General features: G+C 45.0%; 51 protein-coding genes and 1 pseudogene (1 of these 52 running past the window's edge). 45 read left to right on the top strand and 7 right to left on the bottom strand.

Features of this window, described 5'->3' with window-relative positions:
* The 12 genes from TY49_RS03935 to spoIID all read left to right on the top strand — a co-directional run.
* On the top strand, positions 1–115 hold the 3' end of the coding sequence (locus TY49_RS03935; protein WP_041964601.1) for an NADH-quinone oxidoreductase subunit D. 986 nt of this gene lie to the left of the window's left edge; the window shows 115 of its 1101 coding nt (coding positions 987–1101); its start codon lies beyond the left edge, outside the window; the stop codon is at positions 113–115.
* Entirely contained in the window at positions 115–1122 is a 1008-nt protein-coding gene (gene nuoH / locus TY49_RS03930; RefSeq protein WP_041964600.1) for an NADH-quinone oxidoreductase subunit NuoH, read from the top strand. Before TY49_RS03935 ends, nuoH begins: the two co-directional genes overlap by 1 nt.
* Positions 1123–1165: 43 nt before the next feature.
* On the top strand, positions 1166–1585 hold the full coding sequence (gene nuoI / locus TY49_RS03925) for an NADH-quinone oxidoreductase subunit NuoI (protein WP_023613591.1): 420 nt from the start codon (positions 1166–1168) through the stop codon (positions 1583–1585).
* Complete coding sequence (locus tag TY49_RS03920) at positions 1582–2106, top strand: NADH-quinone oxidoreductase subunit J (protein WP_041964599.1); 525 nt, start codon at positions 1582–1584, stop codon at positions 2104–2106. The genes nuoI and TY49_RS03920 overlap by 4 nt, the downstream gene beginning before the upstream one ends.
* Positions 2103–2417 carry an NADH-quinone oxidoreductase subunit NuoK gene (nuoK, locus tag TY49_RS03915; protein ID WP_023613593.1) on the top strand — a complete coding sequence of 105 codons (315 nt, stop codon included), beginning with the start codon at positions 2103–2105 and terminating at the stop codon, positions 2415–2417. The genes TY49_RS03920 and nuoK overlap by 4 nt, the downstream gene beginning before the upstream one ends.
* Positions 2418–2561: 144 nt before the next feature.
* Positions 2562–4424: an NADH-quinone oxidoreductase subunit L gene (gene nuoL, locus TY49_RS03910; protein ID WP_198135582.1), complete on the top strand. Its 1863-nt coding sequence runs from the start codon at positions 2562–2564 to the stop codon at positions 4422–4424.
* On the top strand, positions 4424–5944 hold the full coding sequence (locus tag TY49_RS03905; protein ID WP_041964597.1) for an NADH-quinone oxidoreductase subunit M: 1521 nt from the start codon (positions 4424–4426) through the stop codon (positions 5942–5944). The genes nuoL and TY49_RS03905 overlap by 1 nt, the downstream gene beginning before the upstream one ends.
* A 6-nt stretch (positions 5945–5950) precedes the next feature.
* Positions 5951–7471, top strand: a complete 1521-nt coding sequence (nuoN, locus tag TY49_RS03900; protein ID WP_041964596.1) for an NADH-quinone oxidoreductase subunit NuoN — start codon at positions 5951–5953, stop codon at positions 7469–7471.
* Positions 7472–7820: 349 nt separating this feature from the next.
* Positions 7821–8057 (top strand): DUF1146 family protein, encoded by a 237-nt coding sequence (locus TY49_RS03895; protein ID WP_041964595.1) that lies wholly within the window; start codon positions 7821–7823, stop codon positions 8055–8057.
* Between the two features lie 338 nt (positions 8058–8395).
* A complete protein-coding gene (locus tag TY49_RS03890) occupies positions 8396–9115 on the top strand; it encodes a YwmB family TATA-box binding protein (protein ID WP_041964594.1) in 720 nt (239 codons plus the stop codon).
* A 32-nt stretch (positions 9116–9147) separates the two neighbouring features.
* Positions 9148–10455 carry a UDP-N-acetylglucosamine 1-carboxyvinyltransferase gene (murA, locus tag TY49_RS03885; RefSeq protein WP_041964593.1) on the top strand — a complete coding sequence of 436 codons (1308 nt, stop codon included), beginning with the start codon at positions 9148–9150 and terminating at the stop codon, positions 10453–10455.
* Between the two features lie 248 nt (positions 10456–10703).
* Positions 10704–11732: a stage II sporulation protein D gene (gene spoIID, locus TY49_RS03880; RefSeq protein WP_041964592.1), complete on the top strand. Its 1029-nt coding sequence runs from the start codon at positions 10704–10706 to the stop codon at positions 11730–11732.
* Positions 11733–11832: 100 nt separating this feature from the next.
* On the opposite strand, the gene TY49_RS03875 is transcribed toward spoIID, so the two are convergent.
* Positions 11833–12822: a nuclease-related domain-containing protein gene (locus TY49_RS03875; RefSeq protein ID WP_041964591.1), complete on the bottom strand. Its 990-nt coding sequence runs from the start codon at positions 12820–12822 to the stop codon at positions 11833–11835.
* A 305-nt stretch (positions 12823–13127) separates the two neighbouring features.
* Positions 13128–13565, bottom strand: coding sequence for a VanZ family protein (locus tag TY49_RS03870; protein WP_041964590.1), 438 nt, complete (start codon positions 13563–13565; stop codon positions 13128–13130).
* Between the two features lie 324 nt (positions 13566–13889).
* On the opposite strand from TY49_RS03870, the gene spoIIQ reads away from it, so the two are divergent.
* The 9 genes from spoIIQ to TY49_RS03825 all read left to right on the top strand — a co-directional run bounded on the left by spoIIQ (position 13890) and on the right by TY49_RS03825 (position 24843).
* Positions 13890–14807, top strand: coding sequence for a stage II sporulation protein SpoIIQ (gene spoIIQ / locus TY49_RS03865; RefSeq protein ID WP_041964589.1), 918 nt, complete (start codon positions 13890–13892; stop codon positions 14805–14807).
* A gap of 126 nt (positions 14808–14933) precedes the next feature.
* Positions 14934–16934: a penicillin-binding transpeptidase domain-containing protein gene (locus TY49_RS03860; RefSeq protein ID WP_041964588.1), complete on the top strand. Its 2001-nt coding sequence runs from the start codon at positions 14934–14936 to the stop codon at positions 16932–16934.
* A 110-nt stretch (positions 16935–17044) separates the two neighbouring features.
* On the top strand, positions 17045–18649 hold the full coding sequence (ggt, locus tag TY49_RS03855; protein WP_041964587.1) for a gamma-glutamyltransferase: 1605 nt from the start codon (positions 17045–17047) through the stop codon (positions 18647–18649).
* A 349-nt stretch (positions 18650–18998) separates the two neighbouring features.
* On the top strand, positions 18999–19181 hold the full coding sequence (locus TY49_RS03850) for a hypothetical protein (protein WP_041964586.1): 183 nt from the start codon (positions 18999–19001) through the stop codon (positions 19179–19181).
* A gap of 437 nt (positions 19182–19618) precedes the next feature.
* Positions 19619–19921 (top strand): DUF4212 domain-containing protein, encoded by a 303-nt coding sequence (locus tag TY49_RS03845; protein WP_041964585.1) that lies wholly within the window; start codon positions 19619–19621, stop codon positions 19919–19921.
* Between the two features lie 44 nt (positions 19922–19965).
* Entirely contained in the window at positions 19966–21633 is a 1668-nt protein-coding gene (locus TY49_RS03840) for a sodium:solute symporter family protein (protein WP_041964584.1), read from the top strand.
* The gene (locus TY49_RS03835; RefSeq protein WP_041964583.1) at positions 21617–23503 is read left to right on the top strand and encodes a DUF294 nucleotidyltransferase-like domain-containing protein; all 1887 of its coding nucleotides are present in this window, start codon (positions 21617–21619) and stop codon (positions 23501–23503) included. The genes TY49_RS03840 and TY49_RS03835 overlap by 17 nt, the downstream gene beginning before the upstream one ends.
* Positions 23504–23639: 136 nt before the next feature.
* Positions 23640–24305, top strand: coding sequence for a 3'-5' exonuclease (locus tag TY49_RS03830; protein WP_041964582.1), 666 nt, complete (start codon positions 23640–23642; stop codon positions 24303–24305).
* A 190-nt stretch (positions 24306–24495) separates the two neighbouring features.
* Positions 24496–24843 (top strand): hypothetical protein, encoded by a 348-nt coding sequence (locus tag TY49_RS03825; protein ID WP_052442080.1) that lies wholly within the window; start codon positions 24496–24498, stop codon positions 24841–24843.
* 42 nt (positions 24844–24885) lie between these two features.
* Here TY49_RS03825 and TY49_RS23805 read toward each other — a convergent pair whose 3' ends face one another.
* Entirely contained in the window at positions 24886–25674 is a 789-nt protein-coding gene (locus TY49_RS23805; RefSeq protein WP_052442079.1) for a muramidase family protein, read from the bottom strand.
* A 396-nt stretch (positions 25675–26070) separates the two neighbouring features.
* On the opposite strand from TY49_RS23805, the gene spoIIID reads away from it, so the two are divergent.
* Positions 26071–26343 carry a sporulation transcriptional regulator SpoIIID gene (spoIIID, locus tag TY49_RS03815; protein ID WP_031307660.1) on the top strand — a complete coding sequence of 91 codons (273 nt, stop codon included), beginning with the start codon at positions 26071–26073 and terminating at the stop codon, positions 26341–26343.
* A gap of 213 nt (positions 26344–26556) precedes the next feature.
* On the opposite strand, the gene TY49_RS03810 is transcribed toward spoIIID, so the two are convergent.
* The gene (locus tag TY49_RS03810) at positions 26557–26895 is read right to left on the bottom strand and encodes a hypothetical protein (protein WP_041964581.1); all 339 of its coding nucleotides are present in this window, start codon (positions 26893–26895) and stop codon (positions 26557–26559) included.
* A 426-nt stretch (positions 26896–27321) separates the two neighbouring features.
* On the opposite strand from TY49_RS03810, the gene essC reads away from it, so the two are divergent.
* From essC to TY49_RS03710, 20 genes are all read left to right on the top strand, one after another.
* Complete coding sequence (essC, locus tag TY49_RS03805) at positions 27322–31941, top strand: type VII secretion protein EssC (protein WP_041964580.1); 4620 nt, start codon at positions 27322–27324, stop codon at positions 31939–31941.
* Positions 31934–32185 carry a hypothetical protein gene (locus TY49_RS03800; protein ID WP_041964579.1) on the top strand — a complete coding sequence of 84 codons (252 nt, stop codon included), beginning with the start codon at positions 31934–31936 and terminating at the stop codon, positions 32183–32185. The genes essC and TY49_RS03800 overlap by 8 nt, the downstream gene beginning before the upstream one ends.
* A gap of 156 nt (positions 32186–32341) precedes the next feature.
* The gene (locus TY49_RS03795) at positions 32342–32773 is read left to right on the top strand and encodes a hypothetical protein (protein ID WP_041964578.1); all 432 of its coding nucleotides are present in this window, start codon (positions 32342–32344) and stop codon (positions 32771–32773) included.
* Positions 32774–32792: 19 nt separating this feature from the next.
* Positions 32793–33083 carry a hypothetical protein gene (locus TY49_RS24890; protein ID WP_198135581.1) on the top strand — a complete coding sequence of 97 codons (291 nt, stop codon included), beginning with the start codon at positions 32793–32795 and terminating at the stop codon, positions 33081–33083.
* The gene (locus tag TY49_RS03785) at positions 33001–34494 is read left to right on the top strand and encodes an Mbeg1-like protein (protein ID WP_084135370.1); all 1494 of its coding nucleotides are present in this window, start codon (positions 33001–33003) and stop codon (positions 34492–34494) included. The genes TY49_RS24890 and TY49_RS03785 overlap by 83 nt, the downstream gene beginning before the upstream one ends.
* Positions 34495–34497: 3 nt before the next feature.
* Positions 34498–34689, top strand: a complete 192-nt coding sequence (locus tag TY49_RS03780) for a hypothetical protein (RefSeq protein ID WP_041964575.1) — start codon at positions 34498–34500, stop codon at positions 34687–34689.
* Between the two features lie 48 nt (positions 34690–34737).
* Positions 34738–35040, top strand: a complete 303-nt coding sequence (locus tag TY49_RS03775) for a WXG100 family type VII secretion target (protein WP_041964574.1) — start codon at positions 34738–34740, stop codon at positions 35038–35040.
* Positions 35041–35070: 30 nt separating this feature from the next.
* Entirely contained in the window at positions 35071–35373 is a 303-nt protein-coding gene (locus tag TY49_RS03770; RefSeq protein WP_041964573.1) for a pore-forming ESAT-6 family protein, read from the top strand.
* Positions 35374–35391: 18 nt separating this feature from the next.
* A complete protein-coding gene (locus TY49_RS03765; protein ID WP_041964572.1) occupies positions 35392–35655 on the top strand; it encodes a hypothetical protein in 264 nt (87 codons plus the stop codon).
* A gap of 23 nt (positions 35656–35678) precedes the next feature.
* Positions 35679–36989, top strand: a complete 1311-nt coding sequence (locus tag TY49_RS03760) for a DUF6382 and FHA domain-containing protein (protein ID WP_041964571.1) — start codon at positions 35679–35681, stop codon at positions 36987–36989.
* A gap of 14 nt (positions 36990–37003) precedes the next feature.
* Complete coding sequence (locus TY49_RS03755) at positions 37004–37795, top strand: PP2C family protein-serine/threonine phosphatase (RefSeq protein WP_041964570.1); 792 nt, start codon at positions 37004–37006, stop codon at positions 37793–37795.
* Between the two features lie 39 nt (positions 37796–37834).
* Positions 37835–39781: a protein kinase domain-containing protein gene (locus TY49_RS03750; RefSeq protein ID WP_369389228.1), complete on the top strand. Its 1947-nt coding sequence runs from the start codon at positions 37835–37837 to the stop codon at positions 39779–39781.
* Between the two features lie 91 nt (positions 39782–39872).
* The gene (locus TY49_RS03745; protein ID WP_041964568.1) at positions 39873–40544 is read left to right on the top strand and encodes a hypothetical protein; all 672 of its coding nucleotides are present in this window, start codon (positions 39873–39875) and stop codon (positions 40542–40544) included.
* Between the two features lie 12 nt (positions 40545–40556).
* Positions 40557–45983: an Ig-like domain-containing protein gene (locus TY49_RS03740; protein ID WP_041964567.1), complete on the top strand. Its 5427-nt coding sequence runs from the start codon at positions 40557–40559 to the stop codon at positions 45981–45983.
* 562 nt (positions 45984–46545) lie between these two features.
* Entirely contained in the window at positions 46546–47550 is a 1005-nt protein-coding gene (locus TY49_RS03735) for a rod shape-determining protein (RefSeq protein WP_041964566.1), read from the top strand.
* A gap of 205 nt (positions 47551–47755) precedes the next feature.
* Positions 47756–48574, top strand: coding sequence for a flagellar hook-basal body protein (locus TY49_RS03730; protein WP_041964565.1), 819 nt, complete (start codon positions 47756–47758; stop codon positions 48572–48574).
* Between the two features lie 64 nt (positions 48575–48638).
* Positions 48639–49487, top strand: coding sequence for a flagellar hook-basal body protein (locus TY49_RS03725; protein ID WP_041964564.1), 849 nt, complete (start codon positions 48639–48641; stop codon positions 49485–49487).
* Between the two features lie 19 nt (positions 49488–49506).
* On the top strand, positions 49507–49767 hold the full coding sequence (locus TY49_RS03720) for a DNA-directed RNA polymerase subunit beta (protein WP_041964563.1): 261 nt from the start codon (positions 49507–49509) through the stop codon (positions 49765–49767).
* Positions 49768–49856: 89 nt separating this feature from the next.
* Complete coding sequence (gene fabZ, locus TY49_RS03715; RefSeq protein ID WP_041964562.1) at positions 49857–50279, top strand: 3-hydroxyacyl-ACP dehydratase FabZ; 423 nt, start codon at positions 49857–49859, stop codon at positions 50277–50279.
* A gap of 419 nt (positions 50280–50698) precedes the next feature.
* Positions 50699–50989 carry a hypothetical protein gene (locus TY49_RS03710; protein ID WP_041964561.1) on the top strand — a complete coding sequence of 97 codons (291 nt, stop codon included), beginning with the start codon at positions 50699–50701 and terminating at the stop codon, positions 50987–50989.
* A gap of 155 nt (positions 50990–51144) precedes the next feature.
* On the opposite strand, the gene TY49_RS03705 is transcribed toward TY49_RS03710, so the two are convergent.
* Positions 51145–51579: a YwpF-like family protein gene (locus TY49_RS03705; RefSeq protein WP_041964560.1), complete on the bottom strand. Its 435-nt coding sequence runs from the start codon at positions 51577–51579 to the stop codon at positions 51145–51147.
* Between the two features lie 260 nt (positions 51580–51839).
* On the opposite strand from TY49_RS03705, the gene ssb reads away from it, so the two are divergent.
* The 3 genes from ssb (at position 51840) to TY49_RS03690 (ending at position 54437) form a co-directional block, all read left to right on the top strand.
* Positions 51840–52259: a single-stranded DNA-binding protein gene (gene ssb / locus TY49_RS03700; protein WP_041964668.1), complete on the top strand. Its 420-nt coding sequence runs from the start codon at positions 51840–51842 to the stop codon at positions 52257–52259.
* Positions 52252–52458 carry a hypothetical protein gene (locus TY49_RS03695; RefSeq protein ID WP_041964559.1) on the top strand — a complete coding sequence of 69 codons (207 nt, stop codon included), beginning with the start codon at positions 52252–52254 and terminating at the stop codon, positions 52456–52458. Before ssb ends, TY49_RS03695 begins: the two co-directional genes overlap by 8 nt.
* Before the next feature lie 299 nt (positions 52459–52757).
* Positions 52758–54437, top strand: a complete 1680-nt coding sequence (locus TY49_RS03690) for a cell wall-binding repeat-containing protein (protein ID WP_041964558.1) — start codon at positions 52758–52760, stop codon at positions 54435–54437.
* Between the two features lie 98 nt (positions 54438–54535).
* Here TY49_RS03690 and TY49_RS03685 read toward each other — a convergent pair whose 3' ends face one another.
* Positions 54536–57361: a DEAD/DEAH box helicase gene (locus TY49_RS03685; protein ID WP_041964557.1), complete on the bottom strand. Its 2826-nt coding sequence runs from the start codon at positions 57359–57361 to the stop codon at positions 54536–54538.
* 94 nt (positions 57362–57455) lie between these two features.
* Positions 57456–57671 (bottom strand): annotated as a pseudogene (locus TY49_RS24885) (SWIM zinc finger family protein); the annotation flags it as partial.

Here is a 57671-nt window from a genome sequence, read left to right as displayed (position 1 = left end):
ACCGAGCTTCTACAATCTGCAAATCCTCCCTAAACTGCTCGAAGGTGAAAGCATCTCAAATCTGATTGCAATTTTAGGAGCGGTTGATATCGTTCTTGGGGAGGTAGACGGATAATGGTTCAGGATCTACTCGAATCAAGCGCAGGCCTTATGAACTTCAGCATCTTCTTCGTCCTGGCTGTCGTCCTGCTGTTCGTAATCCTTGGATTCGTAACAATGGCGATTCTGGCAGAGAGGAAAGTGCTTGGTTTCATGCAGGGCCGTTACGGTCCATCCCATGTCGGCGGTAAATGGGGGCTGTTGCAATCCGTTGCCGACGTTGTAAAGCTACTTGTAAAAGAAGACTTAATTCCAAAAGCAGCGGATAAGCCGTTGTTCATTATCGCACCGGTCATCGCGTTTGCGCCGTCCTTCATGGTCATGGCGACGATACCATTGACTGACAAACTGCAATTTGCTGACTTGAATGTCGGATTCCTGTATTACATCGCAATCTCAGGGCTGACAATCGTTGGCATGCTGATGGCAGGCTGGGCATCCAACAACAAGTATTCATTGCTTGGCGGTATGCGTGCAGCAGCACAGATGATTTCCTACGAAATCCCGCTTGTCATGAGCGTTCTTGGAATCGTCCTGCTGACAGGCAGTCTTAATCTTAATGAGATTGTTGCAGCACAAGGTGACAATGGCTGGTTCATCCTATGGCAGCCAATCGCGTTCATCGTGTTCTTCATCGCTGCTACTGCTGAACTGAACAGGGTGCCGTTTGACCTTGCTGAAGCGGAAAATGAGCTTGTTGCCGGTTTCCACACAGAGTATTCTGGCTTCCGCTGGGCAATGTTCATGCTTGCTGAATATGTGTATATGTTCGCAATGTCTGCGCTGATCACTGTCTTATTCCTTGGAGGCTGGCTGCCGCTGCCGTTCCTCGGCTTCATTCCAGGAGCTGTATGGTTCGCGCTCAAGTTCAGCCTAGTGGTCTATATCCTCATTTGGTTCCGTGCTACGTTCCCGCGTATCCGCGCCGACCAATTGATGGAGTTCGCATGGAAAGTGCTTCTGCCGGTAGCGCTGGCAAACATCTTCCTAACTGCTTTGATTAAAGAATTTTTTCTAAAATAGGAACGGAGGCAGCATTGCTTCCTGCATTAAAGGGGTGAATTACGTGCTAGGATGGACTAAAGGATTAGCTTATACCCTTAAACAATTGACTCGCGAAAAGCTGACTTACGATTATCCAAACGAACCGATTCCGCTTCCTGACAGATTCCGCGGGATCCAGAAGTTTTATCCTGAAAAATGCATCGTCTGCAACCAGTGTGCCAATATTTGCCCGACAGATTGCATTAACTTGACTGGTAAAAAGCATCCTGATCCAACGAAAAAAGGCAAAATCATTGATACGTATGATATCAACTTCGAACTTTGCATCCTCTGTGACCTGTGCACAGAAGTTTGCCCGACTGAAGCGATCATCATGACGAACAACTTTGAGCTTGCTGAATACAGCCGGGATGATTTATTCAAGAACCTGGAATGGCTTGACGAAAATGATGAGAATATACGGAAGGTGAATAAAGCATGACGTTAACAGGGGAATTTTTTGCGTTTATGTCACTTGCTTTAGTGGCGGTAATCGGCGGCGTGCTTTTATTGAACCTCACGAAGGTCATCCACATGGTCGTTGCGCTCGTCTTTACTTTCGTCAGTATTGCAGGTATTTATGTGCTCTTGTCCGCTGAATTCTTGGCGGTCATCCAAGTAATGATTTATTCCGGCGCCATCACAATCATGATGCTGTTCGGAATCATGCTTACCCGCCACCATGGTGACGATGCTGAACCAAAAGGCGGAATGCTGCGCAAGCTTGCATTGCTGCTCGGTGTACTAGGCTTTGGTGCAGCTGTGTATTTTGGAATTTACGATTTGGATTTCCAAGCAGTACCAAATACACTGCATGAAAACAATACAGAACAAATCGGGGTATCACTGTTCTCACATTACATCATCCCGTTTGAACTGACATCCGTGATCCTGCTTGCTGCGCTCGTCGGCGCAATCGTACTGGCGCGCAAGGATGACGAAAAGGAGGGTGATCAGGAATGAGTTCTGTTCCGGTTTCAGCCTATCTAGCTCTTGCACTTATTCTTTTTTGCATCGGCCTCTACGGTGCCCTGACAAAAAAGAACACAGTTATTGTGTTGATTTCCATCGAATTGATGCTAAATGCGGTCAATATCAATCTGGTAACCTTCAGTAAATACGGAGTGAATCCTTCGATCACTGGCCAGGTTTTCGCGCTGTTCTCCATTGCGGTGGCAGCAGCTGAAGTAGCGGTAGGACTTGCGATCTTGATTTCGCTTTACCGCAACCGCAGGACGGTCAATATTGATGAAATGAATCAGTTGAAAAATTAGATTGATGGATTTTTCATAGGCGGTATTTGCCGCTAAAATCAGAAGATTTCTTGTAGCTGGACTGCCCCGTGAAAGACGGGCCTCAATCTGACGGGCGTATATATGATAGATAGCGCACGTTCAAAAAAGGGGATTGTGATATTAATGGAGAATGCTTGGCTCATTCCGCTGTTCCCGCTTGTATCCTTTCTATTCCTGCTGCTGTTCGGTAAAAAGCTTAAAGAAGCGAGCGCATTCGTTGGTATCCTTTTGACGCTTGCCTCTCTTGTATACTCCATCCTTGTGCTAATCGAGCGCTTTTCGGAGTCTACATTCAAAGCTGAAGCCGTTTGGCTGACAATAGGGAATCTGGAACTAACTGCGGGCTTTGAAGTAAATCAATTAAACGCACTGATGCTGGTGATCGTGTCTCTTGTCAGCTTCCTTGTGCATACCTATTCAAAAGGGTATATGCATGGAGATGAGCGCTTCCCGGTTTTCTATGCTTATCTAGGACTATTTACTTTTGCAATGCTTGGTCTTGTAATCTCGCCGAATCTTTTGCAGACATATATTTTCTGGGAATTGGTCGGTGTAGGTTCATTCCTGTTGATTGGATTCTATTTTTACAAAGAAAGCGCCAAAGCGGCTGCAAAGAAAGCCTTCATCATGACCCGTATCGGGGATGTCGGGCTGCTCATCGGGATGATTCTTTTATTCTGGCAAACTGGCAGCTTCGAATATGATGAAATTTTCGCTGCGGTAGAAGAAGGTGCGATTTCCGGAACGATGATTACCCTTACTGCGATCCTGATCTTCATCGGTGCAGTTGGTAAATCAGGTCAGTTCCCGCTTCATACATGGCTTCCAGACGCGATGGAAGGCCCGACGCCAGTTTCTGCGTTAATCCACGCAGCGACAATGGTTGCAGCCGGTGTTTACCTGGTCGCATCGCTGTTCCCGCTATTCAATGCGAGTGAGACAGCCATGCTGACTGTTGCGATTATCGGTGCCTTCACAGCGATTTTTGCGGCAACGATCGGCCTTGTACAGACTGACATCAAGCGTGTGCTTGCATTCTCGACTGTCAGCCAGCTCGGCTACATGATGCTTGCATTAGGATCTGCCGGTTATGTTGCCGGAGTATTCCACTTGATGACTCACGCGTTCTTTAAAGCATTGTTATTCCTTGCAGCAGGTAGCGTCATCCATGCTGTACATACTCAGGATATTGAAAAAATGGGCGGGCTTTGGAAAAGGCTTTCGTTCACTGGACCTTTGTTCCTGATTGGAACACTGGCAATCAGTGGTGTCCCATTGTTCTCAGGCTTTTTCAGTAAAGATGAAATTTTGATTGCTGCATGGGCGAATGGCAATTACCCTTTGTTCTGGCTGGCGGTGATCGCGGCGTTCTTCACAGCATTCTACATGTTCCGCCTGTTCTTCATGATCTTCTCCGGTGAAGCACGCAGCGAAATGAAGAATGTCCATGAATCGCCATCCGTCATGACCATGCCTATGGTTGTACTGGCTGTACTTGCTGTTGTAGCTGGTTATGTAAACACACCTTGGTTCGGCACTTTCCTTGGTGACTGGCTCGTTGAAGGAAACGAAGCGCTTGGCCATGGTCATATCGAAGGCCCAGGCTGGATCATGATTGTCGCTACAGTTGTCTCCTTGCTCGGCATCCTGCTTGCATGGATGATGTACAGCAAGAAGTCAATTTCACGCGACTGGCTATCTAGCAGAGCGCCACTTGCCTATGGCATCGTGAAAAATAAGTACTATATCGATGAAATTTACAATCAGAGCATCGTGTTTGGAGCGAAAGCGATCAGCTTGTTCCTGCGGTTCATCGAGGTCTTCCTTGTTGAGGGACTCGTCAAGCTGACAACAGCAGCTGTCCAGGGACTTGGTAAAACGGGTGCGAAAATCCAGAACGGCCAGGTACAGACATACGGCACAATCGCCTTTGTCGGACTTGCAGTCCTGATTGTCATCTATGCGCTAACAGGGGGGTATTTATAATGGATTTCAACTATTTTCTTACCTTGCTGGTATTCTCCCCTTTACTAGGAATCGGGCTTTTGGCATTCATGCCAAAGGCAAATGAATCAGGCATCAAAATGCTTGGCGTATTGGCAACACTGCCGTCATTGATCCTTGCGCTGATTGCATACTTTTCGTATCGCGGCGGCCATGACCTGGCTAATTTTTCGGAAAAATTTCGCTGGATTCAATTCGGCGGCCAGGGTGCCGAGCAATCCGGAATGTTCTCAGTAAACTATGAACTTGGCATCGATGGATTCGGTTTGATCATGGTGGTTCTCACAGCAGTGATCGCGACGCTTGCGGCAATCGCGTCTTTCCATATCAAAAAAGAATGGAAAGGCTACTACATGCTGTTCTTGCTTCTCGAAATCGGGATGCTGGGAGTATTCACATCACAAAACTTGATACTGTTCTTCCTTTTCTTCGAAATTACATTGATTCCAATGTTCTTCCTTATTGGAAAATGGGGTTATTATGAAAAAGAAAAGGCTGCTTACAGCTTCTTGATTTATAACGGCCTTGGCTCAGCAATCCTGCTGATCGTCATCATGGTGTTATTTTCAAGAACAGGCACATCAAATATCGAAATGCTGTCAGTCATGATGAACACAGACAATGCGCCATTATTCGCGCCGGTTTCTGAGTCATTGAAAATGGGATTATTGATCGCATTGCTTGTCGCATTCGGTGTGAAGCTGCCAATCTTCCCGCTGCACAGCTGGATGCTGCGCGTCCACGTTGAAGCACCGCCATCGATCGTCATGATCCACTCAGGGATTTTGCTGAAGATCGGTGCATTCGGTTTGATCCGCTTCGGGATGGGGATTTTCCCTGAACAATTCGCGGAATTAGCAGGGCTGCTTGCGGTATTGGGTGTAATTAACCTTTTATACGGAGCGTTCCTTGCTTTTATCCAGACAGATTTCAAAATGGTCCTTGCTTACTCTTCTATTTCCCATATGGGGATCGTTTTAATCGGACTTGGAGCATTAAATGAAGCAGGAATTCAAGGTGCTATTTTCCAGGTCGTGTCACACGGACTGATTTCAGCACTACTGTTCTTCCTTGTTGGAGTGTTATATGAACGCACGCACACGACAACGCTTGCCAACCTGGGCGGCATGGCAAAGGGAATGCCGCTTGCATCAGGTTTCTTGCTTGCAGGCGCGATGGCATCGCTTGGATTGCCCGGGATGTCAGGGTTCGTCAGTGAATTCATGGCATTCCTTGGACTATTCGAAGAAATGCCAGTCCTTGCAGCGGTTGGTACAATCGGCATCATCATGACAGCCGTTTACCTGCTGCGTGCAGTCCTTGCAATCACATATGGCAATGCAGAACGAGAATTTGCCGGAGTTACAGACATCCGCTCATTTGAATGGGCTCCAGTGCTAGTGCTTATCGGCTTGATCGTCCTGATCGGTGTATATCCAGCTGTTCTTAGTGAACCGCTTCAGGCAACTTTAGAGACTATCTTGATGGGAATAGGGGGGTGATGAAGAATGGATCTAGATACACTTCTATCATTTGATTGGGGGACGATGACTCCGGAATTCATCATCCTTGGTATGATTGCAATTTTATCGGTCGCTGATTTATTCATGCCTAAGCAAGTCGACCGGAAAGTCCTTGGCTGGGCTGGCTTTGCAGGTGTGGTACTGGCGCTGATTTCACTCGTTTCTCTGATTGGTACTGAAACCACATCGATTTTATACGATACATTCCGATTGGATTCATTCGCGATTGCTTTCAAGCTGATCCTCCTTCTAGGAGCGGCGCTTGTCATGCTGTTGGCGATTGACTATAGGACGAAGGATGGACTTGAGGAATATAAGGGAGAATTCTTCTACCTGTTCCTCACTGCATTGCTTGGAACGATGTTCATGGCATCAAGCGGCGACTTGATCACATTGTTCGTCGGCCTTGAATTGCTGTCCATTCCGTCATACGTCCTTGCAGGTATGCGCAAGCGTAACCTGAAATCGAATGAATCAGCAATGAAATACGTCCTAAATGGCGGAATTTCTACCGCAATCACATTGTTCGGTATGAGCTATGTATTCGGAATCGCCGGGACAACGAACTTAAGAGAAATCGCTCAAGTCTTTGGAGGTCTGAGTGACCCTCAGCACATTTACATTCTTGGACTGGCATTCTTCATGATTTTTGTCGGCCTGTCATTCAAGCTGGCATCCGCACCATTCCATATGTGGGCACCTGATGTATATGAAGGAGCACCAACTCCAGTTACTGCGTTCCTGAGCGTCGTCTCGAAAACAGCTGGATTTGTGATCATCCTTCGCATCCTGTTATCCATTTTTGGATACATTCCGGTTCCACAGGAGGATGGGCAGCAAATTCCGCTGCTGTTCGCGGTTCAGGATTACATCGCATTCCTGGCGGGAGCAACCATGATCATTGGTAACGTAATCGCCTTAAGACAGCGCAACATCAAGCGCATGTTCGCCTACTCAAGTATCGCGCATGCAGGTTACATCCTTGTCGCTCTGACAGCTATGTCATTCGTGACCTTCGATGCCATCTGGTTCTACATGCTTGCTTACTTATTAATGAATCTTGGCGCTTTCGCTGTGATCCAGGTGATCACAATGAAAACTGGCTCAGAAGATATCAGCCACTTCGCCGGCCTCTACCGCCGCTCACCGCTGCTGGCAGTGGGAATGGGAATCTTCATTCTGTCACTCGCAGGAATCCCTGGTACAGCAGGCTTCATCGGTAAGCTGAACATCTTCATGGGAGCACTGATGGTCGACCAGGCACACTACGTGCTTGTTTCGATTATGATTGCGACAACAGTCGTATCCTATTTCTACTACTTCGGAATCATGACGCAGATGTTCTTCCGCCCGGCAGCAAGCGACGAAAAAATCCATCTGCCAATCGGAACACTTGTCGTGATCCTGGTAACAGTCATCGGAACGATCCTGTTCGGAGTCATGCCAAACCTGGCTATCGACTTCATGCACAGTAACTTCAACCAGTTCGTTGATTTTATGAGATAAGTTGGTTTCTTCGCTAACTAGGAAGTAAGAACAAGCTCAGGAAATCATCGCGAATCATGTATGGATTTTGGGGAAAATCTACTCATGGAAACAAAGGGGTAAATCCAGCTGGCCTTGCTTTAAAAGCGGGCCAGTTTTTTTATTGCATTGAGATAAGATTTCAAAGAAGGATTTATGCCATAATAGCGAGCGGGAGAAAGCTTTGATCACAAGCGAGAAGAGCATATACCCGAGAAGCTAGTGGAAAGAGAACTTTCGGTCACATGAAACTTTCCGAATTCTGATACGTCTAAAATACAGGTAATCATCACGTTTATGTTAAAATAGACATGATAAGGGGGGCGTTTTTATGATAACGGGTTTTGGCGGCTTCGCGCTGACCAGCATTCTAACACATCTTGTTTTTATCGCCATTTCATGGTGGGCTCTTCAAGCACTCCAATTTGATAAGCTGCTCCGGGCAAACCATGTACTTCAATCCCGAGTTTTATATATTCTAGCTTCCATCGCACTGGGATCCACAGTAAGTAATTTCTTCCTTGATTACCTCCAATGGTCACAGCAGCTTCCGATGATTTTTCAGTAAAGCTCTTTTCGTAAATTTTGTTGCTTTCTCAATCAAAACTTGTACGAAAAAGCAGCAATCAATGTGAACACAGCCTTCAGTAACAACTTTTAGCCCATCTGCTGTTAGTTCTAAACAAATTGGTAAAAAATTAGGTCTTCATACATGTTTCCAAAACGCGAAAACTTGAGTATTATTGTTTTTGTGCTTGTTTTTTGCAATGGCATGTTTATTTTTTCACAAACGATGAACACCCGGCAAAGTTGGTACATAGAATGATGTCAAAAAGTGACGAGAATTCCCAAGTATGCGATTTGCTCTCCTGGTAAGAATGGTAATAAGGGGAGAGTGAAAGACATATGAAGAAGATTCCATTTATTTTATCAATTTTTGGCATTATTGGTTTTATTGTGCTTCAAGCTGGGAATAAGACGATTGTAGCTGACGCTGATCATGAAATAAAAACTCTGGCCTCAGTTTTGCAGGACGAAAATATTTTGATCACTGGTTGGTCTATATATGCAAGGGAAACAATGGAAGAAGAAAATGTCGAAGATTTGGTAAAAGAATTGAAGGTCCAGCTCTCGGATTGGACATGGAGCCACCGCAATGGAGAACTCACAGCTGTTTCGAATTCTTCTGAGATTCAGGAAAAAATTAAAATTGTTTCTACGGACACAAATGGGCCGATACATACGTATGTGATGTATGAGGTCAGAGGTCAGCATTGGAATAAAAATACAGAAACCTTTTTAAACAAAAATTTACCAGGCAGAATATTTGACATTTTTCGAGGGAATGCCACAACTTTCTCTTGTATTGAAGGCGAAATCAATGATAAGATAAAATCGGCTTTACCTGTTTATAAAACTAAATTGCTAAAGGCTTTTCAAGCCGAGGAAGTCGAAGGATTGGAAGAAGACTCATTTATTTCCACATCCGCCGTTTCGCCTTTGTTCGACAACTCTTTGAGCAATGACCATGAGATGAATATGCAGCTTGGATTACGGAAAACTGATCGATTGGGCGCAAAGACTACCTTCGTAGTTGGCACACCCATCATAACGATTGAATATTAATATAGAGAAATTGGACGCGGAGGGGAATACACTTGGAAAAAATCATCGTCCGCGGCGGACAAAGGCTAAGCGGTTCTGTAAAGGTTGAAGGAGCTAAGAATGCCGTCTTGCCTGTTATCGCTGCAACATTATTAGCAAGTGACGGAAAAAGCGTAATTCGTGATGTGCCAACTCTCTCCGATGTATATACCATCAACGAAGTATTACGTTCTTTAAACGCCGTAGTGGAGTTTGAAAATAACACAATTACAGTAGATGCATCCAGAGAGTTGAAAATTGAAGCACCTTTTGAGTATGTTCGTAAAATGCGTGCTTCTGTATTAGTAATGGGATCCCTGCTTGCCAGGAATGGTCGTGCTCGCGTAGCATTGCCAGGCGGCTGCGCAATCGGTTCCCGTCCTATCGACCAGCACCTAAAAGGCTTTGAAGCAATGGGTGCGACTGTCAAGGTAGGCAACGGTTTTATCGAAGCCGAAGCAGTCAATGGTTTGCACGGAGCTAAAATATACCTTGATTTCCCTAGCGTAGGTGCTACGGAAAACATTATGATGGCGGCTGTCCTTGCCAAAGGAACAACAGTCATCGAAAACGTTGCTAAAGAACCAGAAATTGTCGACCTTGCAAACTTCCTGAACAAAATGGGAGCGAAGGTTAAAGGCGCCGGCACTGGCACAATCAAGATTGAAGGTGTTGAAGTACTCTTTGGTGCTGACCACAACATCATTCCTGACCGAATCGAAGCAGGAACCTTCATGGTTGCGTCTGCCATCACTGGCGGAAACGTCCTTGTAAAAGGCGCTGTTCCTGAACATCTTTCTTCATTGGTTGCCAAGATGGAAGAAATGGGCGTTACCATCATTGAAGAAGCAGAAGGTCTTCGTGTTATCGGACCTGAAAAGTTGAAAGCAGTCGACATCAAGACGATGCCGCACCCTGGTTTCCCGACAGATATGCAATCTCAAATGATGGCATTGCTATTACGTGCTCAGGGCACAAGCATGATCACGGAAACTGTTTTCGAAAACCGCTTCATGCACGTGGAAGAATTCCGCCGCATGAACGCAAACATCAAAATCGATGGCCGCTCTGTCATCATGAACGGACCATCCAACCTTCAGGGAGCAGAAGTGGCAGCTACTGACCTGCGTGCCGCAGCATCACTGATCCTGACTGGACTTGTAGCAGATGGAATGACTCGCGTAACAGAGCTATATCACCTGGATCGTGGATACGTTGACTTCCATCATAAACTTGCAGCACTTGGCGCAGACATCGAACGCGTCAGCGAAGTAGAAGAGCAGCCAGTAACTGATAAATTAGTCTCAGACATGAACGCATAAATATTACTACTCAATGAACCGGAGAATTGTGCTTTAACGTATAGTTCTGCGGTTTTTTGATTTAAATGGGCTGGTTAGAGCCTGAAAATTCATGTCCAATTTCGTGAATTTGTTTTGACCGACTTATTATGAGACTTTCGACAGAACAATATGCATTTTCGATTTCTGTCATAAAAGCTTGTCCGCCTCCATATGAATGAAATGAGACGGTTTTCGACCGGATTAATTTCATAATGGAGGCTTTTTCTATGTTAAAATTCAAACCACTCATCGTACTAGCTGCAATTCTATTCGCTGTCACACTCCTGATCCCCTCCTTGCTCGTCCTCCCTTTTATGGAAGAAAAGGCAGGCGGAAAACTGGGGGAAGAGCTGCAAAGTGAGGCAAAGGATGTTGCCGCGGTCCCTACAGCAGACTCGGCTGTTGAGGTAGCCGTTTACCGGACAGCGTTGTCCAAGACAGAGAAGCTTCCGCTTGATGAATACTTAATTGGCGTTGTTGCTGCCGAAATGCCCGCTGAGTTCGAGCTAGAGGCATTAAAGGCACAGGCGCTGTCAGCAAGGACTTATTATGTTAAACAAATGCTGAGCCCAAATAAAGTAGGCGTACCTGAAGGGGCTCAGTTGAATGATACTGAAATCCACCAGGTATTTAAAAATAAAGAAGAATTGAAAAAGCAATGGGGCGTCGACTACAAATGGAAGATGAAGAAAATAGCAGAGGCTGTGAAGGCAACGGATGGCCAGGTGCTCACATTTGACGGAGCGCCGATTGATGCGACCTTCTTCTCAACATCGAACGGATTTACCGAGAACTCAGAAGAATATTGGTCGAACTCACTGCCATACCTACGCAGCGTGGAAAGTCCGTGGGATCTGGAGTCACCTAAGTTCCGCAGCCAGACAGTTATGACGGTTGCTGAGGTGGAGTCAAAGCTTGGTGTCAAGCTGCCGAACACTTCGGAGATTGGCAAAGTCATCTCGAGAACATCAGGCAACCGAGTTGCAAAAATCGATATCGGCGGCAAGGTCCTCACAGGGAAGGAAGTACGTGAGAAGCTAAAACTCCGCTCCAGCGATTTCACCTGGGAGCTAAAAGGCAGCAACGTCGTCATCACAACCGAAGGCTTCGGCCACGGCGTCGGCATGAGCCAATACGGAGCCAACGGCATGGCCACCGAAGGGAAGAACTATCAGGACATCGTCAAACACTACTACAAAGGCGTTGAGATCAGCGAGGCCGATAGCATGCTGACAAAGGTTACGGCGAAGAAATAAATCTAATGTGCAGCCGCTGCGGCGGTAACGGAATAATGACGAGGCCAGGGCAAACAGCGCCCTGGCTTTTTAGCGCGATTTGGATGTGCGTCGGTAACTTTTATTTTTTCACGGGATCGAAGAAGGTTTCGATGTCTGGAGGCATGTGGTAGATGCGGCCTTTGTTGGTACCCGTGAATGGGAGATTTAAAGGGAATAAAATGTTAGTGATCGTCCGGGATGATATATCGGGACAAAAGTCTTTGCACATCCGATTTTTAATAGTAGGACTAATAAGGAGGAAAAATTCTTTTACAGATTTATGATGAGCCGATTTAGATCTATGCTCACACACTGGACAACGCCAAACCCATTTTTCCCGGGACATGCCATATGATAAACAAGAGGGACATTGAACACCTTTTTGAAGGTCATCTGGTGTTAGGGAATACTGTTTCAGAATGTCAGGGTAGTGAGGAGAATGATTCTTTAGAAGTGACTTTGATAACTTTTTTACTTCCTTATCAGTATAGCTAGGATTTGAAGTGATTTCATCTATCTGTAGAACGCGACTTAATAATACATCTCCTTTTACGATCAAGTTATTCAGGGATCGGTCACTTACCTTGATAATAGTAGAGGAATTACTGATGGCAACGAGATGGTATATGGGAGGGACATTGAATTTATGGTTCTGCAGCCACCTTTTCATATGCCAGGCTTGCATCCGAACCTGGTTAATGGGATTATCATATGATTTTTCTTGATTATCCTTTGTTTGAAACATTTGTTCGGAATGTTTGTCGAAGAAAAGGGTTCCGGCATAGGCTTTGGTTTCAATTAGAAGGATATAACGAAGAGTTAAAATGAGGGTATCAATCTGGAAATGCCATTTCTCATCTTGAAGGCGTAAATCCCGAAAGATATGGAACCCTTTTTCGGGTAAAAAACTTAAACGGTAATCCGTTTGCAGCTCACCTTTGTAACCAGCACGCCAGGCTTTGTAATCTTGTTCAATAAATGAGAGTTTAGGATGATTTGGTATGATTCTTTCCATTAATGCCTCGTACATGAGTAGCCGTATCGGATATGTTCTTTCTTTTTCAATCAATTTAGTCACTTCCTTATTAGTTTTTATATGAATTCATTAATTACAGGGAAAATACCTGCTGATAAACCCGGTATAATATGAAGTTTTTATGTCCAAATCACTATTTTCAATTAAATCTCCAGTTGCGGCGGATATATCTCCAGTTGCAAAAATTTTATCTCCAGTTGAGCAGATTATATCTCCTGTTAAGCTCAATTTATCTCCAGTTGAAGTTATGGCTAGACTAAAATACAAAAAGCCAGCCTCAATTACAAGGCCAGCCCCTAAAAAACCGTAACTAGTAAATATCTTAAAAACAAATCCTGCTAAAATCCCCGAACCCTCTCTTCAATCTCACGCAAAACCCTCCCCAGCCGAACAAACTTGCCGCTGAAGTATGCATGGTGGATGAAGTGGGATGCCGCTAAAACCCCAATTACGTCTTTTATAAAATCAATCAGTGTGGCGGATCGATATGGGACAAAGCTTTGATGAACCTCGTCTAGCAGTCCGTACAGGATTGCCACGCCCATGAATGCAAAGCTCATCACCGGTGTGAAGCGCCCGGTCGTCAAGGCAGCCACAACGAGCAGCACATACAAAATCCCGAACTCAACGAGATGGAGCGATTCTTTTATAAAACGGTCGAGTCCCTGATTCGGCAGCTCGACCAGTGCATCTGCAGGATTGCTGGACATGATCCAGATCGCCGCCATATAGAACAGCGGAAGAATGCGTAAAAACCATACCAATAACTTTTTCATGGTGATACCTCACTTTATAGTAATAACTCGAATGGAGTGACAGACATAATTAATTTGTTAGAAACACAATGGAGTAACCAACATAATTAGAAACACAATGGAGTAACCAACGTAACGTAATAGTTAGAAACCGTACGTGGTGACAAACACGACTTATTCATGCGGCACAGGCTGTCCAAAGTCTAAAACTCAGCCGCCCATCAACCCAAAAAACTTTTTTGCATAAAATCCATACCTTTGTCGAAAAATAAGCAGTAAAAAATTTTTCAACTCTATGTATATATTTTTTCGCTTCTGTTCAAACTGATTGCTGAGGTGATGAAAATGAGAGAGGAAGAAAAAAGATCTTCTCAAGACAAAAGCAAGAACAGCTTTTTCAAGAAGCGGTGGGTGTATCCAACAGTTTATATTGCTAGTGCCGCAATCATTCTAACTGGTGTCCTATGGTATCAAAACAGCGGAACCGAAAACATTGATCAGTCCGAGTATAAAGCGACTGACATGCCTGGCAAAAAGATCAATGATCAGCCAGCAGTTGAGGTTAACCGCGCGATGGAGAACTTTGTAATGCCAGTGGTGAATGAAGACGATGCTGTCATCCAAATGGGATTCTATGACAATGATGGCGACGCGGCTGAGCAAGAAGCAGCTCTAGTGTTCTATGATAATACGTACCATCCGAACACTGGGTTAGACATTGCTTCAAAAGATGGCAAGGAATTTGATGTAATCGCATCACTAAGTGGTACTGTCACAAATGTCATGGAAGATGCAGTGCTTGGAAATGTCATTGAAATCGAGCATGACAAAGGTATTGTAACACAATATCAGTCAGTTAAAGACTACGAAGTTAAGGTTGGCGACGAGGTTGAGCAAGGACAAGTCATTGCGAAGTCCGGAACAAGCCTGATCAATGAGAAGGCTGGCAACCACGTACACTTTGAAATCCGCAAGGACAATGTCCCTGTCAATCCGCATGAGTTCTTCAACAAGCCTCTAAGCGCATTGCAGGATGCAAATGTGATAGAAGAGAAAGCTTCTTCTGATGCAGATGCAGGCAAGTCTGAGGATGCTGTCGAAGAAGATGTAGAAGGAAGCTCAGAGGAAGATGCTGAAGGCACAACTCCAGCGGAAGACAAGCCTGCTGAAGGCGGCTCTGATAAAAAAGACGAAGATAAGGACGCAGGAGAAGATAAAGATAAAGATTCTTCAACTGACTCTGATACTTCAACAAACTCTTAATAAAAAATAAAATTTTGGAACCTGCCTAGCTATAAAGGCGGGTTTTTTTATTGGAATAATAAGAAATCATTTAAATTTATATAAATGGAAAATCTATGGTAAAATCAGACAAGAGGAGGGATACATATGAAACGGGCACTATTTATATTCTTGTCGGTCTTGATCGCCGCACTCATTTCCGGCTGCAGTAAAGAACCGACTCCCGAAGAGCGTTTTTCCCAATACGTAAAGCTTTGGAATGACCAGAAGTTTGACGAGATGTATGGCTTTTTATCAGAGAAAGCGAAGAATTCCATCACCAAGGAGGAATTCGTCAGTCGCTATAATAAAATTTACAAAGATTTAGAGATCAACCAGCTGAAGGTAAGCTATAAACAGCCTGAGGAAGAACAAGAACATGAGGCGAACGCGGAACTTCCTTTTTCGGCTAAATTGAATAGCGCTGCTGGTCCGATAGAATTTGACCACAATGCTACTCTTGTAAAAGAAGAACGTGAAAAAGAAACAAATTGGTATGTCGATTGGAATACGTCATTTATCTTCCCGGAGCTTGAAGCAGGAGATAAAATCAGCTTCAAAAATGTCCAGGCAGAACGCGGCAGCATCCTTGACCGTTCAGGTAATGGACTCGCGATTAACGGGACAGCTGTCCAGGTCGGAGTAGTCCCTGGTGAGTTGGCCGAGCCAAAAGATCAGACAATTGCAAAGCTAGCAGAACTGCTCGATATGTCTGAGGAAAGCATCAACAAGGCGATGAATGCAGGCTGGGTAAAACCAGATCTGTTTGTGCCGCTGAAAAAAGTTTCGAAAACGGATAAAGGGCTTCATGAAAAATTGTTTGCGCTCGATGGAGTAACCAGCCAGATGGTAGGGGCACGGGAGTATCCTTACGGGGAAGCGCTGTCCCATTTACTGGGCTATATTGGGCCGGTAACAGCGGACGATCTAAAAAAACTAGAGGGCAAAGGATACACAAGCACTGATATCATTGGCCGACGCGGTTTGGAGCAGGTGCTTGAAGAGAAGCTAAAAGGAACAAACGGAGTCAGGATTTCAATCGTAAAAGAAGATGGGACAGTAAAAACACTTGCTGAAAAACCCGTGGAGAATGGGCAGGATGTCCAGCTGACGATTGATGTCGTAGCCCAGCAGCAATTATACGACCAGCTAAAAGGAAAAGCGGGTACGGCATCAGCAATCAATCCGACAACAGGTGAGACGCTGGCATTGGTCAGTGCACCAGGATTTGACCCGAATGAAATGACGCTCGGAATCTCGCAAAACAAACGCAAAATTCTAGAAGAGGACCCATTAAAACCATTCCTTAATAGATTCAAGCTGACCTATGTGCCTGGTTCGGTAATTAAGCCAATCACAGCGGCAATCGGCCTTGAAAGTGATAAGTTGAAGCTTGATACAGCATTTGAAATCAACGAAAAGCAGTGGCAGAAGGACGCATCATGGGGCAATTATAAAGTAACAAGGTACTCAGATGTAAAAGGAAGCATCAACCTTGAAAAAGCGCTGATCTATTCGGACAACATTTACTTCGCGAGGGCGGCTCTCGGAATGGGCCAGGATACTTTTACAGAAGGCTTGAAAAAATTTGGCTTTGAAGATCAGCCTGAATATCTCTATCCAATCGAGCCATCGCAAATCGGCAAGATTGACAGCGAAATCAGACTGGCAGACTCAGCCTACGGACAGGGGCAGGTTGAAATGAATATCCTGCACCTTGCAACCACTTATTCACCACTTCTAAACGAGGGCAATCTTATTAAACCGATTTTGAATATGGAAGATGAGCAGGGACAGGTGTGGCAGGAAGGCGTGGTCAGCCCCGAAAATGCAGCGGCTTTAAGTAACATGCTGACAAAAGTCATCACCGATCCTAAAGGAACCGCCCACAATGGACTGATCGCCAATTATCCATTAGCCGGTAAAACAGGCACAGCGGAAATCAAAGAGAAGCAGGGCGAAAAGGGCAAGGAGCTAGGATGGTTCGTCGCCTATAACCCGCAATCCACAGACATGATCGTCGCGATGATGATCGAGGATTCCGGTTCAAAAGACGTTGTGACAAGAGTGAAGGAATTTTATGAATTAAGACTGCAAAGTGGAATGTAGAAAAGTCCGGCTGAAACTGGCCGGGCTTTTTTACTGATGTTTTTTATTTCGAATTTTCAGCTATTTTGCTATAATATTTCGTAAGACGAAAATATATTGGGGGAATCTAAATGTCTATGAATACATATCCATATTCTTCTCAGCGAATGGCGACGGTGGCGCGAAACGGAATGGTCGCTACGTCGCAGCCGCTTGCTGCGCAGGCTGGGCTTGATATTTTAAAAAAGGGCGGAAACGCGATTGATGCTGCGATTGCGACAGCGGCCTGTTTGACGGTTGTCGAGCCGACTTCTAACGGGATTGGCGGCGACGCGTTCGCGCTTGTTTGGGTCAAAGATAAGCTGTATGGCTTGAATGCGAGCGGTCCTGCACCACAATCAATTTCGATTGAGAAAGTGAAAGAGCTCGGCCATGAAAAAATGCCTTCGCATGGCTGGATACCAGTGACGGTTCCGGGCGCACCGTCAGCATGGGCAGAGCTGTCGAAAAAATTCGGACGCTTGCCGCTTACTGAGGTACTTCAGCCAGCGATTGATTATGCGCGCAACGGGTATCCACTGACTCCTATTCTCGCAAAATATTGGAAGGGTGCATTCAAGGCTTACAAGAGTCGTTTCCAGGGCGCAGAGTACGAGGAGTGGTTCCGCGTCTTTGCTCCTGATGGCAAGGTTCCTGAAGCCGGGGAGATGTGGAAATCGGAGGACCATGCGAACACGCTCCAGGAAATAGCGGAAACGAATGGGGAGAGCTTTTATAGAGGGGCCCTTGCTGAAAAAATTGCAGAAGCGTCTGAAAAAGCGGGTGCCTTCCTGAGTAAGGCTGATCTCGAAAACTATCATCCAGAATGGGTAGAGCCGATTTCTGTATCATACCGCGGTCATGAGGTTTGGGAAATCCCGCCGAACGGGCAGGGAATCGTTGCTTTGATGACCTTGAATATTTTAAAAGGTTATGAATTTACTCACCGAGATGACGTGAATGGCGTCCACCTTCAGCTTGAAGCGATGAAGCAGGCCTTCACGGATGGTAAGGAATATGTGACTGACCCTAAAACAATGCAAGCGAAGGTAGCGGACCTTCTATCAGAGCAGTATGGTGAGGAGGCCCGAGCTAAAATCAATAGGGAAGCAAGAATGCCCGAACCTGGCCAGCTCCCTAAAGGTGGAACGGTTTATCTGTCGACTGCGGATGGAGAAGGCAACATGGTTTCCTTCATCCAGAGTAACTATATGGGCTTCGGCTCAGGAGTTGTTGTTCCAGGCACAGGAATTGGTCTGCAAAACCGTGGACATGACTTCTCGCTTGACCCTAACCATGCGAATGCACTGGCTCCGGGCAAGAAGACATACCATACGATTATTCCAGGCTTCATCACAAAGGATGGCCAGGCAGTTGGTCCATTCGGCGTGATGGGCGGCTATATGCAGCCACAGGGGCATGTTCAGGTAGCGATGAATATGATTGACTTTGGCTTGAATCCTCAGGCTGCGCTTGATGCACCGCGCTGGCAATGGATCGAAGGCAAGCAAATTGAAGTGGAACACAACTTCCCGAATCATATCGTCAAGGAACTCGCAGCCCGCGGGCATCAGATGAAGATAGCATATGATGGCGGAAGCTTCGGCCGCGGCCAGATCATTGTCCGCAATCCAGAAACCGGGGTGCTGACCGGCGGAACGGAAATGAGAACTGACGGCGCAATTGCCTGCTGGTAAATTATATTTAAATGTAGGAACACTCGATGGAGAGTGTTCCTTTTACTATTCTGTAAAATCATTACAAACGATACAAAACTATGGGAAATATACCGCACCAGCTAAAAAAATTTTTTCGACAAACTCCTCTGGCTCATATCCTCGTAAATCCTTATGGTTACTCACATTTTTTCCACGACCGGAAAAATATCGACATAGAAAGCGATTACATTTTTTAGAAATAACGTATTGACCTGCCTGGACATTATATGGATAATTAAATTAAATTTTCTAAAGATTTAGTTAAATAAATATTTATTCATATCTATGCAAATATATCGTCATTAACTTTTACACAGGAGGAATCAACGTGATCATTTTAGTCGGCCTGCTGGTGATTACCGGCATAAGCCTTTTCCTGGGCTTAAAGAAAAACAAGTTAATTTTCCTGGCAGTACCGTTCCTGAGCATATTTCTCTACTTCCTTATCCAGATCATCATGGTCCCGGCACCATTTTTCGAAACGCTAAAATTCATCTTCAGCTTGAGTTAATCCATCCAAATTCCAATTTCGAGTTATAAGGATGTATAAATTTATAAATTATTTTAGTGTCTAGCTTCAGCGCCTAGCCAGTTTTCATCCCAGAGAATTCTTCCTCGAGTATCTTGCGAGAAGCGTTAGCTTTGAGCAGCTCGAGTCGCTTCGGTCCTGCCAATGAAGTCAAAGAACGACTTCACTGGCAGGCCCTCCGTGGCACACGATGTGCTAGACCCGCCAGCCACAGGACGTGGCGTTATAGGCGGGCAGCGCTTGTCGGGGCTGACCAAGGCGCTTCCGCTTTTCTAGTAGGTATCAACTTTGCCTGGCGCAAGGTTCATATATTTTAAATCAATAAAAAAAGGAGTGGAGAAAGCTTTCTAATGCAAGCTGTGTCTGTCATTCATGAAGGATTATACAAAGGGGATTAGCAAAACCAAAGGGGTGTAAATGTGAAGAAAATTGATAAGTCAGTTGCTGACGCGTATTTCCGTGAAAAGACTCGTAACATGATCATTTATTTCATCATCTGGTTCCTCGTTTCGTTCGGCGTGGTGATGATTGCCGAGCCGCTCAGCGAGATTTCAATCGGTGGTTTCCCGTTCCACTATTTCATGGGAGCGCAGGGAGCGATAGTCACGTTCATCATCCTGCTGTTTGTCAATGCAAAGCTTAGCGATGGCATTGACATGAAGTATGGAATCGATGAGGAGAAGAATGTCCGTTTGAGCGAAGGAAAGAGCCTGGATCACTAAATCACGGGGAAGAAAAAAAGAGCGTTTGAATAAGGGGGAGAACTTTGGATACACAATTCTTGGTCTCATTATCTATTATTTTAGCTACATTTGGTTTGTATATCGGGATTGCGGTTTTCAATACGGCTAAGCAGACATCTGATTTCTATGTTGCCAGCCGCGGCGTCCCGCCAATTTTCAACGGGATGGCGATTGGCGCTGACTGGATGAGTGCCGCTTCCTTCATCGGACTCGCGGGTACGATCATGCTTCTCGGCTATGATGGTCTTGCTTATATCATGGGCTGGACGGGCGGATATTTGCTGCTGACCTTCCTGCTTGCGCCACAGCTAAGGAAGTACGGCCGCTACACGGTTCCTGAGTTTATCGGTGACCGATACAACAGCCACACTGCTCGCGTCATTGCGGCGATCTCCACGATCATCATCAGCTTCACTTACTCAATCGGTCAGCTTTCCGGTTCCGGTGTGGTTATCGGGCGACTGTTCGAAATCGATGCGAAGCTCGGCACGATGATCGGTGTGGTCCTGATCGCGACATACGCTGCTTTCGGTGGTATGAAGGGAATCACCTGGACACAGGTTGCGCAGTATATCATTTTGATTATTGCGTATTTGATTCCGGTTATATTTATGTCATTGCAGCTTACGAACAGCGCGCTTCCGTGGCTTTCTTATGGTGAGCTGGTCGGAAAAATGGGTGAACTTGACCGTGAACTAGGCATTTCTGAATACTTCGCGCCATTCACGAACGGCACAAAGTGGCAGTTCCTCGCCCTGATGTTTACATTGATGGCCGGTACGGCGGGGCTTCCGCACGTAATCGTCCGCTTCTATACAGTTTCTACAATGAAGGCTGCTCGCTGGTCAGGTGCCTGGGCACTTCTTTTCATTGGCTTGCTTTATCTGTCTGCCCCTGCGTATGCAGCATTCTCGCGCTTTATCCTGATGACAAAGGTTGCCGGCAGCAAAATCACCGAGCTTCCTGCCTGGACGAAATCCTGGGTCGATACAGGAAAGCTTCAAGTTGCCGACGGAAATGGCGATGGAGTCCTTCAGTGGAGTGAGTTGATCATCTCGAACGATATCGTCGTTATGGCGACACCTGAGATCGCCAACCTGGGCGTATTCGTCATCGGCCTTGTAGCGGCAGGCGCTATGGCCGCAGCCCTTTCTACAGCCGGCGGCTTGATGATTGCGATTTCTTCCGCTTTTGCACATGATATCTACTATCGTGTCATGAAGCCAAATGCAACGGAAAAAACCCGCCTAAATGTGGCTCGTATTTCAATTGTTGTTGCTACAGTATTAGCTGGTCTTGTTGCCCTGAATCCTCCGGGTGCAATCACGCAAATCGTTGCATGGGCCTTCGCGCTCGCAAGCGGAACGTTCTTCCCAGCCCTGATCCTTGGTGTATGGTGGAAGCGTTCGAATTCACAAGGTGTCATCGCCGGTCTGCTCGTTGGTCTTGCTGTGACACTCGGATACATTTTCGCAGCAAAGTACGGAGGCTTCACGATTCTTGGCATCATCGATACCGGTGCTGGGGTATTCGGCGCAACAGCTGCAATCCTTGCAAACGTCATTGTATCGCTTGCGACTCCGGCTCCATCACAAAAAATTCAGGAGGAAGTACTCGACCTTCGCTATCCTGAACAGATGACATATAAGAACGGTGAAGTTTGGATGAATGACGATGCAACAAAAGCTTAATAAGGAAATTTGGAAGGCTGTGCAGTTCCATCCCCTGTTCCAGGGGGTGGATGAACGCACGGCCCTTTCCCTTGTCGAGGAATGCGAAGCACTTACCTATGGCAAAAAAGAAATGATGCTCAAGGCGGACACACCACGTCAGGGGCTTTTATTGATTTTACAGGGAATTGCCGAGGTGTTCGTGAAAAACGCCGCCGGCCAGGAAGAAGTCCTCGAAGTCATCCGAAAAGGTGAAATTGTAGGATTTTCAAGTCTGGCAGAGTTCCTCGGATTCTCGAGTGCCGATAAACCGCAGGCCAATGTCGAGGTCAGGTCTGTAGACGATGTTCAGGCACTGCTGATTCCTTTTTCCGTCCTGGCAAAAAGGTGGGATGATCAGGGTGTCCATGATTACCTGCTGTCCCAGGTTTCGATCAGGCTGAAAGATGTTTATGGATCACTTGCGGAGCAGGTGAAAATGGCGAAGGGAATTGGCGAGGGAGAGACGATTTTAGCGAGGGTCCAGGATTTAATGAGTGATAAGATAGCGTCTGTTTCTCCTGATACCAGCATTCAGGAAGCGGCACAGAGGATGGTTGGAAATAAAACCAGTTCGGTGCTGGTTATAGAAGGTGGTGATTTGAAAGGAATCATCACCGAACGGGATATTGTAGGACGGGTGGTGATGAAGGGAATTTCTGTTGAAGAGCCATCCAGGCTAGTTATGACGGAGAAACCCGTAACGATATCCAGGTTCGCTTACTATTACGATGCATTATCGAAAATATTGCTGAACGGAATCAAGCATCTGCCCGTGGTCGATGACGGGGAAATTTCCGGAGTTATTTCACTGACCGATTTGCTTCGAAAAAAGAACGACAGCATGATGAGGACAATAAAGAAGATCGACGAGTCGGATGAAAAGAGCCTTCCTGAGATAAAGGCAGCAATCTATGAAATTACCGAAACGCTGTTGCGAGACCATGTACCATCTATAGCATTGCTTGATATCATTACGAAATTATATGACAGATTAATAGGAAGAGCGGTCGAATTATCTCTTAAGGCACTCCGCGAGAAAGGATTTGAGCCACCAGTTCCTTTTGCGTTTTATTTAATGGGATCCGCAGGCCGTGGGGAACAGTTCATGTTGACGGACCAGGATCATTTCCTAGTGTATGGAGAAACGAGTGAACATGGCTACTTTGAAAAATTAGGAGCGGAGATCACTGCAAGGCTGGAGGCAGCCGGCTACGCTCGCTGCAAGGGCTTGATGATGTCGAGTGAAGAGCAGTGGAGAGGGACGCTGCTGCAATGGCAGGATCGCGTCAGGAAGTGGATGCTGCAGTCCACAAATGAAAATCTTCTTCTGGCACATAACTTTTTCTCTTATCGTTTCGTAGCGGGAAGCGAAACGCTAGACGAGGAGTTCGAGGCAAAAATCGCCGAACTTCTCGACCGTTCGAAAATCTTCCTTTACCGGATGGTCCAGGCCGAAAGGGAACAGGAAATCCCGACACTGGACGAACCGATCCGCGCATTGTTCAAGCTCAGCAGAAAAAGCATTGATATGAAAAAAGAAATCTTGTTTCCCTTCCACCATAGCCTGCAAATCCTATCGCTATATTACGGAGGAATCCCGGGAACACCACTGGAGAAAATCGCTAGTTTAAAAGAGAAGGGGATCTTTACCGAAGGATTCACAGAAGATCTCAAGGAAGCCTTCAGCCACGTGCTCGACCTTTATATCAGGCAAAGATGGGGAAATAACGGAGGCAGCTCCGTCCTATCATTTTCCACCATGTCGACCAGGCAAAAAGACGAACTAATCCTGAGCCTGCGAACACTCCGCGAACTCCAGGGAATGGTTTTTGCTAGGTTCTCGGTGTAATATCGTTTCGACAAAGTACGGGGGCCCCACAGATTACTAGATAGGGATTTTTGAGATGATTGTCAATGCGTCCCTAGAACCAGAAAGAAATTCGTCAAAATCTCAACGAAGACAGGCACTTCGAAAGGAGGATTGCATGTTTTTTCAACGCAAGAGTATTTCCTGCCCGCTTAAGTATGAAAAGATTCCTTTATCGACTAAAATCGATGATCTTACTTTTATTGTTTTCGACACGGAGACGACGGGATTCCAGGTGGCGACCACTGATCGGCTCATTGAAATTGGCGGTGTGCCGGTAAGTGGGCTGAAGGTGATGGAAAATGACCGATTCCAGATATATGTGAACCCGGAGCGACAAATTTCTCGGGAAATAATTGAGCTTACATCGATTACGAATGAAAAAGTTGCAGGAGCACCTGCGGCAACAGAGGCGATACATGACTTCTTTGATTATGTTGGGTCACACGAAGCGGTATGCCTTGTCGGGCATTATGTCGGCTTCGATCACCTTGTGCTGAAAAGCGAGCTGAAACGTGAAAAGCTGGCGCTGAAAAAGCTGTTTACCATCGATACACTCGATCTGATTGGCTTTATTGCCCCATCATATGATATGCGTGACCTAGAGCGATACGCGATGGCATTCGGTACACGAATATATAACCGCCATAGCGCGGTGGGCGACGCATTGACCACAGCCTACCTTTTCGTTGAACTCTTACAGCAATTTAAAGACCGTGGACATTCCACATGGGGTGAGCTGATCAAGGCCACCGAAAGCCAAATGAGGTCGATGCAGTTTTAAGTGGAAACAGGTATATCGGCTAGCGATACGTGGTTGATAGAAGTTGATTAGGAAAAAGGCATATCGCTCGGCGATTCAAGGTAGACTCAGCCTTGATAATCTCATATAATGTTGATAGTGTAAAAATATGGATTTTACACTTTTGAAAAATGTAGTTTTATTCTACTTGTTATGAAAATGGGGGAAATGCATGGATGCCGTGCAAATAGTGTTTTTGGTATTGTTGTGGGGTGTACCGATTGTCCGTTTTATACAGATGTACAGGAAGATGAATGAAGAGGAGCAAGCGGAAATCAAAGCCTCATTAAAAAACCCCTTATATTACCTGGACGATGGATTTAGATATATAGGTTTTGCCTTGATGTTTTCAGGGATGATTACTTTCATTCCTATTATTCAGCACATCGGGGCATCTATATTATTTATTGGCTGGTTTTATGGTGGTCTTGACCTCTTGGATAAAAGTGTTAAACAGAGTGTCGGATTAATGTCATTCGCAGTTTTAATGGCAGGTGTTTATTATCTTATATGGACATAAGAAAAATGCTTAGAGTTCACACAGCACTCTAAGCATTTTGTATTATTGAAGACTAATCAAAGCACCATTCTTATAAGTAATGAAAACCCGCTGCCCTGCGAAGTCTTGATACTTCCTCGCTGTTCCATAAGAAACTTTTAAAGGAATGGCTTTTCCATCACTCTCAACCTCAATCGTAAAATTATCCGCTGCCCCGGTAACTGTTGCTTCCATGAATTCAATTTCGCCTGGAATGACCAGCTGCTGGCCAATCAGCACCATGTCTTCCTTCAAACCGTTAGCTTGCTTTATTTCTTTCAAGCTTACACCGAATCGCTGGGAGATATTGAACAATGTATCCCCTGGATTGACCACGTAAACTCCTTCATTGTTTTCAAAGCCGTGGGTTGGTACTGAAAGGGCTTGTCCAACATAAATAGAGTCACCGACCAATTTATTTTCCCTTTTTAAATCTTTCACGGTTACACCGTATTTTTTTGCCAGGGAGAACAATGTGTCGCCTTTTTTTACGATATAAATCCCGGCCACAGTCTCAAGCGGTACCTCTAACTGCTGCCCTGCTTTGATGAGGTCTGAAGATAGCGAGTTTACTTCCTTTAGCAATTCAACCGATGTATCATATTCCTTCGCTAGGCTATACAGCGTATCTCCTTTTTTTACGGTATAAAAAGATCCGACCGCATCTGTTTTCTTTTGGCCAATCCCAAGCAGCAACCCAGCCGCTACCGATCCGGCTACCACTGCGCCTATCAGCTTTCTGTTTCGTTTCAAGGTAACTTTCCGTTTTTGCTCTCTAATTCTCCGTTTTCTAGTCTGTCTGTAGGTAATCAAGTCTGCTTCTCCCCCAATGAAAAATAACTCCTCAACAGAAATTCGCTAAGAAACAGGTTTTTATGTACATAAATATGGGTATATAGGAAAGTTTTTCTCCTTTAAAATAGTTGTATTTTTCAAAAAACTTCACAATACCTTGTCCCTATTGCTTTTTTCGTGCATATATCCTCAACCAAGCTAATAAAATGTTACAAACCTGACAAAGAGAGTGTTTGAGGTGAGGAGTCGTTTGAACAATATGAGGATTCAGCCGGGGACATGATTAATCTTAGTAATATACAGAAGGAACAACCTTCTGCCGCAAGTGAGTATTTTTTGCGGGATGCAGTATTGGCAGATAAAAGCGAGTCTCATTTCACACTTCTCACATCCAATTTAGGGAGGGCGAGTGGTGTGCACGATTACATCAAAGAGAGAACAATCAAGATTGGAAAGTATATCGTGGAGACGAGAAAAACAGTTCGCGTCATAGCGAAGGAGTTTGGCGTATCCAAAAGTACAGTCCATAAAGACCTGACAGAAAGATTGCCTGAGATCAACCCTGACCTTGCCAATGAAGTAAAAGAAATCCTTGATTATCATAAATCAATCCGCCATTTGAGAGGCGGGGAAGCCACAAAAATGAAGTACCGCAAAGAGGAAAGGGAAGAAGAGCCGGTTAAGTGAAAAAGTATTGAAACTAACAGATTGGAGGGACCGTAATTCAGCTGTGTGACTATTGCCGACAACAAAATGAAAAATGCCCAGCTTAGATTTAGAAAAGCCGGGCATCGCCACAAAAGGCGTGTATGATTCTGCTTTTATACATAGCGGAGGCTGCCGCCTTTTTATCATGGAAAAAAAGGGACAAGCCGGTAATGCCGGCATGCCCTGTCATGTTTAACGTAACCCAGTATTTTTCAATCTTGCTTCCCTTTCAGCAGCCGCCCGTTCTGCTGCTGCCCGTTCCGCTGCCTCTCGAGCCTCTTCTTCTCTTCTTATTTCATTTGCTGCTGCTACTATATCCGGGCCAATCGAAAAAAGAAGTGTCTGAAGTTCGGAAATTTCCCTGCTGATACTGTTGATGGCGTTATTGATATAAACCATCTCCTGGGCCTGCCATCCGCTGTTTAGATTCCCCTTGAAGTCCTGCAGCCTGCTTTTGATATCGTTTAGATCTTGCGCGTAATCACTGATTCTATTCGCCTGTGAATACGCCTGGCCAACATTAATCTTCACCTGGATCACCTGCTCGTTTTAGATTCTTAGATTATATTACGTTATTGAAAAAAATCCCAGTGATAACACAAGAAAAATGTAAAATTCAAGGAGAATATTTGGAATATTTTAGATGAATTAAGGTTTAAATTGTATTTTACGAGGGTAAATTGAACTAGTTTTATTTTTGTCTGTATATAAGCTCCGACCTGAAAACCATTTTATCCGAAACCACTTAATGATCAAATAGGACTAAAATCCCTATTTTTCCAATTAAGGGGGTAATTAGTTGAATATAATTCCTGATATTGTAAGATATTTATATATTTAGAGATGAATCAAAGGTTTGATGTAAATTTACACTTTTTGAGCTAAAATGGTAAAAAATATGAAATTACCACTATACATACTATAGGAATAGAAATATTTTGGAATGGGGGTATGGAGTTGATTCTCACACTTTTTGACCGCAATCGGGCGTTTGACCTCGTGCTGCCCGAACGGGTAACCGGGAGATACATACTGAATACTGAAGATAAGGACCATAACCCAGTAGATATGCTGGCTGTTGAGGCGGAAGATGGCCGCTGGTACCTAAAATCAAATAAACATGCATTCTTGAAAGATACCGCAAACGAAATACAATCGAAGGTCCTCATAGAACCATTCAAAACATATAGTATTCACCGCAACGATGATCAATCCGCGCTAGTCTATGTCGAGCCGCAAACAGCGGACCGCAACGAGTTCACAAAACATATCTCTACCACCAATGTCATTAAAATCGGACGCTCCCAGGACAGCCAAATTTGTTTTTCGAATAAACTTGTATCCGGGTCACACTGCGTTATTGAATTCAGCAGCAATGGCAAGGCTGTCATTAAGGATTTCAACAGTTCAAATGGTACCTATGTTAATGGAGAGAGAATCAAGGAGAAGGTGCTGGCAGTTGGTGATGTCATCTTCATCATGGGCCTTAAAATTATTTTCAACGGCCGCTTGCTGTCGCTGAACAATCCTCATAAATCCGTGTTCCTTGACCGGAACGCGTTTAACTCTTTTATTGCTGAAAAGCCGGTAGTGGAAAAAGAACTCAACCTCGATGAAATACATATTGAAGAAGAAAATGATCAACTGTTTTACCGTTCCCCGCGCTTCAAGAGGGATATTGAGGAAACGACGATAAAAATCGATCCGCCGCCGCCACAGCCGAATGTTGATGAAACACCGCTGATGCTGTTGTTGGGGCCCTCAATCACGATGGGGATGGCTTCCTTGTTCACCGGACTCCTGATGTTACAGAACGTCATGAGCAGGGACGGGGATATTATGTCGGCGATGCCGATTCTCGTCATGTCGTTCAGTATGATGATCGGTACCGTACTCTGGCCGATTTTAACAAAGAAATACGAGAAAAAGCGGCGAATCAAACTTGAAGGCATCCGCCAGGAGAAGTATTTGAAATATCTTGCGGACATGAAGCAGGTGGTTGCGGATGAATGCAAGCATCAGAGTGAAATTCTGTTCGAGAATCATGTCACGCTGGAAAACTGCCTGACGAGGATCAAGCGCCGCCAGCGGAACCTATGGGAACGCGGGATCGGACAGAATGATTTTCTTAAAGTGCGTCTTGGAATAGGTGATCTGCCCTTAAATGCAGAAATCAAGTATCCGGAAAAGCGCTTCATGCTTGAAGATGACAATCTCCAGGATGAGCTCTATCAGATTGTTGATAAGCCACAGATCCTCAAGGATGTTCCGGTCACGGTTGACCTGACGGAGGAACGGATCACTGGAATCATCGGCAGAAGGGAAGAAGTGAAGAGCTTCGTTCAGGGGCTGATTTTTCAGCTTACAGCACTGCATAGCTATGACGAGTTAAAATTGGTGTTCATTTATGACGAACACGAGCATGATACGTGGAACTTTGTGAAGTGGCTGCCGCATGTTTGGGATGATGGCAAGACAATCCGTTTCGTTGCTACAGATGCAAATGAAATCAAGGAGCTCTCGGCTTATTTTGAAAAAGAAATCACTGCGCGCCAGGCACTAGCGGAGGAAGACCTTGCAGAAATCGATCAGCATTATATTGTCTTCTCGATGAGCAAGAGCCTAGCTTCGAAGGCGGAGATGATCAATCTTATTTTAAAAGAAAAGAAGAACATCAAGTTCAGCTTCATTGCCCTTTATGATGAGCTGAAAAACCTGCCAAAGGAATGTACGAATGTTATCGAGCTAGACAAGAGTTTTTCGAAGGTTTATGACAAGGATGATATCTCTGGTAAGTATGTAGGCTTCAATGCTGACAGCTATTTGGAGGAAGACGTTGAAGATCTTGCTGTAAAATTGGCCAATATCCAGCTAAATACCTCTGAGAAGGCTTATACCCTGCCAGACATGCTTACATTCCTGGAAATGTTTGGTGTTGGTAAAATCGAGCATCTCAACGCGCTGACAAGATGGAAGGAGAACAATCCAGTCCATACAATTCAATCGCAAATTGGTGTCGATACGCAGGGTGATCCGTTCATGATCGACTTGCATGAAAAATACCATGGCCCGCACGGCTTGATTGCCGGGATGACCGGTTCAGGTAAAAGTGAATTCATCATGACGTTCATTTTATCGCTTGCTGTTAACTACCATCCGGATGAAGTCGCATTCATCCTGATTGATTATAAGGGTGGCGGCATGGCAAATGCATTCGAGGAACTGCCTCACCTTGCAGGGACAATCACTAACCTTGACGGAGCTGCCGTCAATCGTTCATTGATTTCGATCCAGAGTGAACTGAAGCGCCGCCAGGCCATTTTTAGCGAAACAAGCCGGGTTGTCGACCAGAGTAATATCGATATCTATAAATATCAGAAACTATATCGCGAAGGCCTGGTTACAGAGCCGCTGCAGCATTTGTTCATCATTTCCGACGAGTTTGCCGAGCTGAAGGCCCAGCAGCCTGAATTCATGGATCAGCTCGTCAGTGCAGCGCGTATCGGCCGAAGCCTTGGCGTCCACCTGATCCTGGCGACGCAAAAGCCATCAGGTGTCGTCGATGACCAGATTTGGAGCAACAGTAAATTCCGTATCTCTTTGAAGGTGCAGGAAAAAGCGGACAGTATGGAGGTCATTAAGCGTCCAGATGCTGCCGAACTAAAGCAGACCGGTCGATTCTATCTCCAGGTCGGCTTCAACGAATTGTTCGAGCTAGGACAGTCAGCATGGGCCGGTGCGCCTTACTATCCGTCTGACAGAGTTGAAAAGCACAAAGATGACAGTGTTGTGGTTATCGATGACCTCGGACGCGTCATTAAAAATGCCCGTATCGACAAGCGCAAGTCTGCGGTGAAGAATCCGCCGAAGCAAATCGATGAAATCACGGAATATCTTGCAAAGATGGCACAGCAAGAGGACATCAAGGTCCGGCAGCTATGGCTTGAGCCTATTCCTGAGCTCATTTACATCGACAAGCTGAAAAAGAAATATAGTGTCGTCCAGCAAGGCTTCGAGCTGAACCCGATCATCGGTGAATACGATGATCCAGCGAACCAGAGGCAGATGGTCATGCGGATGCCGATCACCCAGGAAGGAAATGCTGTTATTTATGGAATCGCTGGCAGTGGAAAAACGACCTTCCTGACGACTATGCTTTATTCGTTAATGGAAGAGCACACGCCAAACGAAGTGATTTTTTACCTGCTAGACTTCGGTTCCGAGACGCTCGTCTGGTTCCGTGAAGCACCACATGTTGGGGATGTCATGCTGTCGCATGAAAGCGAGAAGATCCACAATCTGTTCAAGATGCTCACAAGTGAGATTGAACGGAGGAAGAAACTGCTTTCGAATTACGGCGGCGATTTTATCACCTACAACGAGATGTCGGGTGAGAGCCTGCCATCGATCGTTGTGGCGATCCACAACTACGCAGCCTTCTCTGAGATGTTCGAGGAACTTGAGGAAGGGATTTCATTCCTGACGCGCGAGGGCTTGAAGTATGGCATTTATTTCATCGTTACCGCAATCAATACAGGGGCGATACGGTACAGACTGCTGCAGAACTTCAAGCAGATGTATGTGCTCCAGCTGAATGACCAGACTGAATACTCGGGCGTACTGGGCAATACAGACGGAGTGTATCCATCAAAATCAAAGGGTCGTGGTATTTTTAAGAGCGATACAACATATGAATTCCAGACGGCCCATATCACAAGCGATATAGACAATATGTATACCTTCATCACCGATTATTGCAAAGGCCTGCGGGAATCATGGACGCAGCCGGCCGCAATGCGCGTTCCGATCCTTCCTGAAAAAGTCGATCTGAACTACCTGCGTGATGAAGCAAAAAATATGAACAGTAACAAGGTGCCAGTCGGCATTGAGAAAAACTCGCTGAAAACAGCTCATTTCGATTTCCTTGGCAGCTATGTAAACGTGGTTACTGCGCTGCAGAACGACCAGTGCTCAAGCTTCATGCAGGGCGTAGCCGAAATTTTCACCGCTACGGAAGGCAGGGAGCTGAACGTCATCGACCCTAATGAGCACTTCGCGGCTGGCCGCACGCAGGATTACAAATATATTGCGGAGCCATCACAACTCGAAGATACCATCGTTTACCTGTTCAACACGCTCGTCCACAGGAATAATACGACGAAGGATGCAATCGAAGCAGGCGAGCAGCCGCCAGTGTTCGGCAACATCACCTGCATCATCGATTCCTTCACTGATTTGATGATGTATCTTTCGCCTGACGGCCAGGATAAGCTCAAGGTCTTCCTTGAAAAAGGCAATGGTCTCAATGTGAACCTGATCATCTCAGACAGCGCCGACAAACTGAGCTCCGTCTCATTCGAAAGCTGGTTCAAGCAGCATGTATCGCTTAGCGATTTCATCTGGGCTGGCAACGGCATCACTGACCAGTACGTCATGAAGCTCGGCAAGGTGACAAACGATATGTACCAAGAAATCCCGCCAGGCTTCGGCTATGTCGTGACCAAAGGAAAACCAACACTCGTGAAGCTGTTATCCTCAGTACAAAGCAAACAAGAGGAGGTAGCGTACCATGGATAAGGTGCTCGTAGAGGTCTTCATCCCCGCCTCTGAAAAATCATACGACGTCTTCCTGCCGCAGGGAATCTTGCTGCACGAAATCGTCTATCTGCTCGCCGGAACCATGACAGAACTGTCACAAGGATACTACTCGGCAACACCCGACACCATCCTCTGTGACCGAAAGACCGGCACCATTTTAAATATCAACCAGACTGTAGAAGAGATCGGGTTGATGAACGGTGCTAAGTTGATGTTGATTTAGAGCGCGACGTGGGCACGGTTCTCGCGTCTCACAGAAAATGAACATGGGTCATAGAAATGGTTATCGTAACTCACATTAAAATGAACATAAGACCAGGGGACGGTTTTCAAAACCGGAGGACCGTTCCCGTTTTTCAAAACGGAAGGTGTGGAGAACTTGAAGAAGTGGATCAAGCTGACTGCGGCAATTTTATTCGTGATCATGGGAGGTGCCGGGTGTATGAGTTCGGAGAGTAAGGTAATGGAGCATTTAGAAGAGAAATACAATGAAAAGTTTGAGGTTGAAAGCACCAAAGAAGGCAGTGTCATCTTTCCGGAAATGTATGGAAAAGACAAAGTGATTGCTCATCAAGAAGGAAAGCCTGAGCTTGTCTTCCTTGCAGGTGAAAGTAGGAATGAAGATGGTGTATACTATGACACCTTCATTTTATCTATATGGTCTAACCAGCTTGACCAGTTGTATCAGGATAAGGTAAATCAGGCATTTAATGAAGATGTTGAATTCAAGACAATGCTGTTTGTGGAAGAAGAGAAGTACGCTGAGGAAAAGAAAGATTCATCTGTCACTGACTTTTTTACAAAGAGATGACAATGGTGCGTTGCTTACTTTGAACATTGCCGTAAAGACGGATGGAGAACCGGAAGTGGAGAAATATTTGGAGCCGATATATCAATTGCTGAACGAGCTAAAGCAGTCTAATGCAAAATATTACGGTGTGACTGTCGGTTTTGTGGATAGTTCAGAAAATGTATCTGACTATATGAGGACATCCAATATTAACAATATTGACTGGTCAAACCTGGACGCTAAGGTGTATGGAACTATTATGGTCGATGATTCAATGGAAATTAGCAGCCCTGAGCAGATTAAAGAATATTATCAACCGCAAGAGGGGTGATGATATGTCCCTTGATCAATTAACTGATGAAGAGAAAAATGTCCTGCTGATGTTGTCATACTATGACTTGCCTAATAATCAGCCACTTAACGGGAAAAGTATAGAGCGGGTTTGGGATTATGCAAAAATGAGCGCTGATAAAAATGAGGAAAACTATAAACAGCTAGAAGCATTTTTTTCAAGTGATAGTTTTAAAGGTTCAAATCTTCATAGCGTAAAATTATCAGGCTACCAGAATCATAACCCGAATGAAGGCAACAATACTAAAGGTGCATCCGACTCCGGTTTTGTTGGGTACGCATTCGAAGATAAAAGCGGGAACGCAACTGCAGTTTTCAGAGGCAGTGAAGCGATGGGGGATATGGGTCACCTAAGGACGGATTGGGTTTCCAACTTTGAAGCTTCAATGGGAGTGGAAATCAAGCAACAGAAAGAAGCCGATGCATTTTATCAAAAGTATCTGGCGGATACATCAGGTGAAAGGCTGCTGCTTGGCCATTCAAAGGGTGGCAATTTGGCGGATTACGTCTTCATCAACAACCTTGATGATAATACCAGGGCATATGTGATAAATGCTGCCCCTTTATACTGGTGGTCTTTATCCAAAAAGGAACAAGAGGCTTTGATGGGAGACCGGCATGATTTTATCGTATATGCGTATGATCCAGTCTCGCAGCTTGGCAAAGTGCCATATGTTGATAAAACGATAGGCATTAATGATGATTATGATATAAAGAAGCCGTTTTATCCTCACTCACTGACGAGTAGTGCTGGGTTTGACGAGAATGGAAATTATAAGGTATACGAGAATGGTCAATCGTTCGGCAGGTATGTTCTAAACAATATGATATTTGAGGACATCTTCCATGAACTCTCTACCTCCAGTCCGATGAGGGCTTATAAGGCAGCTTATGTTGTTGCCAATGCAGCAATAAATGTCATGCATTATACGGCCAAGGCAATGGCTGTGGCTGCCCATTTAATCCAGGAGCAGACTGTAAAGCTTGTCGTTGGACTGGCAAAAGCAAAAAAGGAGTTCGAGGCAAAGGTAAACTCATTCTTTGCCGAGCTTATATCAAGGGCCGCTGTTAAAATCGGTGGTTTTATAGACGGCCTGAACGGCAACAACTTCCCAATTGAGCCCTATATAAAAGTCGACATCCCAAGGCTGTTCTATTACGCCAACCGGCTTCGCTCGGTACAGAGGCGTGTCGCCCAGCTTAACGATATGATCGATGATTTGTACTGGGAAGCCGGTGTCATGGGGCTGGATAATGTCCTCGCCGCGGATATCGCGTCATCTTACGATATCCGAATCCCAGAAAGCATCAACTATCTGAACCGTACGGCAGAGCTTTTACAGAAAAGTGAAAGGTATCTTGCTGGTAAAGCCGGTTCAATCAGGGGGTAAACAATGGATCCCAAAGTGAGAAGCAAGATTAATAGGATTGCGGCGGAAGCGAATGCGATCGCACGGGAGCTTGAGGATATCTCGAATGGCCTCAGCCATGAATTCAAAGGGATCGGTTCGGTAAAAGCGGCTTCGGGTTTGCGGCGGTCCGCGGAAAAATACCGCTATGTAAGCTATAAGTTAAGAAGAATATGACTCTTTTAGAGTTCATATATAAACACCGCTTTAAAGGAGGTGAAAAGAATGGCAAGATCAATCACTGTTGAACCAGCAAAGCTTGAAACGACTGCTAACAAAATTGACCAGCAGGCAGCTGACTATGAAAGAAACTACAAAGCTCTTTTCAGCGAAGTTGAAGCCATGGCTGCTGCTTGGCAGGGTGCTGATAACCAGGCATACACTGCGCAAATCAAAGGTTTCATGGACGACTTTAACAAAATGACACAGTTGATGAGACAGTACTCAGAGTTCCTGAAAATGAGCGCGAAGACATACCGCGACACTCAATCAGAAGTCATTAACCAGGCTAAGCGATTGAGCAACTAATCCTTAACATAACGCAGGAGGTGAAATACATTGGCAGGAGATGGAATCAAAATCTCGCTCGGCGAGGTTAGCAAAACGGCGGGCCAAATCCGCACCCTGAATCAGCAATTATCCACTAGATTAGAAGAAATCAAGAAGGACATGAACGCACTAGCGTCATCATGGAACTCCGACGCATCCAACACAATCCGCGGCAACTTCAACTCACTTGCACCACGATTTGAAGAATATCGCCAGGTCGTCGACAGCTACGCCAAATTCTTGGATAACACTGTCACTAACTACAACACTGCAGAAACAGCAATCAACAACAACGCCAGCTCTTTTAAGTAATCACTTTTTACAGAGGGTATGGGGCAAGCGGCTGGTGCAGTTTGCCCTTCTGTAAAATTTAACTTAGGAAGTGCCACAACGGGGGAAATCCGTGGCCAAGCTGGAATATCTGAAGAATGCGGTAATGCGAATGAAATGAGGTCAACTGGAAATAAAACGGTCTCAACTGGAGATAAAAGTTCTCTAACCGGAGATAAAATCGTCTCAACTGGAGATAAAAAATCTTCCACGGTTATTTTGTTTGAAAATAAGGGGTTCGGTGTGGATCAAAACCATACATAAATTCAAATTGGAGTCGAAGCGCAATGATCAAACATGCGGAATTTAAATTAGAAAGCTATGGAATTTCGAAATTCCTTTATTTTTATGCTGGAAGCAAGGCAGACATCGATGGCAGCCAGGTTGAGCTGTTAAGAACGAGCCGTATTCCGGGAATTCTGCCCTGCAATGCAATTTTAGAGGGAGATAACTGCTTTCTTCGCTATGACATGATTTCCGATAACACGCTGGAGATGCTGAATTCCACGCCGGCAACGAAAGAACAGCTATATAATAGCTTCCTCAACATTGCTGAAACGCTGGTGGATGCCCGAGAGAGCGGCATGGATATCGAGAACTTCGTCTTCAGTCAGCGTGAGATCTTTATTGATAATTTTTCAAACAGATTAGTTTTTATCTACCTTCCTGTAAAAAATAATATTTTTGAAAAGGTATCACTTAAAGACTTTCTACGTGAATTGCTCTTGTCGGCTCCTTACGATGAAAACGATGATGCCGCATTTTTTATCAAACTCCATAACTATTTAGTCGAGACAGAGGACGTAACACCAGAACTCCTACTGAAAAAAATGAACGAGCTGGCTGGCGAGGAAACACTCGTACGCCAGCATTACAAGATGCCGGAAAAACCGAAGCAGGAAGCAGCACCAGTCAAAACGGATGAAGAAAGCCTGAGGGAAGAACCGGAACTTGAAACACCGTCCATTAACCCGAATTTCTACAGCCCGGGCAGCGAGGTTCACACCGTAAAAACGAGCGTCGATAATGGCGTGCTGACTTCTGAGTACACAAGTCAGAAGAAGGATGTCAAAACAGGTCGAAAGCTCGAAATCGAGGAAGAAGTTAACTACAAGCGGATTACCAGGGCAGAGCTTGGTGACAACAACGCTTTGTTAAAAGAAGCTTCGGCACTCGGCGGGAGTACATCAATCAATATCCAGCCTGCAATTGGCAGTAGCAGTGATCTGGGAGACGAAGGAACAACAGTACTTGGTGTCATGGCTGATGAGGATGAAGGCACAACGACTCTTGGTCATTCCACCCGCAGGCCGTTTTTGATGGCAGTCTCCAAGAATGAAAAAATCACGATTGCCAAGGACTTTTTCAAAATTGGCCGTGATCCTATGAGAGCAGACTTCGCATCGGAAAATAAAGTGATTGGCAGGGTACATGCACATGTAATCGTATCGGGTGGCGAATATTTCCTGGAAGACAATCACTCAACCAACGGCAGTTACGTGAACGGCGTGAAGCTGTCGCCAAAGGAAAAAGTCAAAATCAAGCACGAAGATAAAATTAAGCTCGCAAACGAGGAATTCGTCTTCAGGCTTTATTAAGGGGGTTAACAAGGATGACATTTCAAGTGGCCTACCATACGGACATTGGAATCAAGAAGAAGACAAATCAGGATGGCCTGTTATTAAAAACAGCCAGGACTCCAGAGGGTGAAATCGGCTTGTTCGTCATTTGCGACGGAATGGGTGGCCTTTCCCACGGCGAGCTAGCGAGTGCGACGGTTATTAGAGGGATGTCCGACTGGTTTGAAAACGACCTTCCGGAGATGTTGGAGGCAGGCATCGCGGAAAGTGATATTCCTGGAATGCTTGAGAAGCGCATTCGCGAGCTGAACAATAAAATCATTGATTACGGCGAGGCTTCGAACATCAAGCTTGGAACCACAATCACAGCTTTGCTCATCCTCCACAAGCAGTATTACATCCTGCAGATCGGTGACAGCAGGGCGTACAGCATAAATGACAAGCTTGTCAAATTGACCGAAGACCAGACGCTCGTAGAACGCGAACTGCAGCGCGGAAATATCACAGCGGAACAGGCAAGGATTGACCCGAGACGGAATGTGCTGCTCCAGTGCGTTGGTGCAACAAAAGACATAAACGTGGTCATTAACTCCGGCGAAGTGGAAAGCGGAACAATGTATATGCTGTGCACCGACGGATTTTACCATGAAATCAGAGACGAAGAAATGCTCGCAAACCTGAACCCGCAACATTTTACAGAAGAAAAAAGCATGAAAAAAAAGCTCGTTGAACTCATCGAGCTCGCAAAACAACGCCAGGAAACAGATAATATCTCGATTCTGCTGGCAAAACGGGACACGGGGAGAGTTCTCGCGTCTCAATAATTGGGGTTTGCTGGAATCACCCCCGTGTTTCTGGGAGGAATGACTTTGATACAAAATGGCACGATCATTGATGACAGGTACGAAATATTGAAGGAAATCGGGCGCGGCGGGATGAGCGTTGTTTATCTGGCGATGGACAACCGGCTGAACAAGTCGCTCGTTGTCAAGGATATCCGCAAGCGCAGCAACAGTAACAATGAGCTCTTGATCAACAGCCTGGTCGTCGAGGCGAACATGCTGAAGAAGCTCGATCATGGCTCTTTGCCGAAAATCTATGACATCATCGAGTCAGAGGGCGATATTTACGTAGTGATGGACTATATCGAGGGCGAATCGCTGAAGGAACGCCTCAAGCGCGACGGTAAAATCCCTGCTAAAGAGGTAATCGAATGGGCGAAGCAGTTAAGTGATGTATTGGGCTACCTGCACACCCGCAAGCCCTATCCGATCATCTACCGTGACATGAAGCCGGACAACGTCATGCTCACCCCCGAGGGGAAAATCAAGCTGATTGACTTCGGGATCGCACGTGAATTCAAAACAGAGAACCTCTCTGATACTACCAATCTCGGAACGAAGGGGTATGCGGCCCCAGAACAGATTTCCGGCAGGCAGACCGACGCGAAAACGGATATTTACAGCCTGGGAATCACTCTCTACCATCTTGTCACCGGGAAAAGTCTGAGCGAGCCGCCATTTGAGATCAGGCCGATTCGCGAGTCGGATCCATCGCTGCCTGAGGGTCTTGAGCATATCATCAAAAAGTGCACTCAGGCCGAGCCGGCGAATCGCTACCAGAACTGCGAGGAGTTGAGCTATGACCTCGAGCACATCAACAGGCTGACGAAGGGCTACAAGAATATGCTGATCAAGAAGTTGGCTATGTTCGTAGTTCCTGCTGTGCTTTTCCTCGGATTCACAACAACTTCTGCCCTGGGCTACAAAGGTATGAAGAATGAGCAGTTCCAGGATTATATGAATCTAGTAAATCAGGCAAGCGTTGCGCTGATGGACGGTGAACAAACAGAAGCCATTAAGCTTCTCGAAAGCGCAACCCGTGTCGACAAAGAACGTCCGGAGGCGTACATCAATCTGCTTGATTTATACATTAATAGAAACCAGACAGACGAAGGACTCGCCAAGCTGGAATCATACATACAGGATAAATACGGGGCAGTCCACGAGAATAATGAAGTTCTTTTCAAGATGGGGATGACCTATTTCGATGTGAAAAGGGATTACAACAATGCATTGAAATATTTCCAGCAGATCGATGAACAGGTACTGCCAGATGCGAAATATTACAAGTCGCTGGCAACGACAATGAGCAGCCTGAACGTAGATTATGCGAAATTCGCCGGCGATCTACAGGAGTTCCACCAGTACAATGACAGCCTGGCGAATGACAGCAAAAAGATCGATAACTATAACTCTCTAGCAAATATCTATATTTCATATAAGAGCCAGATTCCTGAATCGAACACCCAGGCAATCGAGATTGTTCAGAAGGCAAAGGATGTCCTGGTAAAGCTCGAAAACGAGCAGCTGCAATTTAAGTACGAAATGGAATTCGAACAGAAGCTGGCCCAGGCTTATTACAGTCGTGGCGTAAATTCCGAGGACAAAGCGACTGCGCGCGGCGATTTTGAAAAGGCGATTGAGCATTACAACAACCTGCTGGACCTGAATGTCGCTGACCAGGAAGATGTCTATGTGAAAATTGGGGTCATTTATCAGGAAATGGGTGAATTCTCACGTGCAGTTGAGCACTTCCAGAATACGACGCTGAAAAAGTTTCCTGAAAGCATCAATGCCTACGTAAAGCTTGGTAACCTTCTCCTCGATATCGAGCAAGGGAAAGAAGAAGGACAACGCAACTACGCCAAAGCAAAAGAAATTTATGAAAAAGCAGCCACTCTAACAGGCGCAAAAGACGATGAAGCATTCAAAAAACTCACCAGGCGCATGGAGAACCTGAATATTTGAGGAAGCTGGAAGCGGAGGGACGTACCTTTTGCTTCCGAAAAAGAAGCAAAAGGTACGTCCCCATGCTTCCAAGAAAGGCAGTTGATGAAAATTGGCATACCAGATCATGTTTTATGGCGGTATGGCAGGTGCGGTGATTACGCTGGTCATTGCCATTCTCGCCTATGTGAAACTTAATATTGCCCAGGTCATTACGGATCTAACGGGATGGAATTTCCCTGGTGCAGGGAGAAAAGCACGGAAAACGAACAGCAAGCAGGTCGATACAAGCACGAAGCCGACTACAAAGGAAATCCATGTCCGCAAGAATGTCGAGAAGGAAGTGGCAGCCGGCGAGTATGTTGAGCCTACCGAAAAGATGGCGAGCGGCCAGATTGAACCAACAGCACTGTTAAGCCAGGAGAGTTTCAAACAGACAGCTTTACTTAAACAAGAGGGCCTTGAACCAACTGCTCTACTCACGCAGCATGGACTCGAACCGACAGCATTATTGGCCGAAACTCCAGTAAGGGAGCCAGTCGCTGCAGCAGCTTCTTCTAACCGGAGCGTTTCTCATGATTCTCGAACCGAGACGACCATCTTATCGGATTGGAACGAAACGAACGTCCTGACAGCAGATCCAGATGAAACGACTCTCCTGGGGGACATGGACGAAACAACATTATTAGACGACATGGACGAGACAACCTTGCTGACAGAAGAGGAACCACGCTTTCAGAAACAAGTGGATATCATGATTGTCCACTCCAATATAACCATTTAAAGGAGAGCGAAAATGATTGAATCGAGACGCAAGAAAAAAACGAGTATGAAGTGGGCCATCGCCATTCCAGTCGTCCTTGTTTTGATTTCATCCATTCTGGTTTTTAATGGACGGGTGCTGTCAAACCTCTGGGGTGTAAGCCGGGATGTCGAGTTCAATGGCCAGGTGTGGAATATGGTTTCAGAGCCATTTAATAAAAATTGGATGACGAATAGTGATACCATCACATTTACAGTCGATCTTACCGATGATTTTGAAAACGCATCATTGGCTCCCCCAGCGGAGAGGCCGTTTAATGTACTCGCCGCCCATGAGGGGAACCCGGTCGAAGGCATTACATACCAGGAAGTCGGCGGCGACCAATTTGCCGGCAAGTATACGGTGAACGTCCCCTTCAGTAAAGACGGCCGTTTAGACCTTCAGGTGGCAATGCTTGAAAACGAGGCATGGGCTACAAAAGCAAGTACCAATCCATTCAGCATTATAAGAGACGCTACAACTCCGGAAGTGGCGCTGTCGGGCATTTCTGACGGAGAGCTTTCAACCTCTGGCGTTACCGTCGATGTAGAGGTAATTGAAAAGCATTTTGCCAGCAATACAGTAACAGTTACAGCGACAAGGAATGGCAAAAACTATACCGATTTGCCAGCCTGGAAAAATACTGATGAAAACTCAAAGAATTCTTATTCGTTCACACAGGAGGGCGAGTACACCCTTACTGTGAATGCCAAGGATGCAGTAGGCAATGCAAGCGCGGAGAAAAAGGTTTCTTTTTCAATCCGAACAAAAGGACCTGTATTAACCGTTGCGAATAATGGACATCAGCTTTCAGGAGAAGAAGTAACAAATGCCAAACAACTGGACTTCAAAGTGAACAGCGGAATTACGCTTGGTGCAGCCACAATGACCATTTATAAGGATGGGAAAGAAGTAGCTGTACAAGACATGGCAGTCTCTCAGTGGGAAGCAAACCTAAGTTACCCGGTCTCCAGCGATGGAGAATACGAATTCCGCATCTGGGTCAAGGAAAGCCACAAAAATGGCAAGGAATACAACTTGACTCCATTCAAGATTGTTGTCGACCAGACTGCGCCAGCACTTGCAATTGATGGAGTAAATAACGATGAAACATATGAATCGGATCAGGAAGTAAAAATAAAGGTGGAAGATCCAAATTACAGATCAGCAGAATTCAATGTAACGAAGACAGACATTACTGGAAAGGAAACAACAATTCCTGTAACGGTAAAGGATGGCCATGCAAAATATACAACCGCGGGTGAGGGCAAATATAAAGTAACATTGGCAGCTGAGGACAATGCCGGAAATAAAGCACAGTCCCAGACAATCACTTTTAAAATCGATAAAGAAAAACCAGTCCTTTCACTCTCAGAGGATGTAAATGGAAAGTACTTTAAGGAAGACAAGGAACTGACTATTGCTGTTCACGATATTACTCTGGACCTTGCCAAGACAATCCTTGATGTAAAAAAGGGAACGGAACCATACAATATCGGCACGCTTCTGCCTAACCTGTTTAAGGCGGAATTAAAGCACAATTTTACTGAAGAGGGAACATATGAAATCAATTTGAGTTCAACGGATGGCAAAGATCGTTCAAGTACAATTGAACCCGTCAAATTTACGATTGATAAAACTGCACCTGTGATTACGGGCGAGGTAGTCGAGAAAGAAGAGGACTCCGGGAAAATAAAAGAAGTTATAGTTAATATAACGGATGCGAATATTGACTGGGAGAATACTAGTTTAACAGTAACGAAAAACGGAACAAAACATACAGAAATTACAGGTGAGGAAGTATCAAAAACTCATCAATTCAAGGAAGATGGCATCTACAGCATCGAACTCGCTTCTGTAGATAAAGCGGGCAATAAAACGGTGCACAGCCCGATTACTTTTACCATCGATAATACGCTGCCTGATTTGAAAATTGATGGAGTGACAGACGGAGAGTATTATCAAAAGCTGGAAAATCTCGAACTATCGATAGAAGATCTCACATTTCTGCTAAATAAGACAACGATCGAAGTACTGAAGGATGGCCAGCCTTATGATCTTGGTAAGGGTAAATGGGAGGAGTTACGATCCAATAGCGGACTATTGAAGGCGTTCCGAAAGCTGAACTTCTATGAAGACGGAAATTATGAGATCAGCCTGAAAACGACAGATCTGTTTGGAAATGAAAACAAGCTTGGTCCTGTCAAATTCACGATTGATAAAACAGCGCCAGAACTGTTAATCAAAAATATAGCCAATGGGGCTGAGGTGCAAGAGGCTCTCGATGTGACGGCCATCCAGACAGACAAAAACATCAACTGGGAAAAAACTTACCTTAACGTTACAAAAAACGGACTTGAATACCTTCATGAGAGTGGCCAGAAAGTTTCTGAGCCGAATGACTTCACTGAAGATGGTATTTATGAAATCCAGATGGAAGCCACTGATAAAGCAGGAAACAGAACAGTTTTGGAGCCAATCAAATTTACAGTCGACAATACAGAACCGGAATTGAAGATTTCTGGAGTAGAAGATGGAAAGCATTATCAGAAGCTTGATAACCTGGAACTATCAATAGAAGATTTAACATTCCTATTGAACAAGACAGAGATTGAAGTGCTCAAGGATGGCGAACCGTTCAATGTAGGTGAAGGCAAATGGGATGAATCCCCTTTAAAAGGTGGATATAAAAAGGCGATTCGCAAGCTGAGCTTTACTGAAGATGGAGATTATGAAATCAGTTTGATCAATTCAGACCGGGTCGGAAATAGAAACAAGATTGGCCCTGTCAAATTTACAATCGATAGTACCAATCCGGTAATCGACATTAGCGGTATTGACGAAGGTGCTTTTGTCCAGAAGGGTAAAAAAGTCACTATTAAAGTCAAAGAGCACAATTATGAACAGAATGACGTGAAAATTGCAGTCTCCAGAAAAGAAGAAATCGAAGGACCGGAAAAGCAGTATAACATTGGTGAATGGAAAAATACTGCTGAGGAATCTCAATTGAGCTATACCTTCGATGAGGACGGCGATTATGAGATTGTTGTAGAAGCTAAAGACAAAGCGGAGAACGATGGAGCAACAAAGAAGCTTTCATTTACCGTCGACAATAAGAAACCAGTGATAAAGATTTCTGGGCCAAAGGAAGATGCCTATTACAATAAAGGCACGGACGTGAAAATTGCGGTGGAAGAACGCAACTATAAGAACAATAAGGTAGATATTTCGGTGACACGAATGGTTGAAGTGGACGGAGAAAAAGTCGACTTCAAGATTGGTGAATGGAAAAACGTCGATCAGATTTCAGATTTAAGCCATGAATTCAACCAGGATGGCGAATACGAGATGATCGTGAACGCCAGGGACGCTGCAGGAAATCAAGGGGACACTGAAAGCATCCATTTCACCGTCGATAAAATCGCCCCTAAACTAAGCATCAATGGTGTCGAGGATAACAACAATTACCGTACAGACAAACCGGTACATGTGAAGATTGCCGACAGGAACATTGATCTTTCAAGAACAGAATTGAAGGTCAGGAAAAACGGCAAGGCATACAGCATAGGCGAGCCAACCTTGACAGGGAAGACAGACGCCGCAAAAAGCTTCACATTCTCTGAAGAGGGCAGCTATACAATTGACCTGAATTCCACCGATAAAGCTGGAAACAAGGAATTACATGACTCAGTTGCATTCATCATCGATAAAACGAATCCGGTCGTCAAAATCGATGGAGTCGAAAATAACTCATTTAATCCTACAGGTAAAAATGTAACGATATCCATTGATGAGCTGAATTTTGAGACGAACAATGTAGAGGTTTCAGCTAGCAAAGATGGCGCAAACTTCAATATTGGCAAGTGGAAAAACAGCGGCAAGCTTTCAAAGCTAGGCTACAATTTTACAAAGGACGGCCTGTACACAATCCTGGCAACAGCTACGGATAAAGCAGGAAATGGCCCGATTGCGAAGAAGATGACGTTCACTGTCGACACGGTGAAGCCGTCAATTGAAATCAACGGTGTTGAAAATAATGCTTATTACAATGTTGATAAACCAGTTAGCATCGCAATCAGGGATGTGAACCTTGATATCAACAAGGTTAGTGTAACAAGGAATGGTGCCGGCTACGGTATTGGCGGCTTCTCTGTTAAAAATGGCGTCGCTTCGATGAGCCACAATTTTAGCAAGGAAGGCGACTATTCGATCCTCGTTGAAGCAACCGATAAGGCAGGCAACAAATTCAGCTCGACGATGAAATTCACGATCGACAAAACGAAACCAGTGATCACGCCGAAATTCAAGGGTGAGAACACTGTCATTAAAAATGGCGAGTACATCAACAGAGTGTTCACGCCAGAGTTCGCGCTTGATGAAGCAGAGGACATGATAGTCACTGCAACGTTGAACAATGGGCCGAACCTTGGCCGAAACATCCCTGTAGCAGCCAGGGAAATGAAATACAGCTATAAGGTGCTGGCACGCGACAAGGCGGGCAATGAATCGACGCTGGAAATCAGCTTCACGCTGGATACAACGAAGCCGAAGCTTGATATCTCAGGCGTGCTCGACGGATTCTTCAACAAGGATATCACGCCAAAAGTGACGTATTCAGACATCCATCTTGACCGAAACAAAACTTCGGTAACTTTAAACGGCAAGGCATTCGAAAACGGCACGAAGCTTGAATACGAGCAGGATTATATTTTAAAAGCGGTTGTAACCGACCTGGCTGACAACGTAACGACTAGGACAATCGTGTTTACGATCGACAAAACGTCCCCTGTCATTAAGTTCAAGGAACCAATCTCGAATAATTACTTCAAGACAGACCTGCTGCCGCAGCTGCTCATCGAGGACATGAGCGCCTATGACATCATCGCAATGATGCTTGACGGAAAGCCGTATGAAGCTGGTGACCCGATCAAGACAGAAGGAAAGCACGTCATGTTCTTCGAGGTAAAAGATAAAGCAGGCAACATCCAGCAGCTCAGCGTCGAGTTCATCATCGACAAAACTGCACCGAAAGTAGTATTCGAAGGGGTGAAAGAAAAAGAGAAATACTATGACCCCGTTGAGGTTTCCATCCGACTCGACAATCCAAATGACACCCTGAAATCCGTGATGATCAACGGAGAGCTTTTCGAAGGAGAAGTCGTGGAGGAAAATGGATACAATGTAATCAAAATTAAGCTGGCAGAGATCAAACCATACGAAATACAAATAATTGCCGATGACCTTGCAGGTAATGAGAAAACAGAAACGATCTCATTCGAAATTGTCAAAAAAGGAGCGCTAGTGAAGTTCGTCGAAAACAAGCCTTTACTAGGTGGTACAGTGGCAGGTGCAATCGGCCTGATTGCCGCTGCAGCAACTGTATTAGTGCGCAGGCGCAAGGTGAGAGTGGAAGAAGAATAATATAAGTTGTAGGAAATTGAGATCCGGGATAGAGCTTTGTGCTCCCGGGTCTTTTTACTGGAAAAAATCCTTTGTTTTTACCAGTTCGCGGAATTCCAGTAGAATTTCGCGGAATTAATATCATTTTTCGCGGAATTATGAATGATATTCGCGGAAATAGTACTGAAAATCGAGGAATAAACCTATTTCAATGCTCAAACTGTAGATCGGAAAGCGATTGACCTGTCCAAACCATTGATATAAGAGTGTGTAAGGTAACAAAAAGAGTTTAATTTCATCAATATTAGGTTTCATCACTCGAAAATTTACACCTAGATTAAGTAATTCAAAATTATGTGACAAATTCAAACAAATTGTTTCAAATTTTTCATCATTCGGTTACTTATTTCCTATCATTGTGATAAAATAAACAATTAGGGTAGAATATGGTTCGCAGATTGCGGCAGCGTCTGTGTAATCTCGGACATCGTGATCTATTTTACATAGATGAGGCTTTTCGTCAGCTGAGATAACGAGGCTTAATCAGCCGCAGCCAGCCATTTGTCAAGGAGGAAAAAGCAAAATGTTTGCAAGGGATATCGGGATTGACCTTGGTACAGCCAATGTGTTGATCCATGTAAAAGGTCGAGGGATTGTCTTGAATGAACCGTCTGTTGTGGCGATTGATAAGAACACGAACAAGGTTTTGGCTGTTGGGGAAGAGGCGCGCAAAATGGTTGGGCGTACACCTGGCAATATCGTAGCGATTCGCCCGTTGAAGGATGGAGTAATCGCAGATTTCGATGTAACCGAGTCAATGCTTAAGCATTTCATCAATAAATTGAATGTAAAAGGCTTCCTGTCCAAGCCGCGCATCTTGATTTGCTGCCCAACGAACATAACTAGCGTTGAGCAAAAGGCAATCAAGGAAGCTGCTGAAAAGAGCGGCGGCAAGAAGATTTATCTTGAAGAAGAGCCAAAGGTTGCGGCAATCGGAGCTGGCATGGACATCTTCCAGCCGAGCGGAAACATGGTTGTTGATATCGGTGGCGGTACAACTGATGTAGCCGTACTATCAATGGGCGACATCGTTACATCTCAATCAATCAAAATGGCGGGCGACAAGTTCGACGCTGAAATTTTAAATTACATTAAACGTGAGTACAAGTTGTTAATCGGTGAGAGAACAGCTGAAAATATCAAGATTCAAATTGGGACTGTCTTCCCGGGCAGCCGTAATGAGGAAATGGATATCCGCGGCCGTGACATGGTATCTGGACTTCCACGCACGATTACTGTTCGATCTGAAGAGATTGAAAAGGCTCTAAGGGAATCAGTTGCTGTTATCGTTCAGGCGGCAAAAACAGTACTGGAAAGAACCCCTCCTGAATTATCCGCTGACATCATTGACCGCGGCGTCATTTTGACTGGTGGCGGGGCATTGCTTCACGGAATCGACCAGCTGATGCAGGAAGAATTGAAGGTGCCTGTATTGATTGCGGATAACCCAATGGATTGTGTTGCAATCGGCACAGGTATTATGCTTGATAATATCGATCGCATCGCAGGTCGTCGCGGAATCATCTAAAATTAAAATCTGGAATTACTTCGGTCTGAAATGCCGTAGGATTCCAGGTTTTTTTGCTTTTTACCCGGTTTTTCTGGCATAAAACCCAAAATCCTACATTTTCCTGCAAATTTTTAATGTTTCTTGCCGATATATTTCTTATAATAGAAAGTAGTGAAAAAATTTCCTGTTGTTCAGGGATTTTTCCAATAAAGGGTGTGGAAATATGTTTAAAGGATTTTATACAGTAGCTTCTGGTATGCTTGCGCAGCAGCGCAGGACTGAAATGCTGACGAATAATATGTCCAATGCCAATACGCCGGGTTATAAGGCGGACCAAGCGGGAATGAGGGCGTTCCCTGAAATGCTGCTACAGCGCTTTGACAAGCAGCAAATTCCGACAGAGAACGGCCTGAATTTGCCGTTCAACAAGGAAATTGGCACAATCAATACAGGTGTTTACATGCAAGAAGCGATTCCGAAATTCATCCAGGGTGATTTACGCGAAACTGGACGAAAGACGGATATGGCATTGCTCGATATAAATATGCCGGAAAATGGATCAGTATTTTTTACTGTGCGCAACACGGATGGCACAGTTCGTTATACAAGGAACGGAAATTTCACGACTGACGCGCAAGGCTATTTGACAACTGGCAGTGGGCATTATGTACTGGATTCAGCAGGCCAGCAAATCCAGCTTTCAAGTGACCGTTTTACAGTCAACGAGGCCGGTGTCCTGACAGGTGAAAATGGCGAGAGTGCAAATCTTGGTGTTGCCTATGCGAACAATCCGCTGCGGATGATAAAAGAAGGCGACGGACTTTTCCGTACAGAAGACGGTGTTGAGCTGCCGACCGCTTTTGGAGCTGAAGGCGTTCAGTTCAGGACACAACAGGGTTTCCTTGAGCAATCCAACGTCGATATCAGCAGAACGATGACCGACATGATGTCAGCCTATCGAGCTTTCGAAGCGAACCAGAAGATTCTCCAGGCTTATGATAAAAGCATGGAAAAGGCTGCGAACGAAATCGGAAGGCTATAGTATTCTGGATCAAATTTTAAAAGGAATCGCGCTCCTTTCCTGGAGGCGTATTGAGGTATAAAATATGAACAGAACAATGATCACTGCGACTAATACATTATCCCAGCTGCAAAAGCAGATGGACATGATCAGCCACAATCTTGCAAACATTGATACAGCTGGATACAAGCGCCGCGAAGCGTCTTTTACTGACCTGCTTGTGCAGGAATATCGTAACCAGCCGAATAATGCCTTGGAACCGCAGAATCGGATGACTCCTTTTAACATCCGCCAGGGTATTGGTGCGAGGCTAGGCCAAGTTCAGCTTACCTTGTCCCAGGGCAGCCTAAAATCAACCGGCCGGACCCTTGATACTGCTTTCACGACAGAAGGCCAATTTTACCGGGTGATGGTCCAGAATGAGGATGGCAGCTCTGCGATGCGTTTGACCCGTAACGGTGCGCTCTATCTTTCACCGCTTTCGGATAATGAAACCATGCTTGTAAATAGCGACGGACATGCTATCCTTGATGAGAACAACCAGCCAATTACTATTACAGGTAATGTGAAAAACTTTAATATCAATGAATCGGGCCTTTTAACAGCTGAAATGTATAATGGGACAAGCCAAGAAGTGAATCTTGGTGTAATATTGATTAATAAACCGCAATTTTTGGAGCAAAAAGGCGGCAACCTGCTTGGATTGCCAGACAACCTGGCTGAGCTTGGTGTTACCGAGGAAGAGGTAATGACTAATCTAGCTGGACCTTTGAGGAATCAAATCGCGATCCAGCAAGGTGTTCTCGAGCAATCAAACGTAGATATGAGTAAAGAAATGACGGATTTAATCAATGTACAGCGGAGCTATCAGTTCCACTCCAAATCGATTACGCTGGCTGATCAAATGCTCGGGCTAGTGAACGGAATCCGTTAAGAGGGGAAGAACAATCAAAATGGCTTTGAACAAGAATAATCAAGAAGCAGTAACGCGTGAAGAAGTGAAAAAGGAAAAGAAAACACGCGAAAAAAAGAAAAGAATCCGGGTTCGCCTTATTCCAATCTGGCTTCGGATTATTATTGTAATCCTTCTGTTAGCCGCAAGCATCGTGCTCGGCGCCATGTTCGGCTATGCTGTAATGGGCAGCGGCAAAGCGAAGGATGTTTTTGAGAAGTCAACTTGGATTCATATATTGGATTTGGTGGAAAAAGAATAAATTTTTTCAAGGAAGGGAGATTTCCCTTCCTTTTTATTTGGTTTTTTTAGTACAATAGTCAGTAAGTATTAGTAGGAGGTACTAAAAATATGATGGACATCACTCAAATCAAAGAAATAATTCCGCATCGCTATCCATTTTTACTCGTTGATAAAATTGTTGAAATTGAAGATGGAAAAAGGGCAGTCGGCATCAAGAATGTTACTGCAAACGAAGAATTCTTCAACGGTCATTTTCCTGATTATCCGGTCATGCCAGGCGTGCTGATTGTGGAAGCATTGGCTCAGGTTGGAGCAGTAGCAGTTTTAAAACTTGAAGAAAATCGCGGCAAGATCGGCTTTTTTGCAGGTATCGACAACTGCCGTTTTAAAAGACAGGTCAAACCAGGCGACCAGCTCAGGCTGGAAGTTGAAATGATCAAGCTGCGCGGCCCGATTGGAAAAGGTAAGGCAGTCGCTACGGTAGATGGCGAGCTGGCTTGTGAAGCGGAGATAACATTTGCGATAAAATAGTTATTTTTGAGAGGACTCAATCCTGAATTGGGTTCTTTTTTTACATAATTAGGAAGAAGTTGCAATTATGGCTGTTGAACGTGCAATTACTCGGGATTATGGTGCAATTAGGGTGGAGAATGGCGCAATTTTCCTTCTATTCTAAGAGAATAATTTTTCCAGTTGGATTATCCGCCTAAATTCTGTTGCAGCTCATGATAAAAATTTCCTTAATTGTTTTTACTTAGAAGATTAAAGAAGTAACTATGGTTCATAATTGGCGCATTTACAGTCCGTCGTCACCAAAATACCTTCCCCATACCGAAAATCGGGTAATTTTTACAAAAAATCATGCAAGTTTTTTTCATTGATGGGCAATATAACAGCAGACCCGTGCAACAGGTCTCAAAAATACCTATTAATGAAAGGGGCTTTTACTCATGAAGAAAAAGCTATTAATGTTAATCGGTGGCTCATTGCTATCGGCTATGTTCCTTGCAGGCTGCGCGAATGACCAGGATCCTCCTCCGGGTGACGATGTGGATATCGAGAATCCAGCGGACGACAATGGTAATGTGGACGATGATGGCATGATGGATGACAACAACGGCGAAAACAACGACATCAACACTGAGAACGATGGTGACATGATGGAGGACAACAATGAGCCAGGCGAAGATGCTGTTGAAGACAATCTTGATATGAACGACGAGGACAATAAAGATCAATAATGAAAAAAGGGCAGGGATGGATTCCTGCCCATTTATTTTGCATATGAAAAAATATTGCCAACTGAATCTCAATCTTTTTCATTTATTTACGCATGGAAAGCCCAACTAGCGCATTTTGTTCATAAAAAAACTCCAGCCAGTCAGCAGGAGTTTCATTAAACTTTCTTAGGCTGCAAAATTTGCGGCCTTGATATGATTTTTTCCTTGAATTCCGTAAGAAGTTCTTCACCTTTGTATCCTTTATCAAGCAGGTACTCCAGCAGTTTTTCCGGATAATCGCTCTTCGGTTTAGTGAGTTTTCCTGTTAAAAGAATGCTGGCATGTGTCTTCAGCTTCTTCACGCAGCAGACTTTTGTAATGAACGCCGCCGGGTCGTTCTCTCGTTTGGTGATGACGACTTGGACGATGATTTCTTTGTCGTTGTCGCACGCATCCTGGAAATAGGGAATGTATTTATGATCAGTAAAAACTTCGACGAGCCACGTGCCTTTTTCATCCTCTTTATTGATAATCAGGCCGTCTTCCATTTCGATATCCACTAAAGCATCATCATCAGCAAGCTGCATTGAAATCAACTTAAACGTCTTCATGTCGACCACCTCCCATAATACTTGTCCAAATTATAACACAGGATGTATTGAAAACGAAAAAAAGCAAGTTTGTCGAAAGAAATTTTTTTGAACTAGCAAAAATCATTTTTAGCTCTACGACATGTGTCAAAATCTCAATTTTTCATAGGCAAATCGTTTATGCGTCGCAGTTTTTACAGTCAAAAGAACGATTTTCGACATTTTACTACAGCGCTAAAAAGGAATATTATCGGGGTATCAAAGAGAAAGGAGATGAAAAGGTGATCAATCAAGTAACGCTAGTAGGCAGGCTGACCAGGGATCCAGATCTCAGGTATACACCGGACGGCAAAGCGGTGTCGAATATAACACTGGCGGTGAACCGGCATTACAAAAATGCCAGCGGTGAAATCGAGGCTGATTTTGTCCACTGCATCCTCTGGGGCAAAACAGCCGAAAACACGTCCAACTATTGTAAAAAGGGCTCAGTCCTCGGAGTGACCGGACGCATTCAGACACGAAACTATGATAACCATGAAGGTAAGCGTGTCTATGTGACTGAAGTTGTGGCCGAGGGAGTAAGATTTTTAAGTACAAAACCGACTGGAACAAGGGAAAATCAGCAGGCATCGCAATCGTCTCGGCAACCAGAAACTGTTCCCCCAGCGCCGCCACAAAGAGAGGAGCTTCCATTTGCATAATCAAACCGATTCAATCGAAAAGCTGCTAGTCAGCCTGATTAAAATGGTTGGAAAAAACAATGAGAAGGTCGACGAACTCACCAAGCGTGTCCGCCAGCTCGAAATCGCCTCCAAAGATCTGCAGATCAACCGCGTCTACTCCTTCATAGCCGAGCCGCCAAGACCAAATTCCAGCAGAAAAGAATATGCAAGGACATAAAAAAAGATGATAAAGAAAAAACACAAATGAATTTCCTCGTTACCACCTCACTACGGTTCTTTTAGAGAGAAATTCAATAACCTGATCTCCAATAAACCCTCAATTTTTGCTGCCGGCTGTGATAGCCGGTTTTTTTGTACATCCTTCCCTTTGCTGGTTGATAGAAAATGAGACCTTCTATATGGTCTTTAAAAATTACAAAAAATTCTTATTTTATAGGTATAAATACTCATTTATAATTTGGGTAGATTCATTAAAATATAGTAGTATAAAATTTGAATAATGGGGGATTGCTTACATTGTCCTTTGTAAAGAAATTGCTGTTGTTGGCGGCTTCATTCCTGATTGCCACAAGTCCATTTGTTGATCATGCATTTGCAGAAGAATCTAGTTCAAAAACACTAGAAAGAGAATCAAAAATAAATCACTTGTTTTCACAGAATTCACAAAGTGGCAATGAACCTACATACCAAATGCAGTTTTATAATGAGCCTGTAGCTGATACAGTGAATTATCAAGACGTAATAGACGCTTACCATATCCATGAATATCGCTTTGGAACAAGTGGAGGGAAATTCACTGTTGAATTCGCAGAAAATGATGATATTGAGTACCTTATATATGATGTGAATTTACAGGAAATAATCGAAGAAGAATCGGAAAATACATTTGATTTGATTCCAGGATACTATGCTTTTGTGATTATGGGATTCAGCGATGTTCCGGTTGAATATGAATACAATTTAAACGGTCCCTTTTCGTTAGTTCCTGATAATACCCTTCCAGAGTTAGAGGTAACCAATTGGAAGAGCAATGAATTTCGATTGCCTAAAGGATCTTCCCCCGTTTATCCGGTAGAAGGTTATTTTAAAGGTTACACACTGGAATTATCGGTGAATAGTGAAAGATTTTTTATTTCCAATGGAGGTAAATTCCTTTGGGAAAATGTAGTGTTTGGAAAAGGATTCAACGAAGTCACTTTTGAAGCGTACAATATTAACGGGAACTCTGTTACGGAATTCTACTATATTACTCTCCCGGGAGTTTCTAGAATATACGGGCAGGACCGTTATCGGGTTTCCAGCGGAGTATATAGCAGTTTGGAATATTGGGAGTATGGAAGCAACACTGTCATAATTTCAAGAGGGGATATGTATCCAGATGCCTTATCAGGAGGCCCACTCGCTACACTTGAGACGGCTCCTATATTGTTGACACCAACAAATAAACTGTCTGACAGAGTAGTTATGACCCTTGAACACTACCAGCCTGAAAAAGCTATAATCTTGGGAGGCACAGTTTCGGTATCTCCTGAGGTTGAAAGGCAACTCAAAAGATTAGGCATTAATGATATTGAGCGAATTGGAGGAAAGGACCGCTATGCAGTATCAGCAAGTATTGCTGAAAGGGTCTCTGAATACACGGGATCAGATACTGCTATCATTGCTAGTGGTGAGGCTTTTCCAGATGCTCTCTCTGCTTCTTCGATTGCAGGTCCAATGGGCATGCCGATCCTGCTGGTACAGCCCGGAAAAGTCCCAGACTCAATTCAAACATTTATAAACAACCATCCTGAAATCACGAATTTCATTATTGTTGGTGGACCGGTTGCAGTTAAAGAAAATGTTGCAACTCAATTAAAGCAGTTACGAAGTGGAGCGGTAATCAAACGGATAAATGGAAAGGATCGCTATGAGGTTTCCATAAACGTCGCTAAATTCGGAATGGAAAACTATGGAATGGATCTAAGTACAATTACATTTGTAAGGGGAGACTTATTCCCTGACGCTTTATCAGGAGCACCGCTTGCTAATTATTTCGGCTCCCCTATCATATTGACAACGACCGATAAACTAGAAAGCAAAGTATATAATTTCCTTTCTAGCAATAAAGGGAAAACTGAACATATGTATATCATAGGAGACGTTCTTTCTGTTTCCCCTTATGTTGAACAGCAGCTTAATACATTTATACGTTAAAGTTCTAGCTCTTCCTTAGGAAATGGTTTACTGCAAAATACCAGAACGGTTATTAATATCAAAAAAAGCAGAGCATTTGCTCTGCTTTTTGCTATTGTTTATGACAAAAATACCAACTCATGCAGTTCATCAGTCGACAGCTCGGTGATCCAGCTGTCGCTCTGGATGATCTGGTCGTTCAGCGACTGTTTCTTTTCGAGCATCGCGTCGATTTTTTCCTCGAGCGTTCCGGTGCTGATCAGCTTGTGCACATGCACGAAGCGGCTTTGGCCGATGCGGTATGCGCGGTCGGTCGCCTGGTTCTCGACGGCTGGATTCCACCAGCGGTCGTAGTGGACAACATGGTTGGCCGCAGTCAGGTTGAGTCCTGTACCACCGGCCTTCAGCGACAGCAGGAATACAGGGAACTCACGGTTCTGGAATTTCGTAATCAGTTCATCACGCTTCGTCTTCGGCAGGCTGCCGTTCAGGAACGGAACATCGATGCCAAATTTCTTTTTCAAAGCAGACTGGATCATCTCTCCCATGCCAATATACTGGGTAAAAATGATGCAGCTTTCTTCCTGTTCGAGAACCACGCTCACCAGCTCGATCATTTTCTCCATTTTCGCAGAGCGGTCAATCAACTTCTTCGGATCTTCCTCTTTCAAATATAAAGCAGGGTGGTTGCACAGCTGCTTCAGTCTGCTCAACAGCTGCAAAATCAGACCCTTGCGCTCGAAGCTCGATAATGTTTCGATCTGCGCGAAGGTATCCTTGACGAGCTGCTCATACAATGAAGCCTGCTCTGCAGTCAGCGGGCAGTATTCCTTCTGCTCGACCTTATCAGGCAGATTCAGCGCCACATCTTCATCCTTCTTCGTCCGTCTCAGCAGGAATGGTTTGATCAGCGACTGAAGCTGGGTGATTTTTTCCTTCTTGTCTTCTTTTTCAATCGGCAGGATGAACTGCTTCTGGAACTGTCCGGCGCTGCCAAGATAACCGCGATTCGTGAAATCAAAAATCGACCACAGCTCAGACAGTCGGTTTTCCATCGGCGTTCCGGTCAGGGCGATATGATGCTTGCCCTTCAGCTTCCTTACTGCACGCGATTGCTTCGTATCAGCGTTCTTGATATTTTGCGCCTCATCAATCGCAACGCTGCTCCATTCAATACTTTCAAGCTCATCGAAGTCCAAGTGCGTCAGACCATAAGACGTCAGCACGATATTCGAACTCATGGCTTCTTCTGTAAAAAGTGTACCCTTCAGTCGGTTCGGCCCATAATGCAGATGAACTCGCAAACCCGGAGCAAAACGCTCGATTTCTTTCTGCCAGTTGCCAAGCACGGAAGTAGGACAGATGATCAACGCCGGATGGTCGTCTTTTTCCTGTTCTTTTACGGACAATATATAAGAAATCAGCTGAATCGTTTTCCCAAGCCCCATGTCATCGGCTAGCAAAGCGCCAAATCCATATTTCCGCAAAAACAGCAGCCAGTTCATGCCGAGCTTTTGATACGGGCGCAGCTCACCATGCAAGCCGGCAGGGACCGGCAAATCGGGGATTTCCTTCGTTTCCGAAAGCTGCTTCATCATCTGCTTCCAGTGGCGGTTCAGCTCGATCTGGATTTTTGCAAACGCACGCGGATCATCCAGGCCTTCGCCGTCTTCTTCCTCATCAGACAGCTCCTGCTGCAGCAAATCGCGGATGTGGAGGCCTTCCTTATCCGCTTTTTTCATCATTTCCTGGATCTGGCGGATGAAGCCATGGTCGAGCTTGATCCAGCGGCCCTTCAGATACACAAGGCGGCGCTTCTCATTCACCAGCCGCTGGAAATCATCCTCGCTCAGGTCAACACCGTTCATGGAAAAACGCCAGTCGTAATCAAGCATCGCATTCAAGCCGACAAACGAACGGCGATACCCAGTCTGGCCTTTCAGGCGCGCCTTCACCTTGAGGTTCGCGTTCTTGATTGCTTCCCACCACGAAGGGAGGAGAATCTCAATGCCGAGCGCGATCAGTGTTTCGCTCGCCTCGGTTAAAAACATCCACGCTTCATCCTCGGTCAAGCTAGACTTCAGGCGGCCGTCTTTCTCAATCCATGGAAAAATCGCAGCGAGTCGCTTTTCTTCATCCTCAATCTTATCGCTGAAAAAGTCCCAGCCAGCAGGATAGCTTTCATAGTCTCGAGCTTCAATCAGCATAGGTTCTTCTTTTCCACGCAAAAATAACCCAAGCTTCCAGTCACCGAGATCATCGATTGGCTCTTCGAGTCGCATCCCGATGGAAAACGGTGCCGAATTTTCTTTCAGGCCAATCCATTCAAGCCAGCGGTCTTCATCAAAGTAAGCGGCCAGCTGCGAAGCCGAAAGCTGCTTATTCCGAAGGACATCAAGCTTATCGCCGAGCAGATACTTCATCGTCTCATTTTCATGGAAGTAAGACTCCAGGGCATGATGGAACAGGTCGGCCACAAATTCCCTTACGGCTAGCTTCTCATCATTTACACTAAGAGCTTCCTCCCAAAAAGGCTCATGGAATTCATCAAGCACACTCTCAGGTAGCTTCCAGCGGAAATCCTCACCATCAAGCTGAGTAAAATCTGGATGCCACTCCTTTGCGAGGATGGCATCATAAATCGCGTGAGCCGTAGACAGGCAGATATCGCCAAGGTCATCCCATTCCCACTCAACAAGCCGGTTGAAGCTCTCCTCGCCAAACAGGGTAACGAGCTGCCAGGCACTTAACGTCACACCCTCAGCAGAGCCCCATTTATCAACGTCCAGCATCGTCCCATAATAACTCTCTCTATGGCGGAAAAAGAGCAGCTTCTTCCATTCAGAGGGCTTAAGGTCAAAACCATCAAAATTCTCCGCACTCAAAAAATAACGACCGCCCGCAACCGGCATCACATCTATATGAATCTGCTTAATCTCAAGCATCAAAAGCACCTCCTTATGGGAGCAGAGGGACGTACCTTACGCTTCCTTCGTTTCGCTAAACTAAAGGAGCAAAAGGAACGTCCCCATGCTTCCGTCATTCCACCTCAATAAGCTTGCTCCGTGTACACTCTTCGTGAAAAGCGCGCAGTCGCTTCGTCCTCACAAGCAGTTTTCCAAAAAACTCTTCCCATTCAGGGACAAGCTTCATTTTTTTATAAACTGTACGCAGTTTTTTCAGCAACCGTGCGGCCTGCTTGTAGCTGCTGCGGTTTTTCATCTCAATTAAATCGCCGATCATCTGGTGGTACAG

It is taken from the genome of Mesobacillus selenatarsenatis SF-1 (genome assembly GCF_000813125.1).
Taxonomy (GTDB): domain Bacteria; phylum Bacillota; class Bacilli; order Bacillales; family Cytobacillaceae; genus Mesobacillus; species Mesobacillus selenatarsenatis.
This window is presented reverse-complemented; position numbering and strand designations above follow the sequence as displayed.

Excerpts from the sequence above, each read along its gene's own strand:
- nuoN (WP_041964596.1), top strand. The coding sequence starts at position 5,951 with ATGGATCTAGATACACTTCTATCATTTGATTGGGGGACGATGACTCCG.
- nuoK (WP_023613593.1), top strand. The coding sequence starts at position 2,103 with ATGAGTTCTGTTCCGGTTTCAGCCTATCTAGCTCTTGCACTTATTCTT.
- TY49_RS03870 (WP_041964590.1), bottom strand. The coding sequence starts at position 13,565 with ATGAAAAAGTTATTGGTATGGTTTTTACGCATTCTTCCGCTGTTCTAT.
- TY49_RS03785 (WP_084135370.1), top strand. The coding sequence starts at position 33,001 with ATGGAACTATTATGGTCGATGATTCAATGGAAATTAGCAGCCCTGAGC.
- spoIIQ (WP_041964589.1), top strand. The coding sequence starts at position 13,890 with ATGAGAGAGGAAGAAAAAAGATCTTCTCAAGACAAAAGCAAGAACAGC.
- TY49_RS03750 (WP_369389228.1), top strand. The coding sequence starts at position 37,835 with ATGACTTTGATACAAAATGGCACGATCATTGATGACAGGTACGAAATA.
- TY49_RS03800 (WP_041964579.1), top strand. The coding sequence starts at position 31,934 with ATGGATAAGGTGCTCGTAGAGGTCTTCATCCCCGCCTCTGAAAAATCA.
- spoIID (WP_041964592.1), top strand. The coding sequence starts at position 10,704 with ATGTTAAAATTCAAACCACTCATCGTACTAGCTGCAATTCTATTCGCT.
- TY49_RS03710 (WP_041964561.1), top strand. The coding sequence starts at position 50,699 with ATGAAGAAAAAGCTATTAATGTTAATCGGTGGCTCATTGCTATCGGCT.
- TY49_RS03720 (WP_041964563.1), top strand. The coding sequence starts at position 49,507 with ATGGCTTTGAACAAGAATAATCAAGAAGCAGTAACGCGTGAAGAAGTG.
- fabZ (WP_041964562.1), top strand. The coding sequence starts at position 49,857 with ATGATGGACATCACTCAAATCAAAGAAATAATTCCGCATCGCTATCCA.
- TY49_RS03760 (WP_041964571.1), top strand. The coding sequence starts at position 35,679 with ATGATCAAACATGCGGAATTTAAATTAGAAAGCTATGGAATTTCGAAA.
- TY49_RS03685 (WP_041964557.1), bottom strand. The coding sequence starts at position 57,361 with ATGCTTGAGATTAAGCAGATTCATATAGATGTGATGCCGGTTGCGGGC.
- TY49_RS03830 (WP_041964582.1), top strand. The coding sequence starts at position 23,640 with ATGTTTTTTCAACGCAAGAGTATTTCCTGCCCGCTTAAGTATGAAAAG.
- TY49_RS03825 (WP_052442080.1), top strand. The coding sequence starts at position 24,496 with ATGGATGCCGTGCAAATAGTGTTTTTGGTATTGTTGTGGGGTGTACCG.
- TY49_RS03890 (WP_041964594.1), top strand. The coding sequence starts at position 8,396 with ATGAAGAAGATTCCATTTATTTTATCAATTTTTGGCATTATTGGTTTT.
- TY49_RS03860 (WP_041964588.1), top strand. The coding sequence starts at position 14,934 with ATGAAACGGGCACTATTTATATTCTTGTCGGTCTTGATCGCCGCACTC.
- TY49_RS03705 (WP_041964560.1), bottom strand. The coding sequence starts at position 51,579 with ATGAAGACGTTTAAGTTGATTTCAATGCAGCTTGCTGATGATGATGCT.
- TY49_RS03755 (WP_041964570.1), top strand. The coding sequence starts at position 37,004 with ATGACATTTCAAGTGGCCTACCATACGGACATTGGAATCAAGAAGAAG.
- TY49_RS03775 (WP_041964574.1), top strand. The coding sequence starts at position 34,738 with ATGGCAAGATCAATCACTGTTGAACCAGCAAAGCTTGAAACGACTGCT.
- TY49_RS03725 (WP_041964564.1), top strand. The coding sequence starts at position 48,639 with ATGAACAGAACAATGATCACTGCGACTAATACATTATCCCAGCTGCAA.
- TY49_RS03740 (WP_041964567.1), top strand. The coding sequence starts at position 40,557 with ATGATTGAATCGAGACGCAAGAAAAAAACGAGTATGAAGTGGGCCATC.
- TY49_RS03905 (WP_041964597.1), top strand. The coding sequence starts at position 4,424 with ATGGATTTCAACTATTTTCTTACCTTGCTGGTATTCTCCCCTTTACTA.
- ggt (WP_041964587.1), top strand. The coding sequence starts at position 17,045 with ATGTCTATGAATACATATCCATATTCTTCTCAGCGAATGGCGACGGTG.
- nuoL (WP_198135582.1), top strand. The coding sequence starts at position 2,562 with ATGGAGAATGCTTGGCTCATTCCGCTGTTCCCGCTTGTATCCTTTCTA.
- TY49_RS03920 (WP_041964599.1), top strand. The coding sequence starts at position 1,582 with ATGACGTTAACAGGGGAATTTTTTGCGTTTATGTCACTTGCTTTAGTG.
- TY49_RS03735 (WP_041964566.1), top strand. The coding sequence starts at position 46,546 with ATGTTTGCAAGGGATATCGGGATTGACCTTGGTACAGCCAATGTGTTG.
- TY49_RS03835 (WP_041964583.1), top strand. The coding sequence starts at position 21,617 with ATGCAACAAAAGCTTAATAAGGAAATTTGGAAGGCTGTGCAGTTCCAT.
- nuoH (WP_041964600.1), top strand. The coding sequence starts at position 115 with ATGGTTCAGGATCTACTCGAATCAAGCGCAGGCCTTATGAACTTCAGC.
- TY49_RS03780 (WP_041964575.1), top strand. The coding sequence starts at position 34,498 with ATGGATCCCAAAGTGAGAAGCAAGATTAATAGGATTGCGGCGGAAGCG.
- TY49_RS03730 (WP_041964565.1), top strand. The coding sequence starts at position 47,756 with ATGTTTAAAGGATTTTATACAGTAGCTTCTGGTATGCTTGCGCAGCAG.
- TY49_RS03895 (WP_041964595.1), top strand. The coding sequence starts at position 7,821 with ATGATAACGGGTTTTGGCGGCTTCGCGCTGACCAGCATTCTAACACAT.
- TY49_RS03765 (WP_041964572.1), top strand. The coding sequence starts at position 35,392 with ATGGGGCAAGCGGCTGGTGCAGTTTGCCCTTCTGTAAAATTTAACTTA.